This is a genomic window from Guyparkeria sp. SCN-R1 (assembly GCF_003932495.1).
GTDB lineage: Bacteria > Pseudomonadota > Gammaproteobacteria > Halothiobacillales > Halothiobacillaceae > Guyparkeria.
Window position 1 is genome coordinate 1 of the sequence record NZ_QZMT01000017.1, and the last position, 40,528, is coordinate 40,528.

General features: G+C 63.7%; 32 protein-coding genes. 6 read left to right on the forward strand and 26 right to left on the reverse strand.

The window, feature by feature from the left end; all coding sequences use genetic code 11:
- Positions 1 to 270: 270 nt before the first annotated feature.
- Complete coding sequence (locus tag D5687_RS09260) at positions 271 to 417, forward strand: lmo0937 family membrane protein (RefSeq protein ID WP_125199495.1); 147 nt, start codon at positions 271 to 273, stop codon at positions 415 to 417.
- 347 nt (positions 418 to 764) lie between these two features.
- Here D5687_RS09260 and ccoN read toward each other — a convergent pair whose 3' ends face one another.
- Complete coding sequence (ccoN, locus tag D5687_RS09265) at positions 765 to 2,234, reverse strand: cytochrome-c oxidase, cbb3-type subunit I (protein ID WP_125199496.1); 1,470 nt, start codon at positions 2,232 to 2,234, stop codon at positions 765 to 767.
- Between the two features lie 359 nt (positions 2,235 to 2,593).
- Here ccoN and D5687_RS09270 point away from each other — a divergent pair, with 359 nt between their 5' ends.
- Positions 2,594 to 4,318 carry a BCCT family transporter gene (locus tag D5687_RS09270; RefSeq protein WP_125199497.1) on the forward strand — a complete coding sequence of 575 codons (1,725 nt, stop codon included), beginning with the start codon at positions 2,594 to 2,596 and terminating at the stop codon, positions 4,316 to 4,318.
- Positions 4,319 to 4,411: 93 nt separating this feature from the next.
- Here the strand turns inward: D5687_RS09270 and D5687_RS09275 are convergent, their stop codons facing one another.
- The 10 genes from D5687_RS09275 to D5687_RS09320 all read right to left on the reverse strand — a co-directional run bounded on the left by D5687_RS09275 (position 4,412) and on the right by D5687_RS09320 (position 16,231).
- On the reverse strand, positions 4,412 to 7,135 hold the full coding sequence (locus D5687_RS09275) for a PAS domain S-box protein (protein WP_158611837.1): 2,724 nt from the start codon (positions 7,133 to 7,135) through the stop codon (positions 4,412 to 4,414).
- Positions 7,125 to 8,087, reverse strand: a complete 963-nt coding sequence (locus D5687_RS09280; RefSeq protein ID WP_158611838.1) for an ABC transporter substrate-binding protein — start codon at positions 8,085 to 8,087, stop codon at positions 7,125 to 7,127. Before D5687_RS09280 ends, D5687_RS09275 begins: the two co-directional genes overlap by 11 nt.
- Positions 8,088 to 8,372: 285 nt before the next feature.
- Positions 8,373 to 9,023: a rhodanese-like domain-containing protein gene (locus tag D5687_RS09285; RefSeq protein WP_125199500.1), complete on the reverse strand. Its 651-nt coding sequence runs from the start codon at positions 9,021 to 9,023 to the stop codon at positions 8,373 to 8,375.
- A 67-nt stretch (positions 9,024 to 9,090) separates the two neighbouring features.
- The gene (locus D5687_RS09290; RefSeq protein ID WP_125199501.1) at positions 9,091 to 10,449 is read right to left on the reverse strand and encodes a UDP-glucose/GDP-mannose dehydrogenase family protein; all 1,359 of its coding nucleotides are present in this window, start codon (positions 10,447 to 10,449) and stop codon (positions 9,091 to 9,093) included.
- The gene (yjgA, locus tag D5687_RS09295; RefSeq protein ID WP_158611839.1) at positions 10,446 to 11,009 is read right to left on the reverse strand and encodes a ribosome biogenesis factor YjgA; all 564 of its coding nucleotides are present in this window, start codon (positions 11,007 to 11,009) and stop codon (positions 10,446 to 10,448) included. Before yjgA ends, D5687_RS09290 begins: the two co-directional genes overlap by 4 nt.
- 162 nt (positions 11,010 to 11,171) lie before the next feature.
- Positions 11,172 to 11,660, reverse strand: a complete 489-nt coding sequence (locus tag D5687_RS09300; protein ID WP_125199503.1) for a TspO/MBR family protein — start codon at positions 11,658 to 11,660, stop codon at positions 11,172 to 11,174.
- A gap of 85 nt (positions 11,661 to 11,745) precedes the next feature.
- The gene (gene truD, locus D5687_RS09305; protein WP_125199504.1) at positions 11,746 to 12,885 is read right to left on the reverse strand and encodes a tRNA pseudouridine(13) synthase TruD; all 1,140 of its coding nucleotides are present in this window, start codon (positions 12,883 to 12,885) and stop codon (positions 11,746 to 11,748) included.
- Positions 12,878 to 13,921 carry a dihydroorotase gene (pyrC, locus tag D5687_RS09310; protein ID WP_125199505.1) on the reverse strand — a complete coding sequence of 348 codons (1,044 nt, stop codon included), beginning with the start codon at positions 13,919 to 13,921 and terminating at the stop codon, positions 12,878 to 12,880. The genes truD and pyrC overlap by 8 nt, the downstream gene beginning before the upstream one ends.
- A gap of 60 nt (positions 13,922 to 13,981) precedes the next feature.
- Positions 13,982 to 14,485, reverse strand: coding sequence for a DsrE family protein (locus D5687_RS09315; RefSeq protein ID WP_125199506.1), 504 nt, complete (start codon positions 14,483 to 14,485; stop codon positions 13,982 to 13,984).
- A gap of 180 nt (positions 14,486 to 14,665) precedes the next feature.
- Positions 14,666 to 16,231: a glycosyltransferase family 39 protein gene (locus D5687_RS09320; protein WP_125199507.1), complete on the reverse strand. Its 1,566-nt coding sequence runs from the start codon at positions 16,229 to 16,231 to the stop codon at positions 14,666 to 14,668.
- A gap of 167 nt (positions 16,232 to 16,398) precedes the next feature.
- Between D5687_RS09320 and D5687_RS09325 the strand changes: the two genes are divergently transcribed.
- Complete coding sequence (locus D5687_RS09325) at positions 16,399 to 17,427, forward strand: quinone-dependent dihydroorotate dehydrogenase (RefSeq protein WP_125199508.1); 1,029 nt, start codon at positions 16,399 to 16,401, stop codon at positions 17,425 to 17,427.
- Positions 17,428 to 17,454: 27 nt separating this feature from the next.
- Here D5687_RS09325 and D5687_RS09330 read toward each other — a convergent pair whose 3' ends face one another.
- The 7 genes from D5687_RS09330 to D5687_RS09360 form a co-directional block, all read right to left on the reverse strand.
- Positions 17,455 to 18,210: a molybdopterin-synthase adenylyltransferase MoeB gene (locus D5687_RS09330; protein ID WP_125199509.1), complete on the reverse strand. Its 756-nt coding sequence runs from the start codon at positions 18,208 to 18,210 to the stop codon at positions 17,455 to 17,457.
- Positions 18,211 to 18,330: 120 nt separating this feature from the next.
- Positions 18,331 to 18,747, reverse strand: coding sequence for a hypothetical protein (locus D5687_RS09335; RefSeq protein ID WP_125199510.1), 417 nt, complete (start codon positions 18,745 to 18,747; stop codon positions 18,331 to 18,333).
- An 89-nt stretch (positions 18,748 to 18,836) separates the two neighbouring features.
- A complete protein-coding gene (gene prmC / locus D5687_RS09340) occupies positions 18,837 to 19,733 on the reverse strand; it encodes a peptide chain release factor N(5)-glutamine methyltransferase (protein WP_240031473.1) in 897 nt (298 codons plus the stop codon).
- Complete coding sequence (gene prfA / locus D5687_RS09345; protein WP_125199511.1) at positions 19,730 to 20,821, reverse strand: peptide chain release factor 1; 1,092 nt, start codon at positions 20,819 to 20,821, stop codon at positions 19,730 to 19,732. The genes prmC and prfA overlap by 4 nt, the downstream gene beginning before the upstream one ends.
- Before the next feature lie 81 nt (positions 20,822 to 20,902).
- Positions 20,903 to 22,231: a glutamyl-tRNA reductase gene (gene hemA / locus D5687_RS09350; RefSeq protein WP_125199512.1), complete on the reverse strand. Its 1,329-nt coding sequence runs from the start codon at positions 22,229 to 22,231 to the stop codon at positions 20,903 to 20,905.
- 51 nt (positions 22,232 to 22,282) lie between these two features.
- Entirely contained in the window at positions 22,283 to 23,131 is an 849-nt protein-coding gene (locus tag D5687_RS09355; RefSeq protein ID WP_125199513.1) for a phosphatase PAP2 family protein, read from the reverse strand.
- The gene (locus D5687_RS09360; protein WP_125199514.1) at positions 23,128 to 24,186 is read right to left on the reverse strand and encodes a glycosyltransferase family 2 protein; all 1,059 of its coding nucleotides are present in this window, start codon (positions 24,184 to 24,186) and stop codon (positions 23,128 to 23,130) included. Before D5687_RS09360 ends, D5687_RS09355 begins: the two co-directional genes overlap by 4 nt.
- Positions 24,187 to 24,643: 457 nt before the next feature.
- Between D5687_RS09360 and D5687_RS09365 the strand changes: the two genes are divergently transcribed.
- Complete coding sequence (locus D5687_RS09365; protein ID WP_158611840.1) at positions 24,644 to 28,225, forward strand: EAL domain-containing protein; 3,582 nt, start codon at positions 24,644 to 24,646, stop codon at positions 28,223 to 28,225.
- On the opposite strand, the gene D5687_RS09370 is transcribed toward D5687_RS09365, so the two are convergent.
- A complete protein-coding gene (locus D5687_RS09370; RefSeq protein ID WP_158611841.1) occupies positions 28,200 to 29,120 on the reverse strand; it encodes a lysylphosphatidylglycerol synthase transmembrane domain-containing protein in 921 nt (306 codons plus the stop codon). The genes D5687_RS09365 and D5687_RS09370 overlap by 26 nt on opposite strands.
- Positions 29,121 to 29,359: 239 nt before the next feature.
- Here D5687_RS09370 and D5687_RS09375 point away from each other — a divergent pair, with 239 nt between their 5' ends.
- Entirely contained in the window at positions 29,360 to 29,803 is a 444-nt protein-coding gene (locus tag D5687_RS09375) for a DNA polymerase III subunit chi (RefSeq protein ID WP_125199517.1), read from the forward strand.
- 68 nt (positions 29,804 to 29,871) lie between these two features.
- Positions 29,872 to 32,724: a valine--tRNA ligase gene (locus tag D5687_RS09380; protein WP_125199518.1), complete on the forward strand. Its 2,853-nt coding sequence runs from the start codon at positions 29,872 to 29,874 to the stop codon at positions 32,722 to 32,724.
- A gap of 41 nt (positions 32,725 to 32,765) precedes the next feature.
- Here the strand turns inward: D5687_RS09380 and mnmC are convergent, their stop codons facing one another.
- The 7 genes from mnmC to D5687_RS09410 all read right to left on the reverse strand — a co-directional run bounded on the left by mnmC (position 32,766) and on the right by D5687_RS09410 (position 40,458).
- Complete coding sequence (gene mnmC, locus D5687_RS09385; RefSeq protein ID WP_158611842.1) at positions 32,766 to 34,724, reverse strand: FAD-dependent 5-carboxymethylaminomethyl-2-thiouridine(34) oxidoreductase MnmC; 1,959 nt, start codon at positions 34,722 to 34,724, stop codon at positions 32,766 to 32,768.
- Positions 34,725 to 34,929: 205 nt separating this feature from the next.
- Complete coding sequence (locus D5687_RS09390; RefSeq protein WP_125199520.1) at positions 34,930 to 36,213, reverse strand: hypothetical protein; 1,284 nt, start codon at positions 36,211 to 36,213, stop codon at positions 34,930 to 34,932.
- A 274-nt stretch (positions 36,214 to 36,487) separates the two neighbouring features.
- Entirely contained in the window at positions 36,488 to 37,207 is a 720-nt protein-coding gene (locus D5687_RS09395; protein WP_125199521.1) for a hypothetical protein, read from the reverse strand.
- 12 nt (positions 37,208 to 37,219) lie between these two features.
- Positions 37,220 to 37,693 (reverse strand): Mov34/MPN/PAD-1 family protein, encoded by a 474-nt coding sequence (locus D5687_RS09400; protein ID WP_158611843.1) that lies wholly within the window; start codon positions 37,691 to 37,693, stop codon positions 37,220 to 37,222.
- Between the two features lie 44 nt (positions 37,694 to 37,737).
- On the reverse strand, positions 37,738 to 39,492 hold the full coding sequence (locus tag D5687_RS09405; protein ID WP_158611844.1) for a ThiF family adenylyltransferase: 1,755 nt from the start codon (positions 39,490 to 39,492) through the stop codon (positions 37,738 to 37,740).
- A 79-nt stretch (positions 39,493 to 39,571) separates the two neighbouring features.
- Positions 39,572 to 39,874, reverse strand: coding sequence for a hypothetical protein (locus D5687_RS11295; protein ID WP_158611845.1), 303 nt, complete (start codon positions 39,872 to 39,874; stop codon positions 39,572 to 39,574).
- Between the two features lie 95 nt (positions 39,875 to 39,969).
- Complete coding sequence (locus D5687_RS09410; RefSeq protein WP_125199524.1) at positions 39,970 to 40,458, reverse strand: hypothetical protein; 489 nt, start codon at positions 40,456 to 40,458, stop codon at positions 39,970 to 39,972.
- Positions 40,459 to 40,528 lie beyond the last annotated feature (70 nt).

Genomic DNA, 40,528 nt, shown 5'->3' on the forward strand with positions numbered 1-40,528 from the left:
GCGACGAGGGCTTTGGTGGCTATCTCGCTTTTACACCACTTGACTGGACACTACCAATCGGCGCGTTTCGCACGCCAGGCAAGCTCCCACAGGAACGGTGCATGCTATTGCCGCCAACACACCATCCTAGTCGCACAACGCCATGCCCCCTCCTAAACCCCTGAGTTCCCGGAAATAAACGAGCAAACCCCCTCGCACAACCTAAACTTTCAGTGGCGGTAGATCGCTCGGTCTGCTTTTGGCAAGTTCCTGAGACAAAGGAGAAACACCATGCTCGAGACCATTGCCATCATTCTGGTTGTCCTCTGGCTGCTGGGGTTCGTCACCTCCTACACCATGGGCGGGTTCATCCACATCCTGCTGGTCATCGCGGTCATCGTGATCGTGATTCGTCTGATTCAAGGACGACGCTTATGACGATGCCGAGGTAGTTGCTTCCAGGGGCGACCGGGCAGCGTGAACGGCCTGCGCCCCTTGCATCCCTTCGCTCTCTCCTGCGCGCCCCACGGCCAGCGGGCTAAAGGCTTTACGTGGCCATTTTGGCCAACCGACGAGCCATCTCACCGCCACACAATTCGAACCTGGCGCCCCAGGACACCTGCGCCTTGCCTTGTTGCCGCTGGATTTAGGGAAATTTCAACGAGGTTCGTGTGGCATGACGTGGCGTCGACCCGCCCCGTCCACTACCCAGTCACACACCAAAGAAAATGCCCACCGACCGGTGGGCATCGTCCATCGTGGTCCCAGCGGAAACCGTCGCTCGATCAGGCGGGGGCGACCTCGACGTCCCGCTCCTTCTCGGTCACACGCTCGTCGGCACGAATCGTCCGATAGAAGTTGTACGCCATCAGCACGAAGCCCACGAGGAAGATCGCCCCGCCCAGCGCACGCACCACGTACGGGATATGCAGGAAGGCCACGGTCTCGACGAAGGTGTAGGCCAGGTTGCCGTACTGGTCGAAGGCGCGAAGCATCAGCCCCTGCCCCACACCGGCGACCCAGAGCGCAACGATGTAGAGCACGATCCCGATGGTGGCCAACCAGAAGTGGGTGAACACCAGACGCGTCGAGTACAGCGGCTTGCCCCAGAGCCTGGGCACGAGGTGATAGAACGAGCCGATGGTGATCATCGCCACCCAGCCGAGCGCGCCGGAGTGGACGTGGCCGATGGTCCAGTCGGTGTAATGCGACAGGGCGTTGACCGATTTCAGCGACAGCATCGGCCCCTCGAAGGTGGACATGCCGTAGAAGGCCAGCGCGGTGACCAGGAACAGGATGATCGGATCGGTGCGCAATTTCTCCCACGCCCCGGAGAGCGTCATGATGCCGTTGATCATCCCGCCCCAGGACGGCAGCAGCAGGAGGATCGAGAAGGCGGCGGCGAGCGTGGAGACCCAGTCGGGCAGCGCCGTCCAGTGCAGGTGGTGCGCGCCGACCCACATGTACAGGAACGACAGCGCCCAGAAGTGCACGATCGACAGGCGATACGAATACACGGGACGGCCAGCCTGCTTGGGCACGAAGTAGTACATCATGCCGAGAAAGCCGACCGTCAGGATGAAGCCCACCACGTTGTGCCCGTACCACCACTGCGTCATCGCGTCCTGTGTGCCGCCAAACACCGAGTAAGAGCCCCAGAGCGAGTACGGCACCTGCAGGTTGTTGAACAGGTGCAGGATCGCCGTGGCGAGGATGAAGGCGAGATAGAACCAGTTGGCGACGTAGATATGCGGTTGGCTACGGCGCAGGATGGTACCCAGGTAGATCACGAAGTACGCACTCCAGGCGATCAGGATCAACAGGTCGACCACCAGCGGAAACTCGGCGTATTCCCGGGACTGGCTGTACCCGGCGACCATGCTGGCCACGCCCACGATCAGGATGAACTGCCATAGCCAGAACAACGCATGGTGTAATGACGGGCTGCCCCACAGCCGGGCCTGGCAGGTGCGCTGGACCACGTAGAACGAGGTGGCGATCAGCGCGTTGCCACCAAAACCGAAGATCACCAGGTTGGTGTGCACCGGGCGCAGTCGACCGAAGGTGATCTCGGCAATCCCTCCGTTGAGCCACGGCCAGGCCAACTCACTGGCGATGTACACCCCCGCCAGCATGCCGATCACGCCCCAGACGATCGAGGCGACGGTAAACCACTTGATCAGGTCGTATTCGTAGGTCTGTCGACCGGCGGTAATGGCCCCGCCTGATGAATCGGCATTCGTGACAGTCGCCATGGTGGAACCTCCCTTCAATCAACAAGTTCAAATAGATAGCAGTGCCATATAGGTATGTCAAATGCATATTTCCAGATCCGCGGGGAAAATGAATCGGGTTGATGTGGAGCACTTCCCATGCTGCCGGCGGCTTCCGCAGACGCTGCTCGAAACTCGCGCCTCTCGATTGCCAGCCGCGATTCGGCTTTCTCGGCAAGGTCCCACAACAATGGTGCGGTGATCGTGTGAAATCACCTTGGATATCGCGTCTTAAGGCGCTCGGGCACTCGGTTTCCCACGGGGCCTTCGGATCGACCAGCCCAAATCCGCTATGGTGGGATCAATCTCGAAGAACCCATGACCCGTCACAGACAGACTCCATGAACAAACTTCAGCTTCTCTACGGTCGCCTGCTGGGCGATGTCGGCACCGTCTTCTATCTCTCGGTGGTGATCATCGCCGGCTTCGTCACGGTCGCCGCGCTCTTTCCGGACGACGTCGAGCGGATCGCCAACCAGGTGCTGGATTACACCGCCAACAAGATGGGCTGGATGTACCTGCTGGCGACCAGCGGGTTCGTGATCTTCATCCTGTTCCTGGGGCTGTCGAAGTACGGCAATATCCGGCTGGGGCCAGACGACGAGCCGCCGGAATTCAGCTACGGAAGTTGGCTTGCCATGATCTTCTCCGGCGGCATGGGCGTGGGCCTGGTCTTCTGGGGCGTGGCCGAACCGATGATGCACTTCAACGAGCCGCCGCTCGGTATCGCCGAACCGCGGACGGCCGAAGCAGCGCAGACGGGCATGCGCTACGCCTTCTTCCACTGGGGGTTGCACCAGTGGGCGAACTTCGCGCTAGTGGGGCTAGCGATCGCCTACATCCGCTTTCGCCACAACGCGCGGGGTCTGATCAGCGAGACCTTCCGCCCCATCCTGGGCAATCGGGTCGACAGCGGCTGGGGCGTGGCCATCGATACGCTCGCCGTGGTCTCGACCATCTTCGGGGTCGCCACCACGCTGGGCCTGGGGGCCCTGCAGATCAACAGCGGCATCGCGCGCTTCGAGGGGGTCGAGTACGGCACCACCACGCAGATGATGATCATCGCCGGGCTGGGCGTGCTGTTCACGCTATCGGCGATGACGCCACTCAAGCACGGCATCCGCTATCTCTCGAATCTGAACATTATCCTGGCGATCGGGCTGTTCACCTACGTGATCGTGCTCGGGCCGACGGCGTTCATCTTCCAGGAGTTCACCCAGACGATGGGCGAATACCTGGGCAATATCGTGCAGATGAGCCTGGTGACCACGCCCTACTCCAGCGAGCACTGGGTCGAGCAGTGGACGATGTTCTATTGGGCGTGGGGGCTGTCGTGGGCACCGTTTGTGGGCTCGTTTATCGCGCGGATCTCGCGCGGGCGGACCATCCGCGAGTTCGTGCTGGGCGTGATGGTCGTGCCGGTGGGCCTGAGCATGCTGTGGTTCGCCGCCTTCGGTGGCAGCGCGATCTACATGGAGCTCTACGAGGCGGCCGGCATCGCCGATGCAGTGGCCCGCGAGGTGCCCGCCGGGCTGTACACCACGCTGGAACAACTGCCCTGGGGCACCTACGCGGGACTGCTGGCGATCACGCTGGTGAGCGTGTTCGTGATCACCTCGGCGGATTCGGCCACCTTCGTGTTGGGCATGTTCACCTCGAAGGGTGTGCTCAACCCGACGCGTTTCGTGCGCGTGCTCTGGGGCATGCTGCAGCTGTCGATGGCGGTGGTACTGCTCCTGAGCGGCGGGCTCGAGGGCCTGCGCACGGTCTCGATCGTCGCCGCTTTCCCCTTCATGCTGCTGATGGTGCTGATGGCCTTCGCCCTTCACCGCGACCTGACCCAGGAGTTCTGGCAACGCGAGGAGAAGGAGCGACTCATTCGCCAACGGATCGAGAACCTGCTGCTACGCGAATCCGAACGCGAGGCCGAACGCGAGGCCGCCGAGGAGGTCCACCCCTCCGCGCCCGACACGGTGCTCGGACCGGAGGAACCGCCTCGCACCGGGCTCGGCGAGCATACCGAGGCACCCGAGTCGGACCCGCCTGCACCGCGCAAGTCGGATTGATCTCACACAGCCCCGCTTGCTGGCAACGAGAGAGCGGCCCGCTATTGGCAAAGCCGGGCCGCTTTCGTGGCAATCAGGCGCCCGACCAACGGGTCAGGTTGGTGGCTGGTAGCGACAGGACCGGTTGCGCCCGCCCGCCTTGGCTTCGTACATGGCCGAATCCGCCTGCTTGAGCAGCGTCTCGTCGTCGGCCTCGTTGGCCTGCGGATAGAAGGTATAGCCGATGCTCGCGGTGACCTGCAGCGTTGCCCCGTCGATGTGGCGTTCGCGAGCCGCGGCCTCGACCAGGCGTGCAATGATCGGCTCGGCATCCGATGCCTGTTCCAGGCCACCAAGGATGATCACGAATTCGTCCCCACTGATCCGCGCCAGGGTATCGGTCTCACGCAGTTGCGTTCCGAGATCTCTCGCCACATCGATCAGGAGCTTGTCACCCATGTCATGACCGTGCACGTCGTTGACCGCCTTGAAGCCATCCAGGTCGAGGAAGGCCAGCGCCAACATGCCGTGACCACGACGTGCCGTCGCCATCGACTGGCGCAACCGGTCGGCCATCAGGACCCGGTTGGGCAGGCCGGTCAGCGCGTCGTGGTTGGCGCGGTGCTCGAGCTCGCTCTGGTATTTCTTGATGTCGGTGATGTCGGAGGCCAGCGCAATGTAGTTGCGTGGCCGCCCCTCGGCATCGTGGACCAGGCTGATGGTCAGGCGCTCGGCGAACAGCTCGCCGTTCTTGTGCCGGTTCCAGAGCTCGCCGCTCCAGTAGCCGGCCGAGCGCAGCCGCTTTCGCATGTGGCGATAGAACTCGCCGTCATGTTTGCCCGACTGCAGGAATTTCGGCGTGTGCCCGATGACCTCGTCGCGCCGCCAGCCGGTCATCTCGGTGAAGGCGGCATTGACGTCGATGATCCGTGCGTCGAGATCCGTGATCAGGATCGCCTCGCGGGCATGCACGAACACCGAGGCGGCGAGCTGGAGATCCTGCTCCATCTGCTTGCGGGCGGTGATGTCCTGGTGCGTGCCCCACATGCGCAGGGGTTTGCCGTCGGCGTCCCATTCCAGGATGCGGCCACGATCAAGCACCCAGATCCAGTGCCCCTCGCGGTGCCGCATGCGCACCTCGACCTCGTAATAGTCCTTCTCTCGATGGAAACAAGCCTGCAGCGCGCTTGCCGAGTGTGCCAGGTCATCGGGATGCGCGAAGCGCTCCCATGTGCCGATGGTGGTGGGTTCGAGCTCGGACAACTCGTAACCGACCATCTCCGCCCAACGTTGGTTGAAGACGGTTTCGCCGGTCTGGATGTTCCATTCCCAGGTGCCGACGTTGGTCCCCTCGATCACGTTGCGCAACCGCTCACGTTCACGCTCCAATGACTTCTCGGCCCGTTCGCGCTCGGTGATGTCATGCACGATCACGAACATCCGTCCGCCATCGGGATGGTCGTTCATCGGCGTGACGTGTACCTCGACACGGCGCTCTTCGCCCGAACGCAGGCGGTGGGTATGCAGGTGACAATGACCGCCGACCACCCCGCTTCGACAAACCGCGTCGAACTGCTGGCAGCGGTGCGCCCAAAGCCGGTCGACCGGGTGACCGATCAACTCCTCGCGTGGCCAGCCATAGAAACCCGCCGCGGCCTCGTTGGCATCCAGTATTTCGCCGTTGTCGAAGTCGACCAACAACAGCACCGACGCGTTGTCCTCGAAAAATCGCCGGAAACGCTCCTCGCTGCGACGCAGAGCAACTTGCCGGAAAACCAGCGCGACCGACAGCAGCGCCACCATCAGCAACGCCGTGGCCAGCAACACCAGTTCATTGCGATGCTGCGCCCAGATATCGGTCCAGGTGATCTCATCCATGCCGTCGAAGGGCGGCAAACGCAATTCCCGTGTGACCCGTTCGACCGGCAGGTAGTCGGCCGGTGGCCCGAAGCCGGCGATACCGGCCGTCTGCGCGGCCGGATCATCAACATCGAGACTGAACAACGCCGCGGCGATCTGCCGCTCCAGAGCGAGCCCGACATGCGGCATGGTCACCAATGGCCATTCGGGATACAGACGGGTCGAGACGAGATAGGGATAGTCGCCCAGGTGCTGACGGTTGATCACCTTGAGCGCACGCGGCCCGATATGACCGCGATCAATCAGGTCCTGCAACACGCCAGTGCGAATAAAGCCGACCTCGGCCTCCCGGTCGAGCACGGCGCGCACCACGGCGTCATGGTTGCCGAGGAAACGAAACGAGGCGGTATCCCTGAGGTCGAAACCCGCCTCGAGTGCCTCAAATAGTGGTGCCTGGTAGCCACCAAGAAACCGCTCGCCCGGCGCGGCGATCACGCGACCGGTAAGGTCGGCGAGCTCATTGATCGCCTCGGCATCGCGTCGGGCGATGATCACCCCGCCCAGGCTACGGGTGCTGCGACCTCGGTGCTGGGTCACCAAGGTGCCAAGCACACCGGACAGCGCATTCTCGCTGCGGACCAGCTCGTAGTGCGTCGGCGTGGTAAGCAGGAGATCGATTTCGTTGCGCTGGATCGCCCGATCGAGGTCATCCAGATCGAGCACGCGCATTTCGAAGTCGACCGAGTCGACCGAGGCATCCAGGTAATCGACCAACGGACCGAATCGCAACTCCATCAAGGGAACGGGCCGCACGGCGAAGATCCCCAGTACCAGCCGCTCGTTGGGCGCGGCCAGCGTGAGAAGCGGCGTGCTGGTCAAGAGGATCAGCGCGGCCCAGCGCAGGAGACGGCCGAACGGACGGCCACGGCCGATAGATCGACACCGCTCCCGGCGGTTGTGGGGCCGTTCAGCCGGCACGGGCATGACTCCGGGGCAGGAAGGCATCGCTGTACCAGCCATTGCCCAGCCCGTTGCCTGCCGCAAGCCGTCGCTCGAGTTCGGCTGCCGCGACGGTCAGTCGCGAGCCGGGACTGAGGTACCGCTGGTTGGCCCGCCGATCCGGCAGGAGCACACCGCCCAGCGCCCGGCGTGCATCCGCCGGGGTGACGGATTCCACGTCGGCAATCCGGTAGAGAGCGTCCTGGCGATTGAAGCGCAGGTGCTCGAGGGCACGGAAATGCGCATCGACCAGGCCCAACAACGTGTGTTCGACATGATCGATGCAATCACGGCGCACGGCGAGCACATCGAAAATGGTGTCGGGAAAGTCACGGCTGTCGGCCATCAGCACCGCGCCGGCACGCCGCAGCTGGGACACCGTGGGTTCGTAGCTGACCACGGCATCCACTTCGGCCGCCTCCCAGGCGGCGAGATGACGGTCGGCCGGTACGTCGACCACGGTCACCTGCTCTCGGGTCAATTCGGCCTTCTCGAGCACCCGGTCAAGCAGCATCGCCCCAACAGCCGAACCCTCCGCCCCGATTCGTTTGCCCTCGAGTTGCTCCAATCGCTTGATCGACTCGTGCACCACCAAGGCATCCGCTCCGGCCGAGACGTTGAACACCATCACCACGACCAGGTCCATGCCTTGCAGGCGCGCGCGAATCACCTCGTCGAGTGTCAGCGCGGCGGCATCGGCCTCGTGTTTCTGCAGGGCGGCAAGCGATTCGGAGGCAGACTGGCGACGAGTCAACCGGGCCGCATCCGGCAGCCAATTGAACCGCTCGGCCAGATAGAGGGTCTCGTAGCCGATCCACGGGTGGTAGGAGACGCGCAGCGGATCGTCCTGCCGACACCCGCCAAGAAACGGGAGCATTCCCGAGACGCCAAGGGCAAGCGGGGCCAGGGTGAGAAAACGACGACGATCCATGTGAGGCAAGGTCCTTTCTGACCGGCAACGGGCCATAACGGCAGGTGGGCATACGCCAAAACCGATTCACTATATCAACCGGGCGGGCCGCGGCAACCCGTAGCGAACTAAGCATTTGACTGGCTCATCATTTTTCTTTCGAAAGCCATTCGCCAACAGGGAATTTATCGACCAACGCCAGCCAAGCGGTTGCGTCTCGCAGCCATCGCCGCACCAAGACAACCTGCCAACACAAAAAACCCACGCCAAAAGACGTGGGTTGGTCGTCTGGAACTGGGAGGTGAATTACGGCTCGACGGTGGTAAGCCCGAGCGTGTGCCATACCTGCATCCCGCCCCGATACCAATAGATCTTGTCGGCCGGGTAGCCCATGCTCACCAGCGCCTTGATGTTGGTGGGCGACTGACCGCACCAGGGACCATTGCAGAACAGCACCAGCTTCTTGGCCTGGCGAAAATCGAACAGGCCGTCCTCCTTCTTTACGCCGAACTCGTCGAGCAGCAGGGTTTCGGCCACGAACGGGTCGTAGCTGGAGGATCCAGGATAGAGCTTGGTCCACGGGATGTTGACCGCACTGGGGATGGTGCCCTTCTCGAACCAGTCCGGCGTGCGCGAATCGATCAACAAGAACTCGTCTTCGCCCTTGGCGCGGGCGTCGAGCATTTCGAGGAGCTCGATTTCACCAATCGTATGCACGCCCGGCAGCAACTGCATGGGCTGGACACAGAACGGCGGGCATTCCCGGCTGGTCTGTTGGTAGTCCTCGGCGATGCGGTTGTCGGGATCCTGGTTCCGCTTGATCTCGACCTTTTCGCCTTCGTGCGTCACGGTGACGGATTCGAGGTCAGAGGTGACCTTGACCTTCATTTCCTCGGCGCCCACCACGCCGGCGGCAGCGAGCAGTGTCGCCCCGATCAACCAGGTTGGTTGTTTCATGGTCTACCTCCCATTCGTTTGAATCTTAAGGGAGTCTAGGCCGCGTTCCCCTACCCTGCAGGCGGATTCATGCGGATTGCGGGATGCGGCGCACCGTCTCGCCACGACCGATGCCGTAGTAGTGCCAGCCCGCCGCCTTCAGGCGCTCGGGGTCGTAGAGATTGCGGCCATCGACGATCAACGGTTCGGCGAGCGACTCGCGCATCAGCTCGAAGTCCGGCGCGCGGAAGGCCTTCCACTCGGTGCAGATCACCAGGGCATCGGCGCCCTTGAGTGCGGCATCGCGCGTGCCCACCAGGGAGAGATCGTCACGCTGGCCGTAGATGCGCTGGGTTTCCTCCATGGCCTCGGGGTCGAAGGCTTGGACCTTCGCGCCGGCAGCCCAGAGCGACTCCATCAGGGTGCGCGACGGCGCCTCGCGCATGTCGTCGGTGTTGGGCTTGAAGGCCAGTCCCCACAGGGCGAAGGTCTTGCCGGCCAACGCCTCGACGCTGCCGTAGTGCGCCACCAGCATCTCGAACGGGCGGTGCTTCTGGCGACGGTTGACCGCCTCGACGGCATCGAGCAGCAGCGGCTCGTGGTCAACCGAACGGGCGATGCGCGAGAGCGCCTGCACGTCCTTGGGGAAACACGAGCCGCCGTAGCCACAGCCGGGATAGATGAAGTGATAGCCGATGCGCGGGTCCGAGCCGATCCCCAGGCGTACGTTCTCGATATCGGCGCCGAGCCGTTCGGCCAGGTTGGCCAGCTCGTTCATGAAGCTGATCTTGGTCGCGAGCATGGCATTGGCTGCGTACTTGGTCAGCTCGGCCGAGCGCAGGTCCATCACGATCACGCGGTCGTGGTTGCGGTTGAACGGCGCGTAGAGCTCGCGCATCACCGCCTCGCTGTGCGGGTCGCTGGTGCCGACGATGATGCGATCGGGTTTCATGAAGTCATTGACCGCCGCCCCTTCCTTGAGGAATTCGGGGTTGGAGACCACGTCGAAGCCAAGCTCTACGCCACGCCGGGTGAGCGTCTCGCTGACCACCTCGCGCACCTGGTCCCCGGTACCCACCGGCACGGTCGACTTGTCGATGATGATCTTGGGCGCATCCATGTGCTCGGCGATGGTGGCAGCCACGGCGCGCACGTATTGGAGGTCGGCCGAGCCGTCCTCGTCCGGCGGCGTGCCGACGGCAATGAACTGCAGTTCACCGAAGGCCACCCCCTGCGCGGCGTCGGTGGTGAAGTGCAGCCGCCCCTGCTCGTGGTTTTCGCGCACGATCGGCTCGAGACCGGGTTCGTAGATCGGGATGATGCCGTCGTTCAGGCGCGCGATCTTGTCCGGGTCAACGTCGACGCAGGTAACCTCGTGGCCCACCTCGGCCAGGCAGGCGCCCGTGACCAGGCCGACGTAGCCGGTACCGAAAATCGTGACCTTCATGTGTCGTTCGTTCCTTCTTCGTTGATCTCGCCGGCGGCCTCGATCACCGCGCGCACCTCGAGGAACAGTGCCCGGCTGGCCTTGCCGTACTCTTCGCGTTCGGATTCGGCCCGGGCGCCGCGTTGAAGTTGGCGCAGGTGTTGTACGTCCACGGCCGGGTAGCTATCCACGAACCGCGTGATGGCCTTCAAGTCCTCGATCAGGGCATCGCGCCAGGCCTCGGCCTGCATCTGGCGACGCTGGTTTTCCGGCGAGTGCGGATCGAGCCGGTTGAGCGCCGCCTCGATCGCCTCGACGTCCTCTTCGCGCATCAGGCGTCCGATGTACTGGCGCTGACGCTTGGCGGCACCGCGCGAACGCGTCGCCTTGAGCTTCTCGATGCCATCGCGCAACCGGTCCGTGATCGGCAGGCGGTCGAGGGCATCGGCATCCAGTTCGGCCAAGCTGACGCCCAGCGCCTGGGCGGCGTGCGCCTCGCGCTTGAACTGGGACTTGCTCGGGCCGAAGTCTTCCTCGTCGTGCGCCTCCGACGATTCGGGCGGCAGGTTGTGCTCGGACATGATCGCTCCCGGCGTGGGCCCACGGTCGCCGAATTGCATGGCGCATCGAAGCGCAAGCGCGGCCAACCGTGACCCTCTGTGACGTTAAAGCCGCGATTCTACCCAATTCCAGGCACTAGGCGGCGCCGATTGGCCAACCACCACTGCAAGAGAAACTGGCAGTCAGCCGTTACGCGGAGATGACTCGAACGGGTTGAGCTTCCAGATCCGCGCATTGAGCATGGCGGCGAAGGCCACCCAGAACCAGTACGGAATCAAGAGCGTGGCGGCAAGGGTACTGACCTGGGAGAACAGCACGACGGTGAGACTGAGCACCATCCACAACAGCAGGATGTCCACCAACCCGGCCACGATGCGCCGACGACCGAAGAACAGCCACGACCAGGCGGCGTTGAACAGCAGTTGTAGCACATAGAGGATCAGCCCGGCGGTGCGGGCGGTCGACTCGTCGGCCATGAACACCCGCCAGGCGGCCACCGCCATCAGCAGATAAAGCACCGCCCAGGCGATCGGAAAGACCTTGTTCGGCGGTGTCCAGGAGGGCTTGGCCAGGGCGCGGTACCAGCCATCGGGACGAAAGATGCCGCCGGTCAGGGCCGTCAGCGCAACCAGAACGATTGATCCCATCAGGACCGCGATGGATTCGAGCATCAGAGCTTCCCCTTCACACGTCGGAATGGGGTGAGCCTAGTCGGCCTGGCAACGAGATGCCGGCACCACCCGTCGGGCTGACGCGTCAGCTCGCCGCCTTGGGCGCAAACAGTTCGGCCACCAGCTCGGTGGCGTAACTGCCAGGCGGCAGAGAAAAGGCCAGTTCGACCCGGTCGCCCTCGACCCGATAGTCGAGATCGGTGATCCGAACCGTCAGGGGGCGGCGATCGGCAACCACACGCCAGTCGGCAAGCCAGCGACGCCAGGTCTCCTCACCGAAGCGCGCCAGCATTCCGTCGGCCAGGGCCGTCTCTTGCTCAGCGACCGATCCGCCCGCCTGCGACGGCCCCTCACCCCAGAGCGGACCGGTGGGGGTGACATCCCCCTGTTCGAGACGCGCCTGCAGGGCATCAAGCTCGTCGAGGTCGGCAAGGAAACGACTGCGCGATCCGGCCAGTTGCAGCAGGTCACCGGGCACGACGCGACCGACCGTGCCGGCCGCGATGCGCTCGGCAAGCACGTGATCGAAGATCGACGATCGCAGGGTGGAAAGCAGCCAGTTGCGGGCCTGGCGCTTGGGGCGCCCCGTCCGGATGCCCTGCCCCCACTCGACCAACCCGCGCAGGTTGCCGAACTGGCGACCGTAACGCTGTTCGCCGAAGTAATTGGCCATACCCCGCGAGGCCAGTCCCGGCGCACGTTCGGCAAGATATGCCGATAGTTCGGCGTCCGTATTCGCGTTGACCGGTTCGACGTGGTCGAGCTGCAAGCGAAAGCGGTTGGCGCGATGGGTGCCGCGGCGCAGCTTGCGATCGTGGCGATCGATCTCGAGGAGGCCGATGCGCTCTTCCTGGCACGCCCGTTCGAATGCCTCAGGGTCGAAGGACTCGTGTGGAATGCTCAACCACTGCGTGGTGACCGCCTGTCGATCCTTGAGACCGGAAAAGCCGATGTCGCGGGCACGCGTACCGGTCACCTTCGCCATCCAGTCGACCAGCGCCCCGGTGGTCATATCACGCTTCTCCAGCCGCAGCAGCCAGTGATTGCCGGCGCCACTGGGCGCAAAGCCCAGGTCTTCGTCGACCCGGAACGACTCGGGGGTCTGCTTGATCGCCGCCTGCCACAACGGCACGCCGGTCAGGCGCGGGCGAGCCGATCCCGGCGCGCCCGACCAGTCGAGAGGTGGATCAACGGGTGGGTTGCGGGTTATCTCGGACTCACTCATCGACAAGCGAGGCCGTCCACTCGATCGTCTCGCCACTCAAGAACGGCACCACCACATCCCCGCCGCAGTCGAGCGGGTCCGTTACGGCCTGGGGCTTTCGCTGCAGGCGCAGCCGGCGCTCGTTGGCCGGCAAGCCGTAGAAGCGTGGGCCGTTGAGGCTGGTGAACGCCTCAAGCCGATCGAGCGCACCCAGCTGGTCGAATACCTGGGCGTAGAGCTCGGTAGCCACCGGCGCGGTGAATGCGCCGGCACAGCCACAGGCGGATTCCTTGGCACCCTTGGGATGCGGTGCGCTGTCGGTGCCCATGAAGAATTTGCCCGACGGGTCGACCGCCGCTTCCAGCAGCGCCTCGCGATGCTTTTCACGCTTGAGGATCGGCAGGCAGTAGTAGTGCGGGCGAATCCCGCCGGCCAGCATCGCGTTGCGATTGAACATCAGGTGGTGTGCGGTGATGGTTGCCCCGAGACGATCCCCCTGGGAACGCACGAAGGCCACCGCCTGGGCGGTGGTGATGTGCTCCATCACAACACGCAGCTTGGGGTAGCGTTCGAGCATGGGCGCAAGCACCCGCTCGATGAACACCGCCTCGCGGTCGAAGATGTCGACCGCCGGGTCGACCACCTCGCCGTGCACGCACAACGGGAGGCCGGTGCGTTCCAGCGCCGCGAGCACCGATTCGATCGCCAGCGGATCGGTCACCCCGTTTTCGGAATTGGTGGTCGCCCCGGCCGGATAGAGTTTCACGGCGTGGATGTGCGGATCGGCCGCGGCCTGCTCGATCTCGGCGGCCGTGGTGCGGTCGGTGAGATAAAGCGTCATCAAGGGCTCGAAACCGCTGTCCGGACCTACGGCGGCCAGGATGCGGTCGCGGTAGGCCCGGGCCTCGGCCACGCTGGTCACGGGCGGCACCAGGTTGGGCATGATGATCGCGCGGCCGCACTGGCGCGCGGAGTAGCCGGCGACGGCGTCGAGCATCGCCCCGTCGCGCAGGTGCAGGTGCCAGTCGTCAGGCTGGCGAATGATCAGTTCATCCACGGACAATCCTTAATGGGATCAATGGGTTTCAATGGCTTGTTCGAGTGCATTGAGGAATCCTTACCAGGAAATGTAGGCGTAGCCATCTTCCTGGTATTCCATCAGCGCCGCGGCACCGACCTGCTCGATGCGGGCGAACTCCCGGATGTCGTCCTCGCTGTAGCCGACGGTGTCCATCGTGTTGCCGCAGGCGATCCACTCGACGTCGTAGTTCTTGGCGAACCCCTCGACGCGGGCATAGATCTCCTCGTCGACTTCGCGCTTGGGCTCCTTGGCCAGGATGTGGATGCCCTTGGCGAAGCAGGCCACGGCGATCTTCACGTTGCCGCCGTACTTGCCGATCATGGCGTTCATCGAGTTGAGCACGTGGGTCTGGTATTCCACGTCGCCGTGGTTGAGCTGGTAGATGACCTTGTGTGCCGGCTCGTCACCCGGAAAGAACAACTCCTCGTCGCCTGCGCCCTCCTGGCCGTCCTGGGCGTGTGCGCGGCCCAGGCCGAACGCGGCGCCGGCACCGGCCATGGCGGTCATGAAACGGCGTCGATTCTTGAGAAAATCCTGCATACATCCACCTCTCTAACCAACAAGCCCCGTCGAGTGACGCCTGGCCTGCCATCGTGGGTCTGAACGATCCGTCGATTACGCTTCCATGGCCATCCATGACAAGCCATGGCGACCTGCGTTCATGGTAGCTCATTAACGATTGCAGGGCGGGGGCCCCTGCGTCCAGGTAATCACTCGATGTCAATCGCTGGAGCCAACCCGCATCAGCACGTAGCCGCCCTTCGCGTACAGCACCTCGCCAGGCGTGCGCTCCGCGCGCTCGCTACGGGTGAGCAGGAGATCGCCCTCCCGCACCTCGCGCCGCTCAACCACCTTTTGCGCGTAAACGCCGAAGCTCGGCATGTTCATATCCCGCATCACCAGCGGGCCGGGCAGGTCGCGCGCCATCAGGCCCGCATCGCGCACTGGCCCCTGCTGCATCTGGCCCACGGCATTGAGCACCAGTGCATTGACCACCAACGAGCATGACAACGCCACCGGGATCATCACTTTGGGCAACGACCACTTTCGCGCCAACCCGGCAGCAATGACCAAAACCAAGGTGCCACCGACGATCAGGTACCACGACGCCCCGAAGAACTGACCGCGCTCGGCCAGCATGTCCTGCACGTAGGACGGCTTGATCTGGTCGAAGTTGATCTCCACCAGCCAGGGCAACAGCAGGACGAACAACAGGAACAGCGCCGGGGGCACCAGGTGCAGCCACCGGTGCCGGATGTGCGGCAGGTGCGAGGCCATCACCAGCATCAGGCCGACCAGGCCGTAGTTGAGGTAATGCGGTAGCTTGGTGCCGGAAAACGAGAACAGCAGCAGCGTCAGGCCGAACCAGATCCAGCCGAAGCGGCGCAGCGCCAGCGGCAAGGAGGCCGGCTTGCCATACGCTGCCCGCCAGTCACTGGGCAGGTAACGCAACGCGGTGAGCACCGCCCCGGTGAACGGCAACAGGGCGATCAGGGTGACCACCGGGTAGTACCACAGGCCACCGGAATGGCCCTCCATCGGCTCGTCGAACCGGCTGACGTTGTTCTTGAGGAAGAACTCGTCGATGAAGTGCTGGCCGTGTTCGATCCAGACGGCGATATACCACGGCAGCGCCACGGCGAGAAAGATGACGATGCCCTGCCAGTCGAGCACCGCGCGCCACCAGTCTCGACCCCGCGCCGTAACCAGGTAGAACGCGAAACTTGCCAGCGCCGGAATCACCACCGCCACCGGCCCCTTGGTGAGAAAACCCAGCCCCATCGCCAGGTAGGCCCAGCGCACCCAGCGCCGTTCGCCGCTCACCCAGTGATTGAAGGTGGCGAACACCGCGGCGGTTAGGAACAGGAGCAGGACGGCATCGGAGATCGCCGCCTTGCCGACCACCGTGGTCATCAACGAGGTGGCCGCGATCAACCCGGCGAAGAAGGCCGGGCGCGCGCCGAGATAGCGATCGGCAAAGGCATAGATCAGGCCCACCCATGCCGCCGAGGCCAGCACCGACGGCAGGCGAAAGGCCCACTCGGTAAACCCGAACAGCCCGACGGAGGCGGCCTGCAACCAGTAGATCAGCACCGGCTTGGCGAAACGCGGCTCCTCGTTGAGGTATGGCGTGAGGAAGTCGCCGCGTTCGAACATCGCCCAGGTCGCGCCGGTGAACGCGCCCTCGTCGAGATCGAACAACGGCAGGCTGGCGATGCCCCAGACGTAGCCGATCGCCACGGTCACGGCGAGGACGATCAGGTGAAAACGGCGGGAGTCGAGCATGAGCAACTATCTCGTGACGGGCGATTTGCCCCGGCAAGACCGGGGAGCGCGGGTGGGCGAGTATATCAACCGCACCCAACCCTCGGGCCACATCCCCGCGTCGCCGGTGGCATCAATGCCGTTACAATGGCGTTTTCCCATCCGATTGCCATCAAATTGCGTGTGCCATGGACCTCTATCCCCTGCTTCGTCCGCTGCTGTTCCGACTCGCCCCGGAAACCGCTCACCGCGTCACCCTCGGGTTGCTCGACCTGGCCGCCCGCACCCCCTGGTGCGGGATGCAGCGCCGCGGAGTACCGGACGATCCGACCACCGTCATGGACCTGGAGTTTCCCAACCGCGTCGGCCTCGCGGCCGGCCTGGACAAGAACGCCGCTCACATCGCCGGGCTCTCCTGCCTGGGCTTCGGCTTCATCGAGGTGGGCACGCTCACCCCGCGCGCCCAGCCGGGCAACCCCGCCCCGCGCCTGTTCCGACTCACCGATGCCGAGGCGCTGATCAACCGGATGGGCTTCAACAACGACGGCATCGAGTCGGCACTCGAGAACATCCTGGCCGCCCCGCGCACGGTGCCGCTGGGGGTCAACCTGGGCAAGAACTTCGACACGCCCATCGAGAACGCGCTGGACGATTACCGCGCGGGCCTCGCGGCCGTTTACCGAACGGCCGACTACGTCACCATCAACATCTCCTCGCCCAACACCGCCAACCTGCGCAACCTGCAGGGCGGCGAGGCCTTCACCGCCCTGCTCGCCGGCCTGGCCGAGGAGCGCGAGCGCCTGCGCCAAGACAGTGGTCGGCACGTGCCGCTGGCGATCAAGATCGCCCCGGATATCGAGGACGAGGAACTGCCCGCTCTGGTGGATGCCCTGGTCGCCCACGGCATCGACGCGGTCATCGCCACCAACACCACCGTGGGCCGCCCGCTGGTCTCGGGGCTGCCCCAGGCGGACGAGGCCGGCGGGTTGAGTGGTCGTCCGGTGCGCGAACGCTCCACGGCAGTCATCGCCGCCCTGCGCGAGCGCCTGCCCGAAGGCTTCCCCATCATCGGCGTCGGCGGCATCGATTCGGGTGACGCGGCTCTGGAGAAGATCCGTGCCGGGGCCGATCTGGTGCAGGTCTACACGGGGCTTATCTACCGGGGGCCGCAACTGGTGCGAGACGTCGCCCGCCGTCTGGCCGACGCGACGGGCTGATCACGCGCCGCGCCAGCGGGATACGGATCAGCGGGCGCGCCGCGCCTCACAGATGGGGCACGCCGGGTCCTGACGATACTTGACGGTGCGCCATTCGGCATCTCGCAGATCAAACAGCGCCAGGCGCCCGACCAGGGGACGCCCCGTCCCGGCGAGCACCTTGATCGCCTCGGCCGCCTGCAGGCTGCCGATCATGCCCACCAGCGGCGAGAGCACGCCGGTCTCGGCGCAGCGCAACTCGTTCTCACCCTCCTCGCGGTACAGGCAGCGATAACAGGGGGTATCGGGGTCGCGGTGATCAAACACCGTCACCTGGCCGGCCCACTGGATCGCCGCCCCGGAAACGAGCGGCACGCGCCGCTCGGCACACGCCGCGTTCAGCGCAAAGCGCAGATCGAAGTTGTCCGAGCAGTCGACCACCAGGTCGACCCGCTCCACCGCCTCGGCCAGACGATCGCCCGCCAGCTTCTCCTCGACCGGGACCAGCCGCACCTCGGGGTTGATTTCGGCCAGACGGGCGGCGGCGGAAGCCACCTTGCTCTGTCCGACACGCGCCTGGTCATGCACGATCTGACGCTGGAGGTTGGAGAGATCGACACGGTCGAAGTCGGCCAGGTGGAGCTCGCCCACCCCGCTTGCAGCCAGGTACATCGAGACGGGCGAGCCCAACCCACCCAGCCCAACGATCAGCACGCTGGCATCAAGCAGGCGCTGCTGCCCCTCGTAATCCAGTCCGTCGAGCATGATATGGCGCCCGTAGCGCAGCAATTGTTCGTCTTTCATTGCCAGTCAGTCGTCAGCAGTGAGTCGTCAGTTAGTGCCGGAACGCAAATGCCCGGCCTGGGGCCGGGCATTGGTGCCGGAGGGAGTCGTCCGCCTGCGGCGCGATCGATTACCAGGTTCTTACAGGTAGTGGCGCCAGGGATCGTCGGACCGATCGCCCTGGTCCTCGGCGTGTCGCTCACGCACGATGCCCGCCTCTCCCGTGGGGCGGTATTTTTGCGGCGGCAGGTTGCAGCCATCCACACCCAGTGCCTCACGCTGGTTCTGCTCGGTGTAGTCGACCAGCGCGCACTTGAGCTTTTCCAGCAACGCGGCATCGAGATGAAAACCGGATGCCTGCAGCGCCTGCCGGATCGCCTTCAGGCAGATGGCGGAGAGGTCGTACTCGACTTCCAGGCATAGCGGCCCACGGCGCCTCGCGGCAATCACCCCCGGCAACCATCGGGCGAACGATTCCGCGGCTCGGGCCGGCTCGCCTTCCTGGTGAGGGCCACGAAACCAGATTTCGTGCATCTTGATCGGTTGCTTGTCTTCCATGCCGGCGCCTTGCCTTCCGCCCTGTACGGTTCAAGACTAGCGCAGTTGGCAGGGCGAACCAAGAACGGCGTTCCGCCCGACGACCGGCATCAGTCCGGGCGCCGCCCGGCAGTGACGCGGGGGTGTCCGGCAACGTCCCGGCGCGTATCGACCGCATCGAATCCCGCTTGTTCGAGCAGCCCACTAACCGCCTGGGCCTGCTCGAATCCGTGCTCGAGCAGCACCCACCCCCCCGAGCGCAGCACCGGACGGGCCTGGATGATGATCCGCCGGTAGTCGGCCAGCCCCTCCTCGTCGGCCACCAGGGCTTCGACCGGCTCGTGGCGCACGTCGCCTTCGGCGAGATGCGGATCGTCGGCGGCGATGTAAGGCGGGTTGCTGACGATCAGGTCGACCGAGGCCGGGGCAACCGCCTCGAGCCAGTCGCCCTGCCACAAGCGCACTTTCACGGGGGCGCCCTGCTCGGCCAGAAACTCGCGATTGCGGGCCGTCAGACGAATCGCCACCTCGCTGCGGTCGACGGCATGCACCTCGGCGTCCGGCCGCTCGGCGGCGATCGACAGTGCGATCGCCCCGCTGCCCGTGCCCAGGTCCAGCACCCGAGCGGGCGAGGACCGGGGCAGCAATTCGAGGGCCCATTCGACCAGGATCTCGGTGTCCGGCCGGGGAATCAGCACCCCGGGCGCGGCGCGGAAGCGGTATTGCCAGAAGCCGCGCTCGCCGACCAGGTAGGCGACCGGCTCACCGGCAGCACGCCGCTCGCAGAGTGCCTCCAGCCGGTCGCGGACGCCGGCTTCGGTCGGTCGATCGCCTTGCAGCATCAGCGCGGTGGTATCCAGGCCGGTGACGAAGCCGGCCAGCAGGCGCGCCTCGAACAAGGCTTCGGCCCGGTCGCAGCCGCGCCCCGCCATGATCCGTTCACCGCAGCGTCGCAGCACGACATCGAGGCACTCGTCGGGGGATGCCGGGTTCACGGCTTGAGTCACGTGCCTTCCTGGGCCAACGCCTCGAGCTGCGCGGCCTGATCGGCTTGGCGCAACGGCACCACCACCTGGGCCAGATCGTCGGCCAGGATCTTGTCGAGTTGATGGAGCGTGAGGTTGATACGGTGGTCGGTCACGCGCCCCTGCGGGAAGTTGTAGGTGCGGATGCGATCGGAGCGATCGCCACTGCCGACCAGGGCCTTGCGGTTGGCAGCCGTCGCCTCGGCCTGCTCGCGGCGCGCCTCGTCGGCGAGTTTCGCTGCCAGCAGATCCATGGCACGCGCCCGGTTCTTGTGCTGCGAGCGCTCTTCCTGGCACTCGACAACCGTGCCGCTCGGCAGGTGGGTGATGCGGATCGCCGAATCGGTCTTGTTGACGTGCTGACCGCCGGCCCCCGAGGCGCGGAAAGTATCGACCCGCAGGTCGTTGGCGTTGATCTCGGGGGCGTCGGCCGCGGGAATAACCGGCATGACGGCCACCGTCGCCGCCGAGGTGTGGATACGACCCTGGGTCTCGGTGACCGGCACACGCTGCACGCGGTGGGCGCCCGACTCAAACTTGAGCCACGAGTAGACACCATCACCGCTGACCCGCGAGATCAACTCGCGGTATCCACCGTGCTCGCCTTCCGAGGCCGACAGCACCTCGACCTTCCAGCCCTGGGATTCGGCGAAGCGGCCGTACATGCGGAACAGGTCACCGGCAAAGATCGCCGCCTCGTCACCGCCCGCGCCGGCGCGGATCTCGAGGAACACGTCGCCCTCGTCGTTCGGATCCTCCGGCAGCAACTGGCGCTCGATCTCGGAGTCAAGGTCGGCGTATCGTGCTTCCAGATCGGCCAGTTCCTCGCGGGCCATCTCGGCCATGTCGGGGTCATCCCCTTCGACCAGGCTGCGCGCCTCCGCGAGCTCCCGCTCGGTGCGACGATAGGTCTCGACGTTCTTCACCAGCGCCTCGAGCCGGGCGTATTCACGCGACAGGCGCTGGAAGCGCGCCTGGTCGGCGATCACGTCGGGATCGGCGAGCAGTGCGGTGATTTCCTCGAAACGTTCGACCAGGCTGTCGAGCCGGGCGACCAGGGCGTTATGCATAAAAGATTCGGGTACGAAAAGTGAGCGGAACGATCAGGGAATGGAGCGCGGCCCGGCCAGATAGCGGGCGAAGGGAATCAGCTAGCGCTCGCGGTCGTCGTTCGGGTTGCGGTTGCCCCATTGGCCGACAGGCAACGCGCGCTGGGCGATTGTTTCGGCGTCCTCGTCGAGACCCACCACGTGGGAGACGCTCTGCACCGTGGCAAGATCCCCACTGACGCAGGCCTGGCGCAGCACCACGGTCGGCTGGTGGATCAGGCGATTGGTGAGCGTACGCGCGAGGTAGTCGAGCGCCTCCTGCGGGTCGCGTCCGGATTCGATCATCGAGCGTGCCCGGGCCAGCGTCTCGTCGCGCATGTCCTCGGCACGCCGGCGGTAATTGCGGATCAGTTCCGCGCCGGTCTGCAACTGCACCCATTGCAGGAAATGCTCGACCTGAACATCGATGATCTCCTCGGCCTGCTCGGCCGCCTCACGCCGGCTGCGCTGACCCTCGTCGATGACCGTCTTGAGGTCGTCGACCGTGTAGAGATAGACGTCCTGGAGATTGCCGACCTGCGGCTCGATGTCGCGCGGCACGGCGATGTCGACCATGAAGATCGGCCGACGCTTGCGCTCGCGAATCGCCTGCTCGACCGCCCCCTTGCCGAGTACCGGCAGGGAACTGGCGGTCGAGGAGATGACGATGTCGGCGCGGTGAAGGTGGGCCGGGATGTCGCCCAGGCCGATCGCGCTGCCGTCATACTGCTCGGCGAGCATGTGGGCCCGCTCGATCGAGCGGTTGGCGACGATCACTCTCGACAGCCCCGCCGACTGCAGGTGCCGGGCACACAGCTCGATGGTCTCGCCCGCGCCGATCAGCAGGGCGGTCTTTTCCTCGAGCGAGCCGAAGATCTGCCGGGCCAGGCTGACCGCCGCGAAGGCGACCGAGACTGGCGAGGCGCCGATCTGCGTGTCGGTGCGCACCTGCTTGGCCACGGCGAAGGTGTTCTGAAACAGGCGACCCAGGATCGGGCCGAGGGCATTGGCGTCCTGCGCCAGGGTGAACGCGTCCTTGATCTGGCCGAGGATCTGCGGCTCGCCCAGCACCATCGAATCCAGCCCGCAGGCCACCCGCATCAGGTGGCGAATGGCCGATTCGTCGGTATGGGCATAAACGTAGGGGGCCAGCGCCTCGGGCGACATCTGGTGGAACGTCGCCAGCCACTCGACCAGCTCGTCGGTGACGCACTCGGCGTGGGTGTAGATCTCGGTGCGGTTGCAGGTCGAGACGATCGCCGCCTCGCGCGCGCCGCCGTCGCCTAGCAATTCCTGGAGGGCGTTGTGCACACGCTCGGGGCCGAACGCGATGCGCTCGCGCACGTCCACCGGTGCGGTCTTGTGGTTAACCCCGAAGGCGATCAGTGACATGGCGGAATTATAGCCTCGCAGACCCGGTTTTGACGATCCCCGCGACAGCCATCAGCGTCCCCGCGACCCCAGCCGACCCAAGCGACGATCCAGTGACCGGCTCATTCGCCCCGGCCAGTACCGCAACGTGCCGAGAAACAGGGCGACAACACCGATCAGCGCGACCATCCAATTGGCCCACGCACCCTGCGGATAACCGACGTCGACCCAGGGCGCCCCCAGGGCGCACACCGCACAGACGAACACCGCCACGGGCACCGGCCAGCGGGCGTGACGGGCCGCCGGCCAACGGTTGACCAGCCAGACGGCCAACGCCACCGACACCAACCCGACGACCGCCCCGGCCAGGACGTCGGTCGGCCAGTGCACACCGGCCACCATGCGCGAGATACCCATGATCGAGGCGAGTGCCAGCAGCAGCGCCACCCAAGGCCAACGCGGACGCAATCCCAGGATGAGCAAGCCGGCGAAGGTAAACGCGGTCACCGTGTGCCCGGACGGAAACGCCTCGGAGCGGATCGAGTGTCCGATCAGATTGAAGGCATCGGCGTCGAGCACGCCCGGGGGACGAAGCTCGTCGAGAAGGGGCTTGAGGCTGTGGGTGATCACGGTGGCGACGATCGCGGCGAACAGCAGCAGGATCGCCAACCGCGGCCGCCAAAGCACGAACGGCAGCATCAACCCCAGGGTCAGCCAGGTGTCAGCCAAAGCATTGATGCCGGCCCAGAACGGCTGGGTCGATTCGATGCCACCCAGCGCGTTGAAGACATGAAACAGGGACTCGCGGGCACCCGGCCAGGCGAACACGCCCGCCAGCAGGACGCCGGCGGTCAGCACGAAGGCCAGCACCAGCTGGCTGGCCGGGGCCGGGTCACGACGAAAGGCGGTATGCGTGGTCATGCCGGGTCCCCCTCGGCAGAAACAGAATCGGTTGCCTCGCGGCCCTTGCCGTCCGCCGGCATGCGAAAGGCATCGTTCTCGCCCGCCAGGTCAAAGCGTGCCGGCAGGTGGTAGGTGCGCACGTCGCGCGACTCGTAGTAGGTCCGGGACAGCATCTCGGAGAGCACGCCGGTGGTCAGCATCTGCACCCCGATCAGGATGAACAGGATCGAGACCAGCAGCAGAGGCCGGTCACCGATATCGTGTCCCAGGACCTTCTCGATCAACAGGTAGAACATCCCCAGCCCGCCCAGCAGACCAAAGCCGGTACCCAGCAGGCCGAAGAAGTGCGCCGGCCGCGCCGAGAAGCGCATGAAGAAGTAGACGCTGATCAGGTCAATGATCACGCGGAAGGTGCGCGACAAGCCGTACTTGGAGTTACCCGCGGTGCGCGGATGATGCGTGACCACTTCCTCGGCGATCTGGCTGGGGGCGGTCTGCGTGGCGAGCCAGGCCGGGATAAACCGATGCATCTCGCCGTAAAGGCGCACACCCTTGATCACGTCGGCGCGGAAAACCTTCAGGCTGCAGCCGTAGTCGTGCAGGTTGACGCCGGTCAGCCGGCGAATCAGACGGTTGGCCAACCACGACGGTACCTTGCGGACCCAGTTGTCCTTGCGATCCCGCCGCCAGCCGGCAACCAGGTCCAGGTCCTCGCGCAGCAGCCGGTCAACCATGCGCGGGATGTCGATCGGGTCATTCTGCAGATCGCCGTCCATGGTCACGATCACCTCGCCGCGGGCCAGATCGATGCCGGCCTGCATGGCGGCGGTCTGGCCGAAGTTGCGTGTCAGCGGCACCGGGCGGACGTGCGAACCGAAGGCCTTGCGCGCCGCGCGGATCCGGGCGACCGTGGCATCTGACGATCCGTCGTCGACCAGCAGCAGCTCCCACGCTCCGGTATACTCGGCCAAGGCCTCGTGGACCCGCTCAACCAACGGCGAGACGTTCTCCTGTTCGTTGAACATCGGCACGACGATGGAAAGCGGCGCGGCGAGCTGAGCGGTCGTTGTCATGACGTAGGACACCCCGTGGTAACGCGTGATCTTGGCAACGCGTGACGGTTTGAAACGCGCGGCGAAATGAGCGCCTGAACTCACCGGATGCCGATCGACCCGAAACATGGCAAGGACGGCAACCGGGGATCATCGATTCCGCCCAGGAAGGCGGTATCGACAAAACGCCGGCAGTGTACGGCAGGAACGCCAGCGACCGCCACCACGGAGGTGGCACCACCCCCGGATGACCTGGCTCGGATCCGGGCCGAAAGTGCTGCCGATGCCTACCACTACACGACATCCACCGACTTGACCCCAACCCGTGACGGCTTGATCCTCTGAACCACATGAGCCACCGCCAACCCCTCCCTCGAACGGCAGCTTACCGCCAACCGACTCCGCCGCCGACGGGGCAAACTCCCCGCCAATGGATGTGCCAACGAGCGGCAACGCATCCCCGTCGGGGAGCTATCCGATGACACCGGAACGACTCGAGTCCCTGGCCCGTTCGTTGGGCGATCGACTGCCTCGCGACGAGGCGATTGGCACCCTGCTCGAAACGATTGCCGCCTGTTACCCCGCTCTGTCGCGCAGCGCGGTGTTCCTCAGCGAGGAAGGCCGCCTGCTGGCCGCGAGCAGCGATTTCGACCGTGCCCTGCTGCCGGAGCCGGATGCAGGCGGCGATCCGATCGGCGCGTTCGAGGACATCGAGGAGCGCCTCCTCCTGCAGGCACTCGGGCCGGCAGATGGCACGCCCGGCTACTGGGCCATCGAGATCGTCGAGACCCTCCCCGACAAGACGACGCTCTCCAGTCTGCGCCGTAGCATCGAGCACGTGTTTGCCAGCACGCAACCGGATGCCGCCCTGCTCAAGAACCGCCAGCGCCAGCGCATTGAACGGCTAGAGCGCGACCAGGCACTGATGCAGTCGCTGCTCGCCCAGATCGACACCCTGATCCTGGCCGACGACGAACAACGCATGCTCGAGGTCGTGTGCACGCAGCTGGTGGAAACCGGCCTGTTTCTGGGGGCCTGGGTCGCCCCGGCCGAACACGGCATCACCCCGATTGCCATCGGGGGTGACAGCGAGATCGTCGACCGGCCGAACCCGGAGGTGAAACGCACCCTGGAAGACGGCATTCGCCACGCCCATGCGCTGGTCGATGCCGGCCGTCGTCTGGTGATCGACGAGCGTATCGCCGCACCCTTCGCGCAGTTGAACTGGTTCGACACGCCACCGCTCGCCGCCCTGGTTCCGTTGTCACGGAACGGCCGACTCTGGGCCTTCCTGGTGGTGATCGCGGCAGCCGAATCGGACCTCGACCAGCAGGTGAGCGAGGTGCTGATGCACCTGGGTGAACTGGTCAATCGCAGCCTCGAACAGCTCGACCTGCGCGACCGCCTCGACGAGGAACAGCAGCGCAACACCTATCTCGCGTATCACGACCCGCTGACCAACCTGTCCAATCGCCGCGCCGTCGACGCCGAGTTGCCCAAGGCGCTGGCGCGAGCGGACCGTCACCAGCAAATGCTCGCCGTCGCCCTACTGGACCTCGACGATTTCAAGCCCATCAACGACCGGTTCGGGCACTCCGCCGGCGACGAGATGCTGATGACGCTCGCCGCCCGCCTCAAGGGCGCAATTCGTGACACCGATACAGCTGCCCGACTGGGTGGCGACGAGTTCCTGCTGATCCTGGAAGATATCGAAGACGACGCGGGCCTGGCGCGGGTACTCGATCGCATCGCCACCACCATCCGACAGCCGATCATTCTGGAAGATGGTGTCGAGGTGCACGCCAACGGCTCGATCGGGGTCACCCGCTACCCACTCGACGACAGCGCGCCGGAACAACTGATCCGCAATGCCGACGCCGCGCTGTACGCGGCCAAGAACAGCAAGTCGATTCGGCTGCAGGACTGGGTGATCTGGGAGCGGGAAACGACCCGGCGGGGCGAGGATCTCCCCGAGATGTCCGAGTCGGTGCCCGCCTATGGCCCCGCCGCAAAGATGCTACTCGAACGGATTCAGTCGGACGTCGCCCCCTTGAGCGACGAGTTCATCGAGCGTTTCTACGCCGAGCTGTCCCGGCTGGAGTCGATACGCAACGTGCTCGGCCACCTGTCGCCTCGGGAGTTCCACGAGCTCAGGGCACAGCAGGCCCGACATCTTGGCTTCCTGCTCGATCCCGATCTGAGCGAGGAAGTGCATATCAATCGGGCCCGCCAGGTCGGGCACGTACACGCGCTGGCGGGGGTTTCGCCCAGTGACCTGGTCCGCGCGATCACCGTGTACATGCACGAGTTCAACGAGACCTTCAATCGCGCCCACGTCAATCAGCGTCACCAGAACCGGCTTGAACGCGTCTTTACCGAACGGTTGAGCATGGAGCTTTCCCACCAGCTCGCCGCGGGTCAGGCGGTCGACGACGAGTTCCATACCGCCCTGGTGACCATCGATGATCGCCGCCGCAACGAGCATAACTGGCCGGATTTCAACGAGCACCTGCTGGACACGCTGACCGGGCTACCCGGCATTCACGGGGTGGCAATCCTCTCGCCCAATGCCGATGGTCGCTTCGTCGCCAACTACGCCGAGGGCACCGACCTCTTCACCCGGCCGACCGATGAGCCCGATGGCCACGCCACGCTCGACCTCAGACGCCCAGAGTCGGCACATCCGGTCTCGGTCGCCTACCGGCAGGCGCGTGTCGTCACCATGGACAATACGATCGACGATCCCGCCGGAGCCCCGTGGTCGGTTCAGGCCGAAGCCCTGGGGATTCGCAGTTGCGTGGCGATCCCGATCCTCGACAACCGCGACCAGCCCATCGCCGTGATTTGCCTGTATGGACGCATCCCCGGGATGTTCACGAGCTCGACGTTGCAGGGTTTTACCGGCCAGTTGATGGCGCTGGTCAGTCAGGCCTGGCGACAGATCCGCAGTCCGGCCGCCCTGCTGTATGCCAAGGGCGATTACGATCGCTGGCGGCAGGCCTTCTACGACGATGGGTTGGAGATGGTCTACCAACCGGTCATCGATGTGCAGACGGGTCGACTGACCACGCTCGAGGCCCTGGCAAGGTTGTACCTGCCCGACGGCGAGGTCATCCTGCCGAACATGTTCATCCCCTGGCTCAACGACGGTCAGGTAATGCGCCTGTTCGAGCTGGGTCTCGACCAGTCCCTGGCCTGTCTGCGAGACATCGAGGCACGCCACGGGCCGTCGCTGTCGGTCGCCATCAACCTGCCGGTGAGTGTACTGATGGATCCGGCCACGCCGGGACACGTGCGCGCGGCGCTCGACCGCCACGCGGTAAGCCCCCATCGCATCACGCTCGAATTGCTTGAACAGGGCGACACCGGCTTCGAGCCGGGCGATCTGGCCAGCCCCATGCAGCGCATCGGCGAGCTGGGGGTGAACCTGGCGATGGACGATCTGGGCTCGGGCTACAACAACCTGTTGCGGCTGCGCAGCCTCCCCTTCAACACGGTCAAGATCGACCAGGGCATGGTGCGCGCGGCCCAGCACGAACCCGGCCGGGTCCTGACCTTCATCGCCTCGATGATCCAGATGGCGCAGGCCCTGGAGTTGCGCACCGTAGTCGAGGGTCTGGAAACACCCGACCTGATCGAGGCCACCGCCCTGCTCGGCGGGCAGCTGGGTCAGGGCTACGCCATTGCCCGCCCGATGCGTCGAACCGCCCTGACCGGCTGGATGACGCGCTTCGATTTCGTGATCAACCCGGCCAGGCCACGCACAGCACTGGGCGCCATGGCCGCGCTTTGGGGGCTGCGCTCACTGGGACGGGCCCACCTGGAACAATCCAAGCGCCATCATCAGCTACGTGCCGCGGCGGCCTGGTGGGCAACGGAGAACCTCGACCGGCATCGCCATCTGGCCACCGGCATCCTGTCACTGCTGCAGGAATTCCACGACGGGACCGTGCCGGGCGAGGCCTTCGAGGCCCGGTTGCAAGGTTACATGGGCACCCTCGATCAGTTGATCCGAGACACGGCGGCCGACGAGGTCAGCGCGGCGACGGACGAGGAATGAACAGCGCCAATGCCGCGGCAAGCAGCGCAGTGCCCAGCACGAACAGGTGAAGATTCACCGCCGCCGCCAACACGGTGCGTGGCTCGTCGACCAGTGGGGCTAGCAGGAGCGCCACTCCGGCCTCGTAGGTGCCAAAGCCGCCCGGGGCATGCACGGGCAACACCGTGGTCAGATCCCCGCCGATCGCCCCGAGCACGCCCGCGGCGAAACCCACCGGAGCCAGGGCGGCCAAGACCCAGCCCAGCGCGGCCAACTTGACCAGCCAGTTCGCCCAGGTCCAGAAAAGCGTGCCGAGCAATCGCGTTGGCCGATCGGGCAGGCTCGCGAGCATCGTCACGCCCTTTTTCGCCAGCCGGCCATCCCGCCGGGCAAGCATCCCGTGCAGCCAATGGCGCAGAGCGTAGGCAGCCACCGGGGCAAGCAGAAGCAAGACGAACAGCAGGCCCAGGACCCCGGCAGAAAGACCAAGCAGATGCCCGCCGGCCGCCAGGCCGATCAGCAACACCACCTGCAGGTCGAGCAGACGGAACCAGAACAGCACCGGCACGCTCTCCAGGGGAGACAGTCGGTAATAGCGCTGCATCAAAACCGGAAACGCCAACTCACCGGAGCGCATCGGCAGCAGGTTATTCATCAGGTTGTGCCAGCTCGACAGACGGAAGGCCGACCAGAAATGGCCGGCAAGCCGGCCCGGGAAATAGCGGGTGATGCGCAGGGTCCGAATGAGGTAACTGGCCACCATCAGCACTAGCGCCACCAGCAGCGCACATGGGTCGATCGACCGCCAGGGGGCGATCAGGCGCTCAGGCCCTACCCAGACGATCGCCAATCCCAGCACCAGCAGCACGGCAGCCCAGCTGACGATGGCCAACAGACGTGTCTTGATCGATCTCACGATGCCCTCGAAAAGCCGTAGAAATTAGGGGGTGTCATAACGCTCCGGTGGGCTATCGCTAGGCCGATTTCTGGGCCGATCGCCTTGGGCGACATGGGGTAATTGGGCATAATGCTCGTTTGCTCCGTGGCGTGGGCGTCGGCGGCCCCGGTTACCAGTATCCGGCGGGCAGCATACCGACTGATCGCCAGCGTCGCAGCACACCCCAACCCGGACATCGACCACGCCCGAAGGCCCAGATGAGCGAGATTGTATTCCACCTGATCGACGACCCGGCCGAGGATGCCTTCTGGTATTTTGCCGCCGAACTCTGCGCCGAGCAGGCCGAATCACAGCGCCCTACGTACGTGGTCTGCGCCAGTCTCGCCCACGTCGAAGGCTTCGACGACTACCTCTGGTCCTACCGTGACGACCGCTTCGTGCCGCACACCGCCGACCCGGAAGACGCGGACCACGCCCCGATCTTCATCGGCTGCGACCCGGAAGCCGGCGGCTTCGCCCGGGTGATCAATCTCACCGGCACCCCGATTCCGCGCCCGACCGACCGCGAGCACATCGACGAGGTCATTCCCGCCGGCGAACAGCCACGCGCGGACGCCCGTGCCCGCTGGCGCCAATATAAGAGCGCCGGCGCGACCATCGACCATCATCGCGTCGAGTCGGTCCGCCCCAGCGACGAGTAAACCCGAAACCTTCCCGGCGGCCCCGAACCGACCTCCCGACCCGACGACAAGCGAACCTGAATAACGGCATGGACAAGACTTACGACCCCCGACAGATCGAACAGGACTGCTACCAACGCTGGATGGACGGTGACCGATTCCGTCCGGACATGCAGGCTGAGGGCGCCTACTGCATCATGCTGCCGCCGCCGAACGTCACCGGCCGCCTGCACATGGGCCATGCCTTCCAGGACACCCTGATGGACACGCTGACTCGCTGGCATCGCATGCGAGGCGAGGCCACGCTGTGGCAGCCGGGTACCGACCACGCCGGCATCGCCACGCAGATGGTGGTCGAGCGCCGGCTGGAATCCGAAGGGGTTTCACGCCACGACATCGGTCGGGAAAAGTTCCTGGACAAGGTCTGGGAGTGGAAGGAGCAATCGGGCGGCTTTATCACCGAGCAGATGAAGCGCCTGGGCGCCTCCTGCGACTGGTCACGCGAGCGCTTCACCATGGACGAGGGCCTGTCCGAGGCCGTACGCGAGGTGTTCGTCCGCCTGTACGAGGACGGCTTGATCTACCGCGGCAAGCGGCTGGTCAACTGGGACCCGGTGCTGCGCACCGCCGTTTCCGACCTCGAGGTGGTCAGCGAGGAGGAGAAGGGTCACCTGTGGCACATGCGCTACCCGCTGAGCAACGGCGAGGGCCACCTGGTGGTCGCCACCACCCGTCCGGAAACCATGCTGGGCGACTCGGCCGTGGCCGTCCACCCGGAGGACGAGCGCTACAAGCACCTGATCGGCGAGACCATCACCCTGCCGCTGGTCGGCCGGCACATTCCGATCATCAGCGACGATTACGTCGACCCCGAGTTCGGTTCGGGTTGCGTCAAGATCACCCCGGCGCACGACTTCAACGACTACGCCATCGGCCAGCGCCACGACCTGCCGATGCTCAACGTACTGACCGAGACCGCCACCATCCGCGAGGCGGCCGAATGCGTCGGTGACGCGGCCCGTGACGTCGACCCGCACCTGCCGGAGCGCTACCGCGGGTTGGATCGCTTCGAGGCCCGTCGCCAGATCGTGGCCGATCTCGAGGCGGAGGGGCTGCTGGTCCAGATCGACGACCACAAGCTGATGGTGCCGCGCGGCGATCGCAGCGGCACGGTGATCGAGCCGCTGCTGACCGACCAGTGGTTCGTCGATCTCACCCGCGATGAGACGGTCACCGGCAAGCCGGGCGGCAAAAAGGCGATCACCGAACCGGCGATTGATGCCGTGCGCTCGGGCGACATCCGCTTCGTGCCCGGCAACTGGGAGAACACCTACTTCCAGTGGCTGGAGAACATTCAGGACTGGTGCATCAGCCGGCAACTGTGGTGGGGCCACCGCATTCCGGCGTGGTTCGACGCAGACGGCAATATCTTCGTCGGTCGCGACGAGGCTGAGGTGCGGGCCAAGTACGAGATCGGCCCCGACGAGGAACTGACCCAGGACGAGGACGTGCTCGACACCTGGTTCTCCTCGGCGCTGTGGCCGTTCTCCACGCTGGGCTGGCCCGAGCAGACTGCCGAACTCGAACGCTTCTACCCCACCAGCGTGCTGGTCACCGGCTTTGACATCATCTTCTTCTGGGTCGCCCGGATGGTGATGATGGGCAAGTACTTCGGCGGTGACGTGCCGTTCCGCGAGGTCTACGTGCATGGTCTGGTCCGCGATGCGCATGGCCAGAAGATGTCCAAGTCCAAGGGCAACGTACTTGACCCGATCGACATCATCGATGGTATCGATCTGGAAGCGCTGGTGGAGAAACGTACCACCGGGCTGATGCAGCCGAAGAAAGCCAAGCAGATCGAAAAACAGACCCGCGATGAGTTCCCCGACGGTATCGAGGAGCACGGCACCGACGCGCTGCGGTTCACCTTCGCCGCCCAGGCGACGACCGGGCGCGACATCAGCTTCGACCTCGAGCGGGTCAAGGGCTACCGCAACTTCTGCAACAAGCTCTGGAACGCCAGTCGCTTCGTCCTGATGCAGTGCGAAGGCGAGGACACGGGCCTGGGTGACGCCCCGGTCACGCTAGGCACCGCCGACCGCTGGATCATCGGCGAACTGCAGACCTGCGAGGCCACGGTTACCAAGCACCTGGAAACCTACCGCTTCGATCTCGCCGCCCAGGCGCTTTACGACTTCACCTGGAGCACCTACTGCGACTGGTACCTCGAGCTTTCCAAGCCGGCCATCAAGCATGGCGACGAGGCGGCGAAGCGAGGCACCCGCCGCACGCTGGTGCGGGTACTAGAGACCCTGCTCCGCCTGCTGCACCCGTTCATCCCGTTCATCACCGAGACCATCTGGCAACGGGTTGCCCCGCTGGCCGGCACCAAGCGCACAGATGACGACACCATCATGACCGCGCCCTTCCCGGTCGCCGATGAGTCGAAGCACGACCCCGAGGCGCGCGAGGCTATCGACTGGTTGCAGGGCTTCATCCTCGGCGTGCGCCGCATCCGCGCGGAGATGGACATCGCACCAGGCAAGCCGCTGCCGGTCCTGGTCAGCGAGGCAAGTGACCTCGACGTGGCGCGCATCCGCGAGCTCGAACCGCTGCTGACCACGGTCGCGCGAATCGAGTCGATCGAGGAACTCGACGGCGAATTGCCGGAATCCGCGATGGCACTGGTGGGCAAGATGCAGGTGCACATCCCGCTGGCTGGCCTGATCGACGTTACCGCGGAGCTCGAGCGCCTGAACAAGGCGGTCGAGGGCATCGAGAAGCAGATCGAGAAGGCGCGCGGCAAATTGTCGAACGCCAACTTCGTCGAACGTGCACCCCAGGCCGTGGTCAACCAGGAACGCGAGCGACTGGCAAGCTTCGAGGCCGAGCTCGAGGAACTGGCCGCCCAGCGCGAACGCATTCGCCGCCTGGCTGACTGATCGGGCCCACTGATCGGACCAACTGATCCCATCGCTCGGTTTTAGCCGGACCGTCCGCCGCGGCGTGCCTGCTTGCGAGCGGCACGTTCGTCGAAGCGTTGCGGGCACAGGCCGTCGGCGAGGTCCCGCGGCAACGGCGACGGGGTTTGCTCGATTTGCGACGCGAGAAACTCGGCGAGCCAAGCCGACCAGGTGAGGCCACGGGCGCCATGTCCGGTCGATACCCACAGCCCGTCGGCTACCCGACCCACGATCGGCAGGCGGTCCGGCGTCGTGGCACGCAAGGAGGCGCGTCCCTGCAGGGCACCGGTGGACAGCTGCGCGTCGAGTGAGGGGGCGATGGCGGCAAGCCGTTGCCGGTTCTCCTCGTGCTCGACGTCCCGGACCATAAGCTCGGTATCGCCGGGGAGGAAGCTCGCCCCGAACAGGCGCTCGCCACTCGGCAGGTCGAGCGCATAGCCCTCGCGCATCAGGGGGCGACCACTCACCGGAGCATGGTCGGATCGCTCACTCCCATGCGCCCCCCAGCTGACCTGCCCCCGACATGGCTCGATCCACGGTGCCAGTGTCTCGATCAGGGCCCCGCTTGACGGGCCGGCCGCCACGATCACCTCGGCAAACGGCCCGTGCGTCAGACCATCGGCCGTCTGCACATACCACGCGCCCGTCTCCCCAAGCAGACGCCGCACCGGCCGATCGAGTCGCGTCTCGATACAGGGGGTGGCGAGCCAGTGGGCAATGACCTCGCGTGGACGAAGCCAGCCGGCCGTCGGGAAGTACCAGCCGGGGGAGTCGATATCGGTGACACCGGTCAGCCCGCGCAACGAGGTGGCCTCACACCACTGAGCGAAGCCCGGATCCGGCTGCAGTTCCGCGGCAATCCCGGCTTGGCGCGCGACATGCCGCTCGCTGCGCCCAAGCTTGATCACGCCGTCGAACGTAGCCGTCTCCCCGTCGACCAGCTCACCCAGTTCGGCGCGCATGAAGCCCATGCCGGTCGCGGTCAGTTGCGACAGGCGGTTCCAGTCGCGACTGATCACCGGGGCCACCAAGCCGGCCGGGTTGCCCGAGCCGCCACCGGCAGGCCGGGAACCGGCCTCGAACACCACGACCTCGCGCCCCCGTCGGGCAAGCGACCGGGCCGTCGTGGTCCCGGCCATCCCGGCACCCAGGACGGCGATGGGCCCATCGGCCCGGGTCGAGGCCGCGGCATTGTTGCCCTGCCCGTCGTCACGACGGGCAATGAGCATGTCTTCGTGGGGGACGAAGCCCGGACGCTGCTGGGCAGAGAAACCGGCCGCGACCAGCGCCTCACGCACCGATGGCGTCGCATCGTCCGCGGCGGCGGTCGCCCCCAGGGCAGATAGCCGATCCAGCTGCGCGATCAGCTGCTCCTGCCACGGCTCGGGATAGCGACCGGGGTTGACCCCATCCAGATAGAAGGCATCGAAACAGCCGTCAATGCGCGGGAACTGGACGCCGGGGTCGCCCCAGATCATGGTCAGGCGGATACGCCCACCTGCGAACAGGCGCCGATGAAACCCGGGCACGGGGTCGGGCCACTGCGCGTGTAGCGCCGACTGCAGGTCAACGAAACGTTCGTCGGCCCCTGCCGAGAACCGCGGGTGCGCGGCAAGCCACTGCCGCGCCGCGCGTTGCAGCACAACCGCCAGACGCGGCAGATCACCGGTCGCGACGGGGTGCGGCTCCAGGCTGACGAAATCGAGAGTGGCCTCCGGCGGCGCCACTTCCAGGAACCGCAACGCGGTGGCGAGGAAATTGCCACCCGTGCCGAAACCGGTCTCGAGGATGCGGTTCCCCCGCCCCTGAGCAAAGCGTGCGTGAAGGTCATTGCCGGCGAGAAAGACATGATCACTCTCGGCAAAACCGCTCACCTGGGAAAAGTCCAGACCACCCAATGTCTCGCCGTACGGGGCGCCATTCTCACGCCAGGAAAGCTCGGCCGGCTTCAGCGGCCAGCCACCCTCGATCAGGCTCATTGCCGCTCGGGCAGTTGGGTGATCACGATGCGGCGCCGGTGCGGGTGGGCCCGGTGCTCCCACAACGCCTACACACATCTTCTATCACTTTTGACATACGTCTGATCCAATTCTGATGCCCCCCTCGGGCTCTCTCGGAATGTCAAATGATATTGTCGCAAATCCATGGAAAATTTGACATAACGCGGAGCATCTTTTGACATGATCACAAGCCAGCGTCATCGCCAATCGTCATCCCCCCCTCCACCGTCCGTAAGCCGCAACGGTCTTGCCAAGTCGAGAATACCTTTTGCGCAGAAAGGCGATCCCAATTGAAATCCTCATCTAAAAATAGACGAGAAAAAAGTGCCTCGAAGGGCGATGCCTCAACGCTTGGCGGAATAGTCCATATTTTCTTCAAATCCCACCCTTTGCTTTCTATCTGCTGAATGTAGTCCCCGACAAACTTTGCAAACAAATGCTTTACCCTGTACTGAGGGGGATTGTCAGTATGTAGGTAAATGACAACCTCGCGTGCTTTCACTCGGAAACAGAAATGCACATTCAGTGGTGGATAATTATTCGCCAAATGCTCCAAAAGGGACCGAAGCTTATTTGAGGGCGCAACTTCTAACCGATGTTCGGCAGCGACATCCTGAACAAGCGCATAGAGTTTCATGAGCTGAACCTGATGGATTATCCGCCGCACACCTGAGTCTTCAGCCTCCGAGCATTGTATTTCTTGCAGACGTTGGAAAAAGACAGACTCCAACCCTGAAGAATGAATGACGCCGTCCAAATCCAAAGGATTCAAATAGACCCCTTTCGAAACAGCGCCCTCTGGCCTGTAGACAGCCCCTCCACCTCGCGCCCCCCGCAGGTAGGTTAGTCTATCCAATTCACCAAAAAGTACTGAGTTCGCCCGAGAGACTTCGACTGGAAGTTCCGATATGTAAGTCAGCGCCCCCTTTGAGCATAAGGAAGAAAAGAGCGCCCGATCGACAGCATCAATCCCAGTTATAATGAGATCATCTGGGGACGATGCTATGAATGGTCCATCGTTTGAGTATTCCGTCAATATGGTTAATAAAGACAGCGTATCAATAATGTCAAGACTGGCTAAATACGGCTCGGGCTGAAGCTCTACCTCAAGGAATCCCCGCAAGGTCTCTCGAGCGTCGTCGTGAAGCTCCTTCATCTGCGCTTCTAAACAGGGCGGACAAACCCCATGCGCATAAATTCTCGTTTTTTTAATATAATCCTGACGATTTTCCGCGGGAATTTTTTTACGACACGACGAGCACTCGAACGCTGGGTGATCACCGACAAAAGATGACTTTCTAGCCAAGACACTGACTGGACGTGTGCGGCGGACATCATCCGAACGATAATAACGATCTATCCTGTCTATCGTGTACCGGAAACCTGAAATGGTGCCGGTGGAGAATGCCCAGTAGTCGTTGACCGCTAAGATTTCCTGCTCGTTTACATCTGCTGGATAGCAAATCATCTTCACATACCTCGGCACCCGGACGCATCAGATTATTGTTTAGATGCATACCAATCATCTGTTAGGAAGGTTGTTCCAACCTCTAATTGGAAATACGCGAAACCAACCACAAGAACTCAGTCTCAAGACAAATGGCTCTGCATCTGATTTAACCGGCCACCCACCCCTTAATTGGGCGCACAGCAACGCAAGATCTATGTAACCCACAGGGAACGCATCGCCATGTATAGGAAAACAGCGCAAGCGCTTAATTACCCCGATAACTGGACCAAGTTTATATACCAAAGACGTTCCGTCCTCGAAAATTGCCGGTCACGCTTATTCGAAGATCGTAATTCTTTCTAACAGGCTTGGCCCCAAACACCCCATCTTCGATGTCGCATTCATAATGCCACCCTCGCTCAAGAACTGACCCAGTTTTGTCGGCAAATCTATAGACTTGGTATTCCTTGACGCGTCCAGAAAAATCCACCTTCAATGTAATCCTTCCCGTCGATACTTCCTCAACCACGCCTTTGCGGCCAACCATTTCGATCACGCCGCCACCATCCTGACCGTCATACGAAGACACATCTCGACGCATCCTGACCTCATCCCCAACAGAAATCACAACCTCTGGTGGGCGGTCTCCAAAGACATGTGAGGTTTCTCTATACAAGGTTTTGCGATAGTCACGCATCAGCCGATTCCGTCCGATGCGCGCATCACCAAGCCCCTTCAGCCCAATATCCCAATCATCACGTTGAGAATCCTTGTCCAGAACCAAGTAGCTCGACCCAGAAACACGCTTGGCGTACATCAGGTAATTAAAACCCGGAGCTAGGGACCGGCCCTCTGAATCAACAATTTCGTCAATAGGAACCCCCAAGCTTCGATGCGCAGATGGCTTAACGCCAACCACACCCCAGAACTCAAAGCCTTTGACTTGGAAGCTCTCGCCACTGTGCGCATGAGATACGTAATCACCAGCTTTCACAACTAGAGCATGAGCCATCCCGCCCTCCTTTCAGCTCCCGTAGTCGCTTCCTCTGTGTGCCAGATCTGTCTGTTGTTTTAGCACTGCAGGGACATCACTCGCGCCGTCATAGACGCCGACACTGAACTCCGGCAGAGGCTTCGCCTGGCCGGCGACGACGATCAGGATTGGTTGAGAACAATCAATGTCTGGATCATTTGAAATCTGCTGCATTTGCCGATGATCAGTGCTGCTTGGGCGCGCTTGCTGAGTTGGGTGCGAATGCCACTCGCCCAGGTAGAACTCCCGGGGATCCGCCGCCCACTTCTCCTCCAGATAGGACTTCACGCCTCTTGTGCCACGCTCAAATCTGAACCAACCACTCTTGGAATCCGGGGGTGGCGAAGTTACTTCAGTAATAATAGCTTCACCGTTCCGGTAGTAGCCAATCAGTATCCCGCCAGTCTCCCTTCGCCCGGCGCTGACCGCTTGGCCACGCAGCGTATCGATGACCGCCTCAGGCAAGTGAACTAGGTAGCCTCTACCACCATATGTCTGTGAAGTTGTGGTCATGGGACAGCGGAGACAAGCGTTGGAGCCCCGGTTTTTGGGTCATCCTTTAATTCAAGCACATGAAGCCCAGGATCGAGTTCGCCAATATGGAACCGTTCGACCATCCGGACAGCGGCGCCAGCGAGGATCTGCAGGGCATCGTCTCGGGCTGGAAATAGTGGATGCCAACAGCCCGGGGCATCACGTACGCCCCCTCGACCCCCATCTGGAGCCGAATGTTCGGCGCCTTCCCGCTCAATCCAAGGCTCCATAGCAACATGGAAGTCGTTGACTGGAAAGTTGTCGCCTTTGTGTGCAAAAAAGAATAACCGGCGAGCCTCGTATCCCGTTGATATGGAGATAAATTCCCGCCGCTTGCCATCGGCGTAACTGGCCAACGATGCCAAGACCGAATCTTCGGCGGTCATATCGAGCACGAGGTCATGGTTCCTCAAAAGTCGCGCCAACCCTTCACCGGCCGGAGGCAATGCGCCGGGAAACGCGACCGCATTCATATATGGCGAGATCCGGTTCAAACGATCGGCCATCGCGTGGGCCTTGCCCTGACCCACGTGCGACAACGTCAAGGCGTGGCGGCGCATATTTCCCGCCTCCAGCACATCCGCGTCAGCAATCGTAAGGCTCTCACAGCCCCCACGAGCCAGGGTCTCGGCAACCTTTGAGCCAACAGCCCCAGCGCCGATCACTAGCATGCGGGTCTCGCCCAGAGCCTGATCAAACGCTCCCCGCGCATTCAGAATCTGCGTCTCCCAATTTTCCGTCGGTTGCCAGTTGATCGGGTTATTTCCGGAGACGGTTAGTTGCACCTGCGAACGCAGTTGCGACGGGCCAGTACGAAACCCGGAAACGCCACGCATTTTTCTCGAAACGGGTTGCGGGAGCCGAGCTGCCTTCCACGCCATCTGAACAGGCTCAGCGCCGACATATTCCGGAATCGGGAATCCAACTAGCACAAAATCTATTTTCTTGTGCCGCCCACCGCGCGAGAGTTGGTCTGTAAAGGCATCAAAATCCACCCCCAAATGGCGGCAGATCGTTCCCAGATGCGCCCACGTTCTTGGAGCCTCCCATGGCATCCCCACGGGCGGATGTGGTAGACGAAGCCATGCTGCCCACTGAGCGTTCTTGTTCCGGATATCAACTGCTCGCCCCCAGGACACAGGTAGCAAAGTGTGGCCACCGCCATCCTCGAAGTTGCCAACTGCCCGAACATTCTGGCGGTGGGCCACTGGGTGCAACGGAACCAGCCCATAAATCTCGCCGCATTTGTTCCACTCCGCTAACCGACTCGCATTTTCCTGGAATGCCACGCGGACAACTTCACCAGGCTTCCGACCGGTGTCGGCAACGGGGAATACAGGAAACTCATAGGGGTCTCCATCTCCCAGGAGCTTGTCGTTAGCTGCCGCCTTCACCCACTCTACAGTTCGCCCCACATGCCATTCGAGCCGGGCATGCTCATCAAGCGGTTCGACAGCACTACCGAACCGACCAAATACTGCATCCGGGGCTGTCACACAGAGGTGGCCGGTTCGGAACTTCAGCTGGCCTTTTGGCGGACCATTCAGTGCCATGTGGGGGAACGTCGCTGTGATGCTGTTCTCGGCAGCGGGATAGACATAGATGGAACCGAGCGGATAGCTATCATCCGCAGTGACGAACCAAGCCGACGGGTTAGGCACAAATCCCGTGGTCTCGAGGCCAGTGTCCACGACAAAATGGAGAGCCCATCGTTTCGTATCAGCCGGCAAGGGCTCCCAAGACGATAGTTCCCGGACGCCTGTTAGCCCGTCTAAAGACCTCCGTGCTGCACGCAATGCTTCAGGTGGTTCACGCAAAACGCTTTCGACCCGGGTTACTGCTGCTCGTCGGCTCAGTGAAGCCGGTGCTCGGGCCATTATCGCCGCTGCCTTGCTTTTTGGACCCACCTGGAGGCTCTGGAAACTTTCCCCCGAACAGGTCACGCCACAAGCAAACACTTGCGTTTTTGTCCTGTTCGTCGAGGGCGGCACGCGCCTTGGACGCGGCCTCTTCGACAGCCTTGAAGAGCTTCTCGAAGTCTGCGAACTCGACTCGCTTTAGCACATCGTGCTCAGGAACCCCGTAGTCAGGAAGCTCCGGCACGCTGTCCATGTCAACGTAGTGTCTGTACCGATCGACAAAGCTCTCCAGTGTCAAAGTGACCCCCTCAGCAATGGAGTCGATTCCATCCGGACAGCACTCGGTAATCAGGCGCTCGAACGGGTATCCTTTGGATACTTCGGCAATTCTTCGTGGCCGACCCGCCACCACTTGAGTGCCTTCACGACATTCACGAAATGCCTGTTGCAGGCTTGGTTTTTTTCCGCGGCAACAGCGATCTGCGCCAATGGGTCTGTTCGCTGCCATTCCTGTGTCTCTCGATCAGGGATCTGTAGCGGTTCGGACTTCCAGCGTTTTCCTTCTCCCGCGCCTGCCTCGAGTATCGTGGCCAGCCCACTCCAGTTGAGGTCTTCGTCAAGGAAAGAATCGTTGCGCACCAGGTCTGATTGAGCCGCCTGCTTTGCTGCTTCTGACGGCGCACTGGTAACCACGACATCCAGATCAACATAGGACAACTCGATGCCGACTGAACGGCCTTGCAGCTCGCATTTGCCTGGATAGTATTCCTCGAGCCTCCGCTTGAAACGCTCCAACACCTCAGCGGGTGAATTTTCTTCGGCATCAAGATCGGTCACGACAATCACATCAACTGAATCGCCCCCGGTTTTCTAGACACTCGCGAGCCGGTTGAAATAGCGCTTCTCG

Bases quoted from the DNA above. Each gene is read 5' to 3' on its own strand.
- D5687_RS09260 (WP_125199495.1), top strand. From the start codon at position 271: ATGCTCGAGACCATTGCCATCATTCTGGTTGTCCTCTGGCTGCTGGGG.
- ccoN (WP_125199496.1), bottom strand. From the start codon at position 2,234: ATGGCGACTGTCACGAATGCCGATTCATCAGGCGGGGCCATTACCGCC.
- D5687_RS09270 (WP_125199497.1), top strand. From the start codon at position 2,594: ATGAACAAACTTCAGCTTCTCTACGGTCGCCTGCTGGGCGATGTCGGC.
- D5687_RS09280 (WP_158611838.1), bottom strand. From the start codon at position 8,087: ATGGATCGTCGTCGTTTTCTCACCCTGGCCCCGCTTGCCCTTGGCGTC.
- D5687_RS09285 (WP_125199500.1), bottom strand. From the start codon at position 9,023: ATGAAACAACCAACCTGGTTGATCGGGGCGACACTGCTCGCTGCCGCC.
- D5687_RS09290 (WP_125199501.1), bottom strand. From the start codon at position 10,449: ATGAAGGTCACGATTTTCGGTACCGGCTACGTCGGCCTGGTCACGGGC.
- yjgA (WP_158611839.1), bottom strand. From the start codon at position 11,009: ATGTCCGAGCACAACCTGCCGCCCGAATCGTCGGAGGCGCACGACGAG.
- D5687_RS09300 (WP_125199503.1), bottom strand. From the start codon at position 11,660: ATGCTCGAATCCATCGCGGTCCTGATGGGATCAATCGTTCTGGTTGCG.
- truD (WP_125199504.1), bottom strand. From the start codon at position 12,885: ATGAGTGAGTCCGAGATAACCCGCAACCCACCCGTTGATCCACCTCTC.
- D5687_RS09315 (WP_125199506.1), bottom strand. From the start codon at position 14,485: ATGCAGGATTTTCTCAAGAATCGACGCCGTTTCATGACCGCCATGGCC.
- D5687_RS09320 (WP_125199507.1), bottom strand. From the start codon at position 16,231: ATGCTCGACTCCCGCCGTTTTCACCTGATCGTCCTCGCCGTGACCGTG.
- D5687_RS09325 (WP_125199508.1), top strand. From the start codon at position 16,399: ATGGACCTCTATCCCCTGCTTCGTCCGCTGCTGTTCCGACTCGCCCCG.
- D5687_RS09330 (WP_125199509.1), bottom strand. From the start codon at position 18,210: ATGAAAGACGAACAATTGCTGCGCTACGGGCGCCATATCATGCTCGAC.
- D5687_RS09335 (WP_125199510.1), bottom strand. From the start codon at position 18,747: ATGGAAGACAAGCAACCGATCAAGATGCACGAAATCTGGTTTCGTGGC.
- prfA (WP_125199511.1), bottom strand. From the start codon at position 20,821: ATGCATAACGCCCTGGTCGCCCGGCTCGACAGCCTGGTCGAACGTTTC.
- hemA (WP_125199512.1), bottom strand. From the start codon at position 22,231: ATGTCACTGATCGCCTTCGGGGTTAACCACAAGACCGCACCGGTGGAC.
- D5687_RS09355 (WP_125199513.1), bottom strand. From the start codon at position 23,131: ATGACCACGCATACCGCCTTTCGTCGTGACCCGGCCCCGGCCAGCCAG.
- D5687_RS09360 (WP_125199514.1), bottom strand. From the start codon at position 24,186: ATGACAACGACCGCTCAGCTCGCCGCGCCGCTTTCCATCGTCGTGCCG.
- D5687_RS09365 (WP_158611840.1), top strand. From the start codon at position 24,644: ATGACACCGGAACGACTCGAGTCCCTGGCCCGTTCGTTGGGCGATCGA.
- D5687_RS09375 (WP_125199517.1), top strand. From the start codon at position 29,360: ATGAGCGAGATTGTATTCCACCTGATCGACGACCCGGCCGAGGATGCC.
- D5687_RS09380 (WP_125199518.1), top strand. From the start codon at position 29,872: ATGGACAAGACTTACGACCCCCGACAGATCGAACAGGACTGCTACCAA.
- mnmC (WP_158611842.1), bottom strand. From the start codon at position 34,724: ATGAGCCTGATCGAGGGTGGCTGGCCGCTGAAGCCGGCCGAGCTTTCC.
- D5687_RS09390 (WP_125199520.1), bottom strand. From the start codon at position 36,213: ATGATTTGCTATCCAGCAGATGTAAACGAGCAGGAAATCTTAGCGGTC.
- D5687_RS09395 (WP_125199521.1), bottom strand. From the start codon at position 37,207: ATGGCTCATGCTCTAGTTGTGAAAGCTGGTGATTACGTATCTCATGCG.
- D5687_RS11295 (WP_158611845.1), bottom strand. From the start codon at position 39,874: ATGGACAGCGTGCCGGAGCTTCCTGACTACGGGGTTCCTGAGCACGAT.